Origin of the sequence: Amycolatopsis sp. NPDC001319, assembly GCF_042896185.1 — a bacterium.
GTDB lineage: Bacteria > Actinomycetota > Actinomycetes > Mycobacteriales > Pseudonocardiaceae > Amycolatopsis.
Window position 1 is genome coordinate 1 of the sequence record NZ_JBIAWY010000011.1, and the last position, 55095, is coordinate 55095.

55 protein-coding genes, 1 tRNA gene and 1 riboswitch (1 of these 57 only partly in view) are annotated in these 55095 nt (G+C 70.4%); of the genes, 33 read left to right on the forward strand and 23 right to left on the reverse strand.

Annotated features, from left to right (window positions below; translation table 11 throughout):
• Positions 1 to 156: 156 nt before the first annotated feature.
• The 3 genes from ACFY1H_RS35395 to rsmA all read left to right on the forward strand — a co-directional run bounded on the left by ACFY1H_RS35395 (position 157) and on the right by rsmA (position 3668).
• Entirely contained in the window at positions 157 to 993 is an 837-nt protein-coding gene (locus ACFY1H_RS35395) for a TatD family hydrolase (RefSeq protein WP_366585525.1), read from the forward strand.
• Between the two features lie 414 nt (positions 994 to 1407).
• The gene (locus ACFY1H_RS35400; protein ID WP_366585729.1) at positions 1408 to 2793 is read left to right on the forward strand and encodes a transglycosylase family protein; all 1386 of its coding nucleotides are present in this window, start codon (positions 1408 to 1410) and stop codon (positions 2791 to 2793) included.
• Between the two features lie 35 nt (positions 2794 to 2828).
• Positions 2829 to 3668, forward strand: coding sequence for a 16S rRNA (adenine(1518)-N(6)/adenine(1519)-N(6))-dimethyltransferase RsmA (gene rsmA / locus ACFY1H_RS35405; RefSeq protein ID WP_386953796.1), 840 nt, complete (start codon positions 2829 to 2831; stop codon positions 3666 to 3668).
• On the opposite strand, the gene ACFY1H_RS35410 is transcribed toward rsmA, so the two are convergent.
• Entirely contained in the window at positions 3659 to 4243 is a 585-nt protein-coding gene (locus ACFY1H_RS35410) for a TetR/AcrR family transcriptional regulator (protein WP_386953799.1), read from the reverse strand. The genes rsmA and ACFY1H_RS35410 overlap by 10 nt on opposite strands.
• Positions 4244 to 4628: 385 nt before the next feature.
• Positions 4629 to 4719: riboswitch (SAM riboswitch) on the forward strand.
• A gap of 213 nt (positions 4720 to 4932) precedes the next feature.
• Between ACFY1H_RS35410 and ACFY1H_RS35415 the strand changes: the two genes are divergently transcribed.
• From ACFY1H_RS35415 to ACFY1H_RS35430, 4 genes are all read left to right on the forward strand, one after another.
• Positions 4933 to 5943, forward strand: a complete 1011-nt coding sequence (locus ACFY1H_RS35415; protein ID WP_366585531.1) for an ATP-binding cassette domain-containing protein — start codon at positions 4933 to 4935, stop codon at positions 5941 to 5943.
• Between the two features lie 228 nt (positions 5944 to 6171).
• Entirely contained in the window at positions 6172 to 7140 is a 969-nt protein-coding gene (locus ACFY1H_RS35420; RefSeq protein WP_386953801.1) for a 4-(cytidine 5'-diphospho)-2-C-methyl-D-erythritol kinase, read from the forward strand.
• A 37-nt stretch (positions 7141 to 7177) separates the two neighbouring features.
• Entirely contained in the window at positions 7178 to 8950 is a 1773-nt protein-coding gene (locus ACFY1H_RS35425) for an ATP-binding cassette domain-containing protein (RefSeq protein ID WP_386953804.1), read from the forward strand.
• Positions 8951 to 9029: 79 nt separating this feature from the next.
• Positions 9030 to 10718 carry a fatty acyl-AMP ligase gene (locus ACFY1H_RS35430; RefSeq protein WP_366585537.1) on the forward strand — a complete coding sequence of 563 codons (1689 nt, stop codon included), beginning with the start codon at positions 9030 to 9032 and terminating at the stop codon, positions 10716 to 10718.
• A gap of 175 nt (positions 10719 to 10893) precedes the next feature.
• Here the strand turns inward: ACFY1H_RS35430 and ACFY1H_RS35435 are convergent, their stop codons facing one another.
• The 3 genes from ACFY1H_RS35435 to ACFY1H_RS35445 form a co-directional block, all read right to left on the reverse strand.
• Positions 10894 to 11259 (reverse strand): DivIVA domain-containing protein, encoded by a 366-nt coding sequence (locus tag ACFY1H_RS35435; RefSeq protein WP_366585539.1) that lies wholly within the window; start codon positions 11257 to 11259, stop codon positions 10894 to 10896.
• A 181-nt stretch (positions 11260 to 11440) separates the two neighbouring features.
• Positions 11441 to 12034 carry an aminoacyl-tRNA hydrolase gene (pth, locus tag ACFY1H_RS35440; RefSeq protein WP_366585541.1) on the reverse strand — a complete coding sequence of 198 codons (594 nt, stop codon included), beginning with the start codon at positions 12032 to 12034 and terminating at the stop codon, positions 11441 to 11443.
• A gap of 10 nt (positions 12035 to 12044) precedes the next feature.
• Positions 12045 to 12653 carry a 50S ribosomal protein L25/general stress protein Ctc gene (locus ACFY1H_RS35445; RefSeq protein WP_360593924.1) on the reverse strand — a complete coding sequence of 203 codons (609 nt, stop codon included), beginning with the start codon at positions 12651 to 12653 and terminating at the stop codon, positions 12045 to 12047.
• A 351-nt stretch (positions 12654 to 13004) separates the two neighbouring features.
• Here ACFY1H_RS35445 and ACFY1H_RS35450 point away from each other — a divergent pair, with 351 nt between their 5' ends.
• Both ACFY1H_RS35450 and ACFY1H_RS35455 read left to right on the forward strand, forming a co-directional pair.
• Positions 13005 to 14132, forward strand: a complete 1128-nt coding sequence (locus ACFY1H_RS35450; protein WP_386953809.1) for a hypothetical protein — start codon at positions 13005 to 13007, stop codon at positions 14130 to 14132.
• Between the two features lie 101 nt (positions 14133 to 14233).
• Positions 14234 to 14878 carry an NAD(P)H-binding protein gene (locus ACFY1H_RS35455; RefSeq protein WP_366585547.1) on the forward strand — a complete coding sequence of 215 codons (645 nt, stop codon included), beginning with the start codon at positions 14234 to 14236 and terminating at the stop codon, positions 14876 to 14878.
• Positions 14879 to 14922: 44 nt separating this feature from the next.
• On the opposite strand, the gene ACFY1H_RS35460 is transcribed toward ACFY1H_RS35455, so the two are convergent.
• Together ACFY1H_RS35460 and ACFY1H_RS35465 are read right to left on the reverse strand one after the other, a co-directional pair.
• On the reverse strand, positions 14923 to 15783 hold the full coding sequence (locus tag ACFY1H_RS35460; RefSeq protein WP_386953811.1) for an esterase/lipase family protein: 861 nt from the start codon (positions 15781 to 15783) through the stop codon (positions 14923 to 14925).
• Between the two features lie 45 nt (positions 15784 to 15828).
• On the reverse strand, positions 15829 to 16122 hold the full coding sequence (locus ACFY1H_RS35465) for a hypothetical protein (protein WP_386953814.1): 294 nt from the start codon (positions 16120 to 16122) through the stop codon (positions 15829 to 15831).
• A gap of 245 nt (positions 16123 to 16367) precedes the next feature.
• Between ACFY1H_RS35465 and ACFY1H_RS35470 the strand changes: the two genes are divergently transcribed.
• Together ACFY1H_RS35470 and ACFY1H_RS35475 are read left to right on the forward strand one after the other, a co-directional pair.
• Positions 16368 to 17009: a TetR family transcriptional regulator gene (locus tag ACFY1H_RS35470; protein ID WP_386953817.1), complete on the forward strand. Its 642-nt coding sequence runs from the start codon at positions 16368 to 16370 to the stop codon at positions 17007 to 17009.
• A 113-nt stretch (positions 17010 to 17122) separates the two neighbouring features.
• Positions 17123 to 17923, forward strand: coding sequence for a ClpP family protease (locus ACFY1H_RS35475; protein ID WP_386953820.1), 801 nt, complete (start codon positions 17123 to 17125; stop codon positions 17921 to 17923).
• A gap of 29 nt (positions 17924 to 17952) precedes the next feature.
• Here the strand turns inward: ACFY1H_RS35475 and ACFY1H_RS35480 are convergent, their stop codons facing one another.
• From ACFY1H_RS35480 to ACFY1H_RS35500, 5 genes are all read right to left on the reverse strand, one after another.
• Complete coding sequence (locus ACFY1H_RS35480; RefSeq protein ID WP_386953822.1) at positions 17953 to 18807, reverse strand: TIGR03621 family F420-dependent LLM class oxidoreductase; 855 nt, start codon at positions 18805 to 18807, stop codon at positions 17953 to 17955.
• Positions 18808 to 18905: 98 nt separating this feature from the next.
• On the reverse strand, positions 18906 to 19886 hold the full coding sequence (locus ACFY1H_RS35485) for a ribose-phosphate diphosphokinase (protein WP_360593936.1): 981 nt from the start codon (positions 19884 to 19886) through the stop codon (positions 18906 to 18908).
• The gene (gene glmU, locus ACFY1H_RS35490) at positions 19883 to 21376 is read right to left on the reverse strand and encodes a bifunctional UDP-N-acetylglucosamine diphosphorylase/glucosamine-1-phosphate N-acetyltransferase GlmU (protein ID WP_366585562.1); all 1494 of its coding nucleotides are present in this window, start codon (positions 21374 to 21376) and stop codon (positions 19883 to 19885) included. Before glmU ends, ACFY1H_RS35485 begins: the two co-directional genes overlap by 4 nt.
• Before the next feature lie 48 nt (positions 21377 to 21424).
• A complete protein-coding gene (locus ACFY1H_RS35495; RefSeq protein WP_366585564.1) occupies positions 21425 to 23119 on the reverse strand; it encodes a GGDEF domain-containing protein in 1695 nt (564 codons plus the stop codon).
• 100 nt (positions 23120 to 23219) lie between these two features.
• Positions 23220 to 23291 (reverse strand) — tRNA-Gln (locus tag ACFY1H_RS35500).
• A gap of 206 nt (positions 23292 to 23497) precedes the next feature.
• Here ACFY1H_RS35500 and ACFY1H_RS35505 point away from each other — a divergent pair.
• Positions 23498 to 24460: an acyl-CoA desaturase gene (locus ACFY1H_RS35505; protein ID WP_366585566.1), complete on the forward strand. Its 963-nt coding sequence runs from the start codon at positions 23498 to 23500 to the stop codon at positions 24458 to 24460.
• A gap of 63 nt (positions 24461 to 24523) precedes the next feature.
• Here the strand turns inward: ACFY1H_RS35505 and ACFY1H_RS35510 are convergent, their stop codons facing one another.
• Entirely contained in the window at positions 24524 to 25423 is a 900-nt protein-coding gene (locus tag ACFY1H_RS35510; protein WP_366585568.1) for a LysR family transcriptional regulator, read from the reverse strand.
• 80 nt (positions 25424 to 25503) lie between these two features.
• Between ACFY1H_RS35510 and ACFY1H_RS35515 the strand changes: the two genes are divergently transcribed.
• From ACFY1H_RS35515 to ACFY1H_RS35525, 3 genes are all read left to right on the forward strand, one after another.
• Complete coding sequence (locus ACFY1H_RS35515) at positions 25504 to 26328, forward strand: oxidoreductase (protein ID WP_386953827.1); 825 nt, start codon at positions 25504 to 25506, stop codon at positions 26326 to 26328.
• 108 nt (positions 26329 to 26436) lie between these two features.
• Positions 26437 to 27027, forward strand: a complete 591-nt coding sequence (locus ACFY1H_RS35520) for a TetR/AcrR family transcriptional regulator (RefSeq protein ID WP_285974454.1) — start codon at positions 26437 to 26439, stop codon at positions 27025 to 27027.
• A gap of 45 nt (positions 27028 to 27072) precedes the next feature.
• Positions 27073 to 27432 (forward strand): nuclear transport factor 2 family protein, encoded by a 360-nt coding sequence (locus tag ACFY1H_RS35525; RefSeq protein ID WP_386953829.1) that lies wholly within the window; start codon positions 27073 to 27075, stop codon positions 27430 to 27432.
• On the opposite strand, the gene ACFY1H_RS35530 is transcribed toward ACFY1H_RS35525, so the two are convergent.
• Both ACFY1H_RS35530 and ACFY1H_RS35535 read right to left on the reverse strand, forming a co-directional pair.
• On the reverse strand, positions 27429 to 27818 hold the full coding sequence (locus ACFY1H_RS35530; protein WP_366585575.1) for an NUDIX domain-containing protein: 390 nt from the start codon (positions 27816 to 27818) through the stop codon (positions 27429 to 27431). The genes ACFY1H_RS35525 and ACFY1H_RS35530 overlap by 4 nt on opposite strands.
• Positions 27815 to 28333: an isochorismatase family protein gene (locus ACFY1H_RS35535; protein ID WP_354863988.1), complete on the reverse strand. Its 519-nt coding sequence runs from the start codon at positions 28331 to 28333 to the stop codon at positions 27815 to 27817. Before ACFY1H_RS35535 ends, ACFY1H_RS35530 begins: the two co-directional genes overlap by 4 nt.
• 64 nt (positions 28334 to 28397) lie before the next feature.
• Here ACFY1H_RS35535 and ACFY1H_RS35540 point away from each other — a divergent pair, with 64 nt between their 5' ends.
• Positions 28398 to 29117 (forward strand): SDR family oxidoreductase, encoded by a 720-nt coding sequence (locus ACFY1H_RS35540; protein ID WP_366585577.1) that lies wholly within the window; start codon positions 28398 to 28400, stop codon positions 29115 to 29117.
• Here ACFY1H_RS35540 and ACFY1H_RS35545 read toward each other — a convergent pair.
• The 3 genes from ACFY1H_RS35545 to ACFY1H_RS35555 are packed head-to-tail and all read right to left on the reverse strand — an operon-like array spanning position 29114 to position 32104.
• Positions 29114 to 30295: a PQQ-dependent sugar dehydrogenase gene (locus tag ACFY1H_RS35545; RefSeq protein WP_386953834.1), complete on the reverse strand. Its 1182-nt coding sequence runs from the start codon at positions 30293 to 30295 to the stop codon at positions 29114 to 29116. The genes ACFY1H_RS35540 and ACFY1H_RS35545 overlap by 4 nt on opposite strands.
• Before the next feature lie 37 nt (positions 30296 to 30332).
• On the reverse strand, positions 30333 to 30980 hold the full coding sequence (locus tag ACFY1H_RS35550; RefSeq protein WP_366585581.1) for a response regulator transcription factor: 648 nt from the start codon (positions 30978 to 30980) through the stop codon (positions 30333 to 30335).
• Positions 30977 to 32104, reverse strand: coding sequence for a sensor histidine kinase (locus tag ACFY1H_RS35555; RefSeq protein WP_386954273.1), 1128 nt, complete (start codon positions 32102 to 32104; stop codon positions 30977 to 30979). The genes ACFY1H_RS35550 and ACFY1H_RS35555 overlap by 4 nt, the downstream gene beginning before the upstream one ends.
• 147 nt (positions 32105 to 32251) lie before the next feature.
• Here ACFY1H_RS35555 and ACFY1H_RS35560 point away from each other — a divergent pair, with 147 nt between their 5' ends.
• Positions 32252 to 32854: a class I SAM-dependent methyltransferase gene (locus tag ACFY1H_RS35560; RefSeq protein ID WP_386953837.1), complete on the forward strand. Its 603-nt coding sequence runs from the start codon at positions 32252 to 32254 to the stop codon at positions 32852 to 32854.
• The gene (locus ACFY1H_RS35565) at positions 32826 to 33332 is read left to right on the forward strand and encodes a DedA family protein (protein WP_386953840.1); all 507 of its coding nucleotides are present in this window, start codon (positions 32826 to 32828) and stop codon (positions 33330 to 33332) included. Before ACFY1H_RS35560 ends, ACFY1H_RS35565 begins: the two co-directional genes overlap by 29 nt.
• On the opposite strand, the gene ACFY1H_RS35570 is transcribed toward ACFY1H_RS35565, so the two are convergent.
• Entirely contained in the window at positions 33274 to 34077 is an 804-nt protein-coding gene (locus ACFY1H_RS35570; protein WP_386953842.1) for a helix-turn-helix domain-containing protein, read from the reverse strand. The genes ACFY1H_RS35565 and ACFY1H_RS35570 overlap by 59 nt on opposite strands.
• Before the next feature lie 85 nt (positions 34078 to 34162).
• Here ACFY1H_RS35570 and ACFY1H_RS35575 point away from each other — a divergent pair, with 85 nt between their 5' ends.
• The 4 genes from ACFY1H_RS35575 to ACFY1H_RS35590 all read left to right on the forward strand — a co-directional run bounded on the left by ACFY1H_RS35575 (position 34163) and on the right by ACFY1H_RS35590 (position 41082).
• Entirely contained in the window at positions 34163 to 35080 is a 918-nt protein-coding gene (locus ACFY1H_RS35575) for an LLM class flavin-dependent oxidoreductase (protein WP_386953844.1), read from the forward strand.
• Between the two features lie 717 nt (positions 35081 to 35797).
• A complete protein-coding gene (locus ACFY1H_RS35580; RefSeq protein WP_366585591.1) occupies positions 35798 to 36349 on the forward strand; it encodes a DUF3558 family protein in 552 nt (183 codons plus the stop codon).
• A 206-nt stretch (positions 36350 to 36555) separates the two neighbouring features.
• Complete coding sequence (gene mfd / locus ACFY1H_RS35585) at positions 36556 to 40119, forward strand: transcription-repair coupling factor (RefSeq protein WP_366585733.1); 3564 nt, start codon at positions 36556 to 36558, stop codon at positions 40117 to 40119.
• A 90-nt stretch (positions 40120 to 40209) separates the two neighbouring features.
• A complete protein-coding gene (locus ACFY1H_RS35590; protein WP_366585593.1) occupies positions 40210 to 41082 on the forward strand; it encodes a helix-turn-helix transcriptional regulator in 873 nt (290 codons plus the stop codon).
• A 72-nt stretch (positions 41083 to 41154) separates the two neighbouring features.
• Here the strand turns inward: ACFY1H_RS35590 and ACFY1H_RS35595 are convergent, their stop codons facing one another.
• Positions 41155 to 41568: a hypothetical protein gene (locus ACFY1H_RS35595; protein ID WP_366585595.1), complete on the reverse strand. Its 414-nt coding sequence runs from the start codon at positions 41566 to 41568 to the stop codon at positions 41155 to 41157.
• A 76-nt stretch (positions 41569 to 41644) separates the two neighbouring features.
• Here ACFY1H_RS35595 and ACFY1H_RS35600 point away from each other — a divergent pair, with 76 nt between their 5' ends.
• The 3 genes from ACFY1H_RS35600 to trpC all read left to right on the forward strand — a co-directional run bounded on the left by ACFY1H_RS35600 (position 41645) and on the right by trpC (position 44512).
• Positions 41645 to 42673 (forward strand): hypothetical protein, encoded by a 1029-nt coding sequence (locus ACFY1H_RS35600; protein ID WP_366585597.1) that lies wholly within the window; start codon positions 41645 to 41647, stop codon positions 42671 to 42673.
• On the forward strand, positions 42670 to 43584 hold the full coding sequence (locus tag ACFY1H_RS35605; protein WP_366585599.1) for a MazG family protein: 915 nt from the start codon (positions 42670 to 42672) through the stop codon (positions 43582 to 43584). The genes ACFY1H_RS35600 and ACFY1H_RS35605 overlap by 4 nt, the downstream gene beginning before the upstream one ends.
• A gap of 151 nt (positions 43585 to 43735) precedes the next feature.
• A complete protein-coding gene (gene trpC, locus ACFY1H_RS35610) occupies positions 43736 to 44512 on the forward strand; it encodes an indole-3-glycerol phosphate synthase TrpC (RefSeq protein ID WP_366585601.1) in 777 nt (258 codons plus the stop codon).
• Here trpC and ACFY1H_RS35615 read toward each other — a convergent pair.
• Positions 44509 to 45441, reverse strand: a complete 933-nt coding sequence (locus ACFY1H_RS35615; RefSeq protein ID WP_386954277.1) for a zinc-binding dehydrogenase — start codon at positions 45439 to 45441, stop codon at positions 44509 to 44511. The two genes, trpC and ACFY1H_RS35615, sit on opposite strands and share 4 nt — an antisense overlap.
• A 260-nt stretch (positions 45442 to 45701) precedes the next feature.
• Between ACFY1H_RS35615 and ACFY1H_RS35620 the strand changes: the two genes are divergently transcribed.
• From ACFY1H_RS35620 to ACFY1H_RS35655, 8 genes are all read left to right on the forward strand, one after another.
• The gene (locus ACFY1H_RS35620) at positions 45702 to 46331 is read left to right on the forward strand and encodes a TetR/AcrR family transcriptional regulator (protein ID WP_386954280.1); all 630 of its coding nucleotides are present in this window, start codon (positions 45702 to 45704) and stop codon (positions 46329 to 46331) included.
• A 466-nt stretch (positions 46332 to 46797) separates the two neighbouring features.
• Positions 46798 to 47379 (forward strand): RNA polymerase sigma factor, encoded by a 582-nt coding sequence (locus ACFY1H_RS35625; protein WP_366585605.1) that lies wholly within the window; start codon positions 46798 to 46800, stop codon positions 47377 to 47379.
• Positions 47376 to 48152, forward strand: a complete 777-nt coding sequence (locus ACFY1H_RS35630; protein ID WP_386953851.1) for a zf-HC2 domain-containing protein — start codon at positions 47376 to 47378, stop codon at positions 48150 to 48152. Before ACFY1H_RS35625 ends, ACFY1H_RS35630 begins: the two co-directional genes overlap by 4 nt.
• A 21-nt stretch (positions 48153 to 48173) precedes the next feature.
• Complete coding sequence (locus ACFY1H_RS35635; RefSeq protein ID WP_386954283.1) at positions 48174 to 48977, forward strand: ABC transporter ATP-binding protein; 804 nt, start codon at positions 48174 to 48176, stop codon at positions 48975 to 48977.
• Positions 48974 to 50299, forward strand: coding sequence for a hypothetical protein (locus ACFY1H_RS35640; RefSeq protein WP_386953853.1), 1326 nt, complete (start codon positions 48974 to 48976; stop codon positions 50297 to 50299). Before ACFY1H_RS35635 ends, ACFY1H_RS35640 begins: the two co-directional genes overlap by 4 nt.
• On the forward strand, positions 50296 to 50850 hold the full coding sequence (locus ACFY1H_RS35645) for a hypothetical protein (RefSeq protein WP_386953856.1): 555 nt from the start codon (positions 50296 to 50298) through the stop codon (positions 50848 to 50850). The genes ACFY1H_RS35640 and ACFY1H_RS35645 overlap by 4 nt, the downstream gene beginning before the upstream one ends.
• A 102-nt stretch (positions 50851 to 50952) precedes the next feature.
• Positions 50953 to 51567, forward strand: a complete 615-nt coding sequence (locus ACFY1H_RS35650) for a TetR family transcriptional regulator (RefSeq protein WP_366585613.1) — start codon at positions 50953 to 50955, stop codon at positions 51565 to 51567.
• Positions 51567 to 53150 carry a carboxylesterase/lipase family protein gene (locus ACFY1H_RS35655; protein ID WP_386953859.1) on the forward strand — a complete coding sequence of 528 codons (1584 nt, stop codon included), beginning with the start codon at positions 51567 to 51569 and terminating at the stop codon, positions 53148 to 53150. Before ACFY1H_RS35650 ends, ACFY1H_RS35655 begins: the two co-directional genes overlap by 1 nt.
• A gap of 5 nt (positions 53151 to 53155) precedes the next feature.
• On the opposite strand, the gene ACFY1H_RS35660 is transcribed toward ACFY1H_RS35655, so the two are convergent.
• The 3 genes in view from ACFY1H_RS35660 to efeO are tightly spaced (at most 34 nt apart) and all read right to left on the reverse strand, a layout consistent with a single transcriptional unit that may run on beyond the window.
• Entirely contained in the window at positions 53156 to 53566 is a 411-nt protein-coding gene (locus ACFY1H_RS35660; RefSeq protein WP_386953862.1) for a PPOX class F420-dependent oxidoreductase, read from the reverse strand.
• Between the two features lie 34 nt (positions 53567 to 53600).
• On the reverse strand, positions 53601 to 54857 hold the full coding sequence (gene efeB / locus ACFY1H_RS35665; RefSeq protein ID WP_366585619.1) for an iron uptake transporter deferrochelatase/peroxidase subunit: 1257 nt from the start codon (positions 54855 to 54857) through the stop codon (positions 53601 to 53603).
• A protein-coding gene (gene efeO / locus ACFY1H_RS35670) for an iron uptake system protein EfeO (protein WP_386953865.1) crosses the window boundary here: on the reverse strand, positions 54854 to 55095 show its 3' portion. The gene runs 904 nt beyond the window's last position; the window shows 242 of its 1146 coding nt (coding positions 905-1146); its start codon lies off the right edge, out of view; it ends in the stop codon at positions 54854 to 54856. Before efeO ends, efeB begins: the two co-directional genes overlap by 4 nt.

Sequence of the window (55095 nt, forward strand, 5' to 3'; positions counted from 1 at the left end):
CACCCTCTGCCCCAAACGCATCGGCACCATCGTCCAAGCAGCACTCGTCCTCACCCACCACGAACACCACGGCCGCTACTGAGAAAACCTCATTGAGGTGCTTCGCGCGCCACCACCCTCGAAGCGGCGGTGAGCCCGCGCAGTAGCGTCTTGGGCATGGGTGAAGACAAGCGCGAACTGCCGCCGATTCCCGACCGCCTGCCCACCGCGGTCGTGGACGCCCACACCCACCTCGACGCGTGTGGCGCCAAGACCGCCGCCGACGTGACGGCCATGGTCGATCGCGCCGAACGCGCCGGGGTGGCCCGCGTCGTCACGGTCGCCGACGACCTCGCCTCGGCGCGCTGGGCCGTCGACGCGTCCACGTGGGACGAGCGCGTGTTCGCCGCCGTCGCCGTGCATCCCACGCGCACCAAGGACTTCGGCGACGCCGACAAGTCCGAAGTGGAGCGTCTGGCGTCGGCCGAGCGCGTGGTCGCCGTCGGCGAGACCGGCCTCGACTACTACTGGGACTACTCGCCGCACGACGCCCAGCAGGACGCGTTCCGCTGGCACATCGACCTCGCCAAGCGCCTCGGCAAGACGCTGATGATCCACGACCGCGAGGCCCACGAGGACGTGCTGCGCATCCTGGACGAAGAGGGCGCACCGGACACCGTCGTCTTCCACTGCTTCTCCGGCGACGAGCACATCGCGCGCCGCTGCCTCGACAAGGGCTACGTGCTCTCGTTCGCCGGCACCGTCACCTTCAAGAACGCCCGCGGGCTCCACGAGGCCGCGCGGCTCGCGCCGGCGGGGCAGTACCTCGCCGAGACCGACGCGCCGTTCCTGACCCCCCACCCGTTCCGTGGGCGCCCGAACGAGCCCTACTGCACCGCCTACACCGTCCGGCACCTCGCGGCGCTGAGGGGCGAAGCGGTTCACGAGGTGGCCCAGGCGGTCCGGACCACCGCCGAACGCGTCTACCAATTGCCCAGTGTCACAACGGGTTGAACGGATTGCGACGTTCGGGGAGCGCAGTAGCCCACACTGACGAGTGACACAGGTCACGACACTCCGAGGGGTGTTTGCGCAACCCGGCGACCTCCGTTACTGTCCCGTGATCGTGCCGGTCGGAACCGCGGACGCGGATCCGGCTGATACGCCCACAGTCACGTCAGTGCACGTCGGGGAAGCGGCACCGAGGTTGGTACGACTCGGGACCGTGACGATGGCGCTGGCTGGGGGTGTCGGACTTGAGAGGCGCACCGAATGGTGCGTCGCGACGAAGGAACAGGTCGTGGTGACACGTCCTGTCCTGGGAAAGGGAACGACCCAGTGACTGGTAGTAGGCAGGGTGGCTCGCGCCATAGCACCGAGAATCGTGGTGCTGCGCAGACCCTTTTCACTTCCGCTGGTTCGGTGGCCGTGCTCGACCGCGAGCTCGAAGACACCGCATACGGGGACCTCGGGTTCTCCGACGAGCTGTACGTGACCGAGCAGGACGTGCTGGCCGCTCTCGGCCCTGACGCCGACGCGATGATGGCCGAGATCGACGTCGACGTCGACGAGCTGATCCGGCTGATCAACGCCGAGACCACCATGCTCCCGCCGCTCGCCATCCCGGACGAGCTCGCCGAGGACCGCACCGCCACTCCGGAGGCCAAGAAGGTCGCCGTCGAGGAAGGCCTGCGCGAGGCGACCCGCACCTGGAAGCGCCGCTTCCTCAAGGGTGCTGTGCTCTCCGTCCTGATCGCCGTCGGCGGCGGCGGTGCCGCGGCGCTGGCGATGAACAAGAGCGTGACCGTCGACGTCGACGGCCACGAGGTCACCGTCCACAGCTACGGCGACACCGTCGGCGAGGTCCTGGAAGACGCCGGCCTCTCCGTCGGCGCCCACGACTCGCTCTCGCCCTCGCCGCAGGCCGAGGTCGGCGACGGCGGCGTCATCAAGCTCGAGCGCGGTCGCCAGCTGAACCTCGTGGTCGACGGTGTGTCCCGCCCGTCCTGGGTGCGCGCGACCACGCTCGGCGAGGCCATGACCCAGCTCGGCATGGCCGACATGATGGGCAAGGGCGCCTGGACGTCGATGCCCGGCACCGGCGAGCTGCCGCTCGAGGGCTCGACCGTGCAGGTCAAGACCCTCAAGCACATCACGCTCTTCGACGGCACCAACGCGCCGCGCCAGGTCACCACGAACGCGGTGACCACCAAGGAGTTCCTCTCCGACTTCAAGATGAACCTCGGCCCGGACGACGCGGTCGAGGGTGGTCTGAACGTCTCTCTCAAGGACGGCGCCGAAGTCCACGTCAGCCGCATGGGCATCTCGATGGTCAACCAGCAGGAGACCATCGACCCCGATGTGCAGAAGGTCGACGACCCGACGCTCGAGCAGGGCAAGACCACCGTTCAGGACCCGGGCACCCCGGGCCAGAAGATGGTGACCTACAAGGTCACCAAGAAGAACGGCGAAGAGGTCTCCCGCGAGCAGGTCTCGGTGAAGGTCCTCCTCGAGGCCAAGCCGAAGATCCTCAAGGTGGGCACGAAGAAGCCCGCCGACCCGGCGATCGGCGACGGTTCCGCGTGGGACCGGATCGCAGCGTGCGAGGCCGGCGGCAACTGGGCGATCAACACCGGCAACGGCTACTACGGCGGCCTCCAGTTCGACAAGCGCACCTGGGATGCCTACGGCGGCGACCAGTACGCGGCGTACCCGAACCAGGCTTCGCGCGCGCAGCAGATCTCGATTGCCGAGAAGGTCCGCGACGCTCGCGGTGGCTACAGCGCCTGGCCGGTCTGCGGCAAGCGGGCCTGAGTTCCGCAGTTCCCGAGGCTCGGTAGGCTTCCCCGGTGGTTGAACTGCTGGGGCCTGCCGAGATCCGCGGGCTGGCGGACGAGCTCGACGTCCGGCCGACGAAGAAGCTCGGCCAGAACTTCGTGCACGACCCCAACACGGTTCGCCGCATCGTCGAGCTGGCCGGAGTCCAGCCGGGCGACGTCGTTCTCGAGGTCGGCCCCGGGCTGGGGTCGCTGACGCTGGGCCTGCTCGACGCCGGTGCCCGCGTGGTGGCCGTCGAGATCGATCCGAAGCTGGCGGCGCGGCTTCCGCAAACGGCCGCCGAACGCGCCGCTTCCGTCGCGGATCAGCTGACCGTGGTCGGCGCCGACGCGTTGCGGATCAGCGCGGCGGACCTGCCGGCCGAGCCCGTGTCGCTGGTGGCGAACCTGCCGTACAACGTCGCGGTCCCCGTCGTGCTGCACCTGCTGGCCGAGCTGCCTTCGCTGCAGCGCGGGATGGTGATGGTCCAGACCGAGGTCGCCGACCGCATGGCCGCCGGTCCCGGCAGCCGCATCTACGGCGTGCCCAGCGTGAAGCTCGCTTGGTACGGCCCGGCGCGCAAGGTCGGCGCCGTGCCGCGGTCGGTGTTCTGGCCGGTGCCGAACGTCGACTCGTCGCTCGTGTCCTTCGAACGCGGCACTCCGGTGGAGGGCGTCGAGCGGCAACGCCTGTTTGAAGTCGTCGACGCCGCGTTTTCCCAGCGCCGCAAGACACTGCGCGCGGCTCTGGCCGGCTGGGCCGGCTCGGCCGACCGCGCGGGTGAACTCCTCGTGGCGGCCGACATCGACCCGAAGACGCGCGGCGAGCAGCTCGACGTGCACGACTTCGTGCGGCTCGCGGCTCAAGCCTGAAACAGCCGTGCCAGGTGGTAGTCCAGCGTCGCCAGGACCTCGCCCGGCGTGAAGCGGCCGTGGAGGACGTCGAGGCCGAGTCCGGTGAAGCCCGCGACCAGGAGGTTCGCTTCCTGCCGCGGCTGGACGCCGGGCGGGAGAACCGTGCGGCGCAGCAGGCTGGTGAGCAGGTCCTCGATCGGCGTCTCGGCCTGCAGGAAGACCTTCGCCAGCGCCGGGTCGCTGTGGGTACGGCTGAAGTAGGCGCGGTGGACGCGTAGCGACAGCTCACGCTCGGCGTCCAGCGGCAGCAGTTCCGTGAGCAGCGTCCGGACCACGCCGCGCACGCTCTGGTCGACCTGCGCCGCGATGCGGGCCTGCGTGCGCTGCTCGCCGCGTTCGTGCAGATAACGCAGGGAGAGCACGAGCAGATTGTGCTTCGTCTCGAAGTAGTACTGCACCAGCCGCAGCGACACGCCCGCCTCGGCGGCCACCTCGCGCATGCTCACGGAGTCGAGCCCGCGTTCGGCCGCGATCCGCCACACCGCCGTGGCGATCTCGCGCCGGCGCTGCTCGTGGTCGACCCGGTGCGCCACGGTTCTCCTCCGCGTTGGTGATACGACTGTATAGGATACGCGTGTATCACCGATGGGGTGAGTCGGCCGGAATCGGCTCGCGGACGGGAGCGGGTGTCCGGCCGGGAAGACGCGGTGTCTCGCCGTGGCGAACTACCTGGCCGAACCGTCATTTACCCACGCGCGGGCCGTCGCGGAATTGTCGGGCCGGAATCGCGCCTCCACCAGGGATCGGCGGCGTCCACAGTGGAATAAGGGCTGGATTCGCCGCGCGGAAGAAATTCGGTGCCGGAGCTTTTGGGGTCCACGATGTGGCTGCGGGTGTCCCGGTATCCGGGCACCACCACTCGTGTGATCTGCACCAACGCGCTTGCGTTCACCCAATGGGATCGGCTTTACTCAGAAACGTCCATCCCGAGCGACTGAGAGACCTGGCTCGCCGAAGTCGCAGCAACCACCCCCCATGGGGCAGGTGCTACAGCCAGGACCGATGGAGGCTGTTTCCGATGCAGAGGGTAGCCCGCCCGCTCCTGTTGACCCGGCGGCGCGTCGTCGATGAAGGTCGCCGCACGGTATGTGCGTGTCGACGCTCCACAGTCATCGCCTGATCTTTCTTCCGCAATTCTGCGCACCGTCCGAAAAGGACGGTAATTCGGTGACGCCCGGCGCGCCCGGAAACGGTGCTGCGCCTCATGCCTGGAGCTCTCTTCGTGATCACTGTCGAAAACGTGTCCAAGTCCTTTCCCCTCAACGGAAATCCGGTCGCCGCGCTGCGTGATGTGAGCGTCGACGTGCAGGCCGGCTCCCTCTTCGGCGTGGTGGGTCCCGCCGGCTCCGGCAAGTCCACGCTCGCCCGCTGCATCGCCCTGCAGGAGCGCCCGGACCGCGGTGTCGTGCGGCTCGACGGCCTCAACACCGGTGCGCTCGACGGCCGACGGCTGCGTGAGGTCCGCCGTCAGCTGGGTGTCGTCGGCACCAAGCCGGAGCTGCTCGCCGAGCGCACCGTGGCCGGCAACATCGCCACGCCGCTGGAGCAGCTCGGCGTCGACGGCCCGCAGCGCAAGAGCCGCGTCGGCAACCTGCTCGACCTCGTGGGCCTCACCGCCCGGGCCGCGCAGAAGCCGGCCGACCTCACGCCCGGCCAGCTGCGCCGCGTCGCCGTGGCCAAGGCCCTCGCCGCCGGCCCCGCCGTGCTGCTCGCCGACGACCCCACCGCCGGCATCGCCCCCGAGGAGGCCGGCGCCGTGCTCGCCGTGCTCGACCGGGCGCGCGCCGAGCTGGGCACCACCGTGCTCCTGACCACGCCCGACGCCGGTGTCGTCCGCCGCGTCTGCGACGACGTCGCGGTGCTCGAAGACGGCGCGGTCGTCGAACGCGGTCACGTGCTGGACCTCATCGCCTCGCCGGGCAGCTGGACCGCGCAGGCGGTGCTGCCGGCCATCGAGACCGCCCGCGCGCAGGCCGCGAAGTACGACCGGTCCGCCGACGTCGTGCTGATCGGCTTCGCGTCCGTCGGCGCCCTGCTGCCCGAGGCGGCCGGCCGCTTCGACGTGGAGGTCGCCACCATCGGCGGCGGTCTCACGCGCATCGGCGACACCCCGATCGCCCGCTTCCGCATCGGCGTCCGCGGCGAGCGCGCCGACGCGGCGCTGGCGTGGATCGCCGACCGTGGCGCCCACGTGACGCCGGCCGTGCGGGCCGCGCAGAGCGTCGCCGCCTGACCGCTCGCCACACCTCCGGCTCACCGCGCCCCACTGTGGCGTTCGGTGCGTTCAACGCAACGAACGCCGCATTGGGTGCGTTGAGCGCAACCAACGCCACGGTGGGGTGCGGTGGGACTGGGGGACGGGAGAGTCGGGAGCGTGTCCGAGAGGTTGGGACAGCCGTCCTGAAAACGGCTGTTTTCTCCTGGTGGGGAGGCCAGGCGCCCGGCCACGTAGGCTTGACGGGTGCTCGCCGTAGTTCCACCACCAGTCACCGTCCGGGTCCCGGCCAAGGTCAACCTGCACCTGGCCATCGGTGACCTGCGCGAGGACGGCTACCACGACTTGGTCACCGTCTTCCAGGCGTTGTCGCTCACGGACGAGGTGACCGTCGCGGTCACCGACGACCCGGGGCTCGAGGTCTTCGGCGAGGGGGAGGGGTCGGTGCCCACCGACGCCACAAACCTCGCCTGGCGCGCGGCCCAGGAGCTCGCCACCTACGCCGGTCGCGCCGAAGGCGACGACCCGAAGGTGCGGATCGTGCTGCGCAAAGGCATCCCCGTCGCGGGCGGCATGGCGGGCGGGAGCGCCGACGCGGCGGCGACGCTCGTCGGCCTGGCCTCGCTGTGGAAGCTCGACGTGACGCGCGACGAGCTGGCCGCCATCGCGGGCAAGCTCGGCAGCGACGTGCCCTTCGCGCTCTACGGCGGCACCGCGCTCGGCACCGGCCGCGGTGAGCAGCTCGTGCCCGTGCTGTCGCGCCACACGTTCCACTGGGTGCTCGCGTTCGACACCGAAGGCCTGTCGACGCCGAAGGTGTTCGGCGAGCTCGACCGCCTTCGCACCGACGGCAACCCGCCGCGCATCGGCTCGCACACCCCCGTGGTCGAGGCTCTCGCCTCGGGTGACCCGCGTCAGCTCGCGCTGCTGCTGGGCAACGACCTGCAGGCGGCCGCCGTGTCGCTGCGCCCCGGCCTGCGCCGCACGCTGCGTGCGGGCGTGAACGCGGGCGCGCTGGCCGGCTGCGTGTCCGGCTCGGGGCCCACGTGCGCGTTCCTCTGCGCCGACGCGCAGGCCGCCGTCGAGGTGGCGGCCGAGCTGTCCGGCGCCGGCGTGTGCCGGACGGTGCGCGTCGCCCACGGCCCGGTGCCCGGCGCCCGGCTGGTCGGCGGAGACGACGCACCCCGTGGCGCGCCACCGCGCGTGCACGCCTGAACTTCTAGTCCACTGTGGAAAGGATCGGCTGAATCGGATGGCCAACCTGGTCAACCTGGAGTCGGTGAGCAAGTCGTACGGCGTGAAACCGCTGCTGGACGGCGTTTCGCTCGGCGTCGCCGCAGGACAGCGCATCGGTGTGGTCGGTCTCAACGGAGGCGGCAAGACGACGTTGCTGGAGGTGCTCGCGGGTCTGAGCGAGCCGGATTCCGGCCGCGTGAGCCATGTTCGTGATCTGCGCATGGCCGTCGTCACCCAGCGCACCGAGCTGCCTTCGGGTAGCACGGTCGGCGACGTCGTGCTCGAACGCTATGGCGCGGAACACGAATGGGCCGCCGACGCGCGCGTACGGTCCATTGTGGACGGACTCGGCATCACCGCGATCGGCCTCGACACCCCGACCGCGAACCTGTCCGGTGGCGAACGCCGTCGCGTCGCGCTGGCCGCGGCGCTGACCGGCGAGCTCGACCTCGTGGTGCTCGACGAGCCCACCAACCACCTGGACGTCGAAGGTGTCCGCTGGCTGGCCGACCACCTGCTGGCCCGCCGCATCGCCGTGGTGGTCGTGACCCACGACCGGTGGTTCCTCGACACCGTCGCGAGCCTCACGTGGGAGGTCGCGAACGGTCGGGTCGAGCAGTACGAGGGTGGTTACGCCGACTGGATCTTCGCGCGCGCCGAGCGGGCGCGCCTGGCCGCGACGGCCGAGGAGAAGCGGCAGAACCTGGCGCGCAAGGAGCTGGCGTGGCTGCGCCGCGGCCCGCAGGCGCGCTCGTCGAAGCCGCGCTACCGCGTGGAAGCCGCCGAGGCGCTGATCGCCGACGTGCCGCCGCTGCGCGATTCCGTGGAGCTGATGGCGTTCGCGAAGCGCCGGCTCGGCAAGACGGTGCTGGAGCTGGAAGACGTGTCGTTGAGCGTCGGCGACCGGACGTTGCTCGACCACGTGACGTGGCGGATCGGGCCGGGTGACCGCGTGGGTCTCGTCGGCGTGAACGGTTCGGGCAAGACCTCGCTGCTCAAGCTGCTCGGCGGCGACGTCGAACCGGAGACCGGGCGGCGGATCGAGGGCAAGACCGTGGCGCTCGCGCACCTGCGCCAGGAGCTCGACGACCTGCCGGGTGACCTGCGCGTGCTGCAGGCGATCGAGCAGGTGGCCGGGCGCGTGGTGTTCGGCAAGCAGGAGATGACGGCCTCGCAGCTGGGCGAGAAGCTCGGCTTCCCGCCCGAACGGCAGTGGACGCCCGTCGGTGACCTGTCGGGTGGCGAGCGGCGCCGGCTGCAGCTGTGCCGGCTGCTGATGGCCGAGCCCAACGTGCTGCTGCTCGACGAGCCCACCAACGACCTGGACATCGACACCCTGCAGCAGCTCGAAGACCTCCTCGACGGCTGGCCCGGCACGATGGTCGTGGTCTCGCACGACCGCTACCTCGTGGAGCGCGTCTGCGACATCACCGTGGCCCTGTTCGGCGACGGCCACGTGACGAACTTGCCCGGCGGCATCGAGGAGTACCTCAACCGCCGCACGAAGCTGCGGGAGGCGACGCCGCGGCGCGAGTCATCGGCGGCTCCGGGGAAGGTCGAGGCCAAGCGCAGCAACGCGGAGATCCGGGCCGCGCAGAAGGAGCTCGGGCGGCTGGAGCGCAAGCTCGACCAGCTGGCCGCGCGCGAGGAGAAGCTGCACGCGGCGCTGCTCGAAGCGGCCACGGACCCGGACAAGCTCATCGCGTTGAACACCGAGCTGAAGGGCGTGCACGCGGAGAAGGAAGACGTCGAGGCGAAGTGGCTGGAGACGTCCGAAGCCCTCGAATGACGGCTTGATCCGCGGCCTGATCGACGCTGTTCACGCCACCGCAGGCGGGCGTTGACAACCAGACAGTAATCTGTCGCGCATGAGTCGGTTCGTGGACACGCTCGTCGAGACGGCGACGGGGCGGGGTCAGCAGCGCGGCATGGTCACGGGCGAGCCCAAGGAGCCGGTGCGCCGGACGTGGGCCGAGGTCCACGACCAGGCCAAGAAGATCGCCGGAGGCTTGGTTTCAGGCGGGTTGAAGCCCGGGAGCGCGGTGGCCGTGCTGGCCGCGGCGCCGGTGCTCATCGCGCCCACCGTGCAGGCCGTGTGGCTGGCCGGCGGCAGCGTGACGATGCTGCACCAGCCGACGGCGCGCACGGACCTCGCCGAGTGGGCCGAGGACACGGTCAAGGTGCTGGGCATGATCGGTGCCGGCCTGGTGGTGCTGGGCGAGCCGTTCGACCAGCTCGCGCCCGTGCTGGCCGAGAAGGGCATCGAGCACCGCCTGATCACGGAGCTGGCAGAGGCCGAGCCGCTGGCCGAGGTCGTGCCCACCGACGAGGGCGACACCGCGTTGCTCCAGCTCACCAGCGGTTCGACGGCCGACCCGAAGGCCGTGCGGATCACCTACGGCAACCTCTACACCAACGTCAAGGCCATGGTCGACCGCGCGGAGTTCGACTTCGACGTCGACGTGATGGTGTCGTGGCTCCCGACGTTCCACGACATGGGCATGGTCGGCTTCCTGACCGTGCCGATGACCTTCGGCGTGGAGCTGGTGAAGATCACGCCCGTCGAGTTCCTGTCCGGCCCGTTGATCTGGCCCGAGCTGATCTCCAAGTACAACGGCACCACCACGGCCGCGCCGAACTTCGCGTACGCCATCGTGGGCCGCCGCATGGCCCGCGTCGAGGACGACAACGCCTACGACCTGTCCAAGCTCCGCATCGCCCTCAACGGCGCCGAGCCGATCGACGAGACGGCCGTGCAGACGTTCGTCGACGCGGGCGCCCGCTTCAAGATGCCGGCCGAGTGCGTGTTCCCGGCCTACGGCATGGCCGAGGCGACGCTGGCGGTGTCGTTCGCGCCGCTGTTCACCGGGCTGACGCTGGACGTCGTCGAGGCGGACGCCCTGGAGGCCGACGACCGCGCCGTCCCGGTCCCCGAGGGCGACCCCCGGCGGGGCACGGACGCGGTGCGCTCGTTCGCCGTGCTGGGCCGCCCGCTGGACGGGCTGGAGGCGAGCATCGTCAACTCCGAGGGCGAGCTGCTGGGTGAGCGCGAAGTCGGCGAAATCCGCCTGCGCGGCCCCGCCGTCACCCCGGGCTACCTGACCGTCGACGGCCCCCTCGACACCCAGGACGCCGACGGCTGGATGAAGACCGGCGACCTCGGCTACCTCATCGACGGCCAGATCGTCATCTGCGGCCGCCGCAAGGACGTCATCATCATGGGCGGCCGCAACCTGTACCCCACCGACATCGAACGCGCGGCCACCTCGGTCGAGGGCGTCCGCGCCGGCAACGCGGTCGCCGTCCGCCTCGACGCGGGCAGCCGCCGCGAACGCTTCGCCGTCGTCGTGGAGTCCAAGCTGGCGGGCGACGCCGAGGCCGAACGCGCGTTGTCGAAGCAGGTCGCCGCCCGCGTCCGCGACGCGGTGGACATGCGCCCGTTCGCCGTGGTCGTCCTCCCGGCCGGCAGCCTGCCCAAGACTCCGTCGGGCAAGGTCAAGCGCGCGGCGACCGCGGTGCAGTACGCGGACAAGATCGCGCACAACGCGGAACACTGACGCCCGAACGCAACGCAGGCAAAAACGGAACCGGCCCGCTCACCACGGTGAGCGGGCCGGTTCCGTGTTCGCGGGGCTTCGGGAGTCCGGAGGGCGGGGTTGGTTCAGGAAGAAGGACACAAACGCAGGCCGGGAAAGCGCCGCGGGGGAACGACGCCGTCAAGGCCGGAAAGACCTACCGGTCCTGGAAGGACTCGGCGTTCTCCGTCACCTCCGGGCGCGGTGCGCGGGAGGCGGTCGCCTCGTGTTCGTCGCGGGTGCCGGGCACGATGGGGGCACGCCGGCCGGACAGGTCGGCCAGCTGTTCCTCCACGGCGTCCAGGAACTGGTCGACCTCGCGTTCGTCGTAGCCGCGCTTGCCGATCAGCGGCTTGTTGAACATGACGTGGTGGACTTCGGCCGCGGTCAGGTCGTCCTCTTCGGCGATCGTTTTCGCGATGCGCCGCACGAACTCGTCGACCTCCTGTTTGGCATAACCACGGCGGCCGATCGGGGCGTTACCGAAGGTGACCTCGGTGAGGTCCTCGGCGGTGAACGACATGAAACATTCTCCGATTCAGGGTCGGTGTGCGGACTCCCGCATTCCGTCCTAACCGGTCACCCGGGCACCGGGAACCCCGCACGCGCCGGGACGACTCGATCAGGGCCCCATAAGCCGCCCATCGAGTGAGGAAAAACTACGCAGTGCTACTCATGATCACTAACAGAGAGCAACCGGCTGATCAGCCTGCGTGAAACTCGTTCTGGGCCGCGGTGAGCCCCTTCGACACGAGTGCCTCGGCCGCGTCCGCGGCGACCGAGACCTCGAACGGGAGCTCCTTGCGCTCGACCGTCGAGAAGTCCTTCAGCACGAAATCGGCGGGGTCCTGGCGCCCCGGGGGACGCCCGATGCCGAAGCGCACGCGGTAGTACTCACGCGTGCCGAGCGACTTGGTGATGGAACGCAGGCCGTTGTGCCCGTTGTCGCCGCCGCCGAGCTTGAGCTTCAGCGCGCCGAACGGCACGTCGAGCTCGTCGTGCACCACGACGACGCCCGAGGGCTCGACCTTGAAGAACCGGGCGGCGCCGACCACGGGCCCGCCGGAGAGGTTCATGAACGAACGCGGCTTCACCAGCACCACGCGACGGCCCGAAAGCCGCCCCTCCAGCACTTCGGCGCCGCTCTTGTGCGCCTTGAACTTGCCCCCGATGCGGGTGGCCAGTTCGTCGAGCACCATGAAGCCGACGTTGTGGCGGTTGCCGGCGTACTGGGGCCCGGGATTACCGAGGCCGGCGAGCAGGATCAGCTCGCCGGCCCCAGGCAGGTCTTCACTCACGGAAGTGAGTTTATTCGGCGTCCCCGGCGGGAGCCTCGGCGCCTTCGGCGGCGGCCTCTTCGTCGCCGGTCTCTTCACGCTGCGGCTCGTTCACGGCCACGACCAGCGCCTCGGCGTCGGTCACCAGGACCGCGCCCTGCGGCAGGGTGACCTGCGCGGCGGTGATCTGGGTGCCGATCTCGAGACCCTCGACGGAGACCTCGATCTGCTCCGGGATGTGCAGCGCCTCGACCTCGATCTGGAGGGTGTCGAGGTCCTGGTTCACCAGGCCGCCCGGGCCGGCGGTGCCGGTCACGACCACCGGGATGTCCACGGTGACCTTCTCGCCGCGGCGAACCACGAGCAGGTCGACGTGCTCGATGTAGTTCTTCAGCGGGTGGACCACGATGGTCTTGGTCAGCGCCAGCTCGCTGGAGCCCTCGAGGTCGAGGGTGAGCACGGCGTTGCTGCCGTTCTCGCGGACCACGCGGGCGAACTCGAGGGCCGGCAGCGCGAAGTGCCGCGGGTCCGAGCCGTGCCCGTAGAGGACCGCGGGGATCTTGCCGGCGCGACGGGTGCGCCGCGCGGCTCCCTTGCCGAACTCGGTGCGCGGCTCGACGGTAAGACGTACCTCGGACACGGTGTAGCACTCCTTCAAATCACAAATCGGTGCAGCAGGTGGCGGCGGGGATCGTCGATCTCTGCTCGGGGCGTTGTACTTCGAAAATCAGCTGCGTACGGCGGCGAGTTTCCAGGCGTGCACATTCCACGGGGCTTCTCGAGCCGCCGCGTCGATCACGCTGGGCACCACAGGGTGCACCCGCCTCGCCGAGACAACTCGAGAAGTGTAAACCCTCGTTCGACAAGGAGGTTGCGGCGGGTGGCCCCGCACGACTAAACCTTGGTCCGGCCGGTGGGTGACGACGCTTTTCCGGTGGTGCAGGCGCGTGCCGCGGGCATGGGATGATTCCCGCGGAAAAGAGGGGCGAGAATGCGGGCTCGATGGATCGCCGCGGCGGTCGTGCTGCTGGGTGGCGTCCTCGCGGGGTGCCAGGTCTCGGTGGCGGGTTCGGCGGGGGTTTCGGCCGCTGACCAGCAGATTGCCGACCGGCTGGCGGAGCAGCGAGATGCGGTGGACACCGCGTTGGACGCGCTGGGCAAGGCGCCGGCGCTGGAGCTCGACACCACGGTGAAGGATGCGTCGGGAAAGCCGATCGGTCTCGGTTTCCGCATCACGCGCGACGGCGACGGGTACGGCGCGCTGCCGTTCGAAGGTCACGTGGTGCAGGTCACCGAGCTCGGGAGCGATCTCTACCTCTCCGCCGACGCCGACTACTGGAAGTCGCACGGTCTCGAGGAAAACAGCACGCAGTTCGGCGCCGGCTGGGTGCACACCGTCGGCACGGAGCTGCCGATGGACCCCGGGATGCATTTCTCACCGGACCGGCTCGTGGCCGGGCTGGCCAAATCGTTGTCGACTCTCAACCAGACGGCCGACCCGGTGAAGCGCAAGCTCGAGGACGGCACGGAGGTCTACCAGCTCGGCGGCAGCCTCGGTGAGCTGCAGGTGACCACCGCGCAGCCCCATCGCGTGGTCTCGTTCGCGCCGGCGCTGCTCGACCCGCTGGGCGGCCCGAAGCTCGGCACGGGCTTCCAGGTGAAGCCGCTGACCGGCGACGCACTCAAGAAGTTCCACACCGACTTCGACACCGCCGTCGGTGGGCTCGGGCAGCCGTTCGACGGGCTGTCGCAGGCGAGCGTCGTGGTCACCAACGACCGCCTCGACTGTCGGGACTTCGTCGGCTCGTGCACCGCCACCGTCGACGTGACCAACAGCGTCGTCGGCAACGGCCCCGGCGCCAAGCCAGTGGTCCACGTGACGCTCACGATCGACGTCAGCGCCGACTCGCTCGGCTCCAAGACCTGCTCCACGCAGGGCGACGCGGCGGCCGACGCGACCATCACCATGTCGTGCACGGTCAAGTTCTCGCTGCCCAACCGCACCGCCAGCTACCAGGTGCTGGCGAAGCCGACCGCCGTCGGCGAGGTCCACGTGCCCTTCGACGCGAACGCGGTGAAGGCGAAGCTCGACAAGTCGTTCGGCACGCTCGGCGGCTGACCTGCACACCTACCGCGGGGTGCGTTGGTTTCGTTGAAGTAGTGGATCTTCCGTCTCTACCCTCGCCCTCGTCGGGAGTTCGACCAGGAGGAGCGGGGAACATGAGCAAGCTGGTGGTGTTCGGCGCGACGGGGTACGTCGGTGGCCGGATCACGGAGGAGGCGCTGCGGCGCGGGCACACGGTCGTCGGGGTGGCGCGCAAGCCCGAGGGCCTGCCCGCCGACGTCGAGGCCCGCACGGGCTCGCTGCACGACGACGGTTTCATCGCCGACGTGACCAAGGGCGCCGACGTGATCGTGGTGGCGACCCCGGGCCGGGCCGACGAGCAGGGGCGGCGGCTGCTCGACGTGGTGCCGGCGCTCGCCGACGCGGCCCGCGCGGCCGGTGCGCGGCTGTCGTTCGTGGGCGGCGCGGCTTCGCTGCTCGTGACTCCCGGTGGTCCGCGGCTGCTGGACACGCCGGACTTCCCTGACACGTACAAGACCGAGGCGACCGCGCAGACCGAGGTGCTCGACGCACTGCGCGAGCTGCCGTCCGATGTCGAGTGGTTCTACCTGAGCCCGCCGGCGAAGTTCGGTGCGTGGACCGTGGGCGAGCGCACGGGCTCTTACCGCGTCGGCGGCGACGTGCTGCTGTCGGACGCCGAGGGCAATTCGCACATCGGCGGTGACGACTTCGCGATCGCGTTCGTGGACGAGATCGAGGAGCCGCGCCACAGCCGCGCGCGGTTCACCGTCGCGTACTGACGCGCGGCGCGGGGCCCCTCGAAGCCGAGGGGCCCCGGCTCGGGTCAGCCCGGGGAACCGACGGTGCAGAAGAACTTCGTGGCGTGGGCGGGGTCGAGCGCGTTGGTAACGAGGTTCCACACGTTGAGGTCGTAGGCCTCGCCGATGTGGCCCACCGGGTCGAACGGACACGTGTCCTGCACGTACTCGTTGACCACGCCGGGTTCGCGCACGAACGACGTGTCGGTGGGGGTCACGAGCTCGTCGTAGCGCGAGGTGATCACGGTGTACTTCACGCCGGGCTGCGCGATGGGACCGGTGGTCAGCTTCTTCACGGCGGCGCCGTCGGTGATCAGGTCGTCGCAAGCGGGGCAGCCGAGTGTGGACAGGGCTTTGCCGACGGCGTCGCGCTCGCCCTGCCCGAGCAGGTACGCGAGCTTGGTGAGGCCGGCGAACGTGGTGCCGTGCGTGGGCGGCGCGATGGACACGACCGAGCCGATCTTGTCCGAGATGCCCTGGGTCTTCGTGACGTAGAGGGACTGGAAGCCGCCCTCGGAGTGGCCCACGATGTCCACTTGCGACGCCCCGGTCTCGGTGAGCACCTGGCCGATGAACTGCTTGATCTCGGCCGCCGAGTCGGCGATCGGGCGCAGGCCGCCGACGACCGGGAAGCCCGGGTAGGCGCCGTAGGTCTGGCTGAAGGTGCAGTAGCCCTTGGCCGCGACGGCCGACTGCAGGAAGTTGAGGTCCTCGTAGTAGGTGGCGCCCAGGCCGTGGAGGAAGACCACGGGCCGGGGGTGCGCAGAGCTCGGCCGGCATGACGGGTCGTTGTTGCCGCCCGCCGCCTGCGCGGGCGCGGCGGTGAACGCGGCCGCCACGAGCGCCACGGCGGCCAGCACGGCCGCTTTGGTCCGCAGTTTCCTCATGGAGAAGGGTCCTTCCTCACGGTCACCGGCGGCGTTGCCGGTGGTTCAGGGGGCGGGGTAGAGCACGGCGTGGCGCCGGGCGACGACGTTCCTGCGGATCTTGAGGGTCGGGGTCGGCTCACCGGATTCGGCGGAGAACGGCTCGGGTACGAGCGCGAGGTCCCGGATTCGCTCGGGCGGAGAATAGCGTGCGTTCACCGACTCCACGTCACGGGAGATGACCGAGCGCAGTCGTTCGTCGGTGGGCAGGCCGGGTTCGTCCGGGTTGATCCCGGTTTCCGCGGCGGGGGAGAGGTTCTTGCCGGCCGAGGTCGCCGGTGTGCAGCCAACCGTCCACAATGGTCTCTTGGGGATCGTTGTAGTAGCGCTTGAAGACGCCTTCCGGGCCGGCGGCGAAGAAGAACTCGACCTCGGCCGGCTCGGTGAGGACGTTCCCGCTCGAATACGCGATGGCGGCTCGCACCAGGTGCCGTTGTCGAGGTACCGCTGTGCGCTTGACATCGAATACCTCCCGGTATTGGATACCTGAAGGTATTGAATTGGCTTCGTGAAAGTCAACCCCTTGATCAGGAGGATTCACCCCGATGCCCGCACCGGGCCGCACGCGGCCGACGCGTGCCGAAACGCGCCGCCGCATCCTCGACGCCGCGTTCCAGGTCTTCGGAGAGAAGGGCATCGCGGCCTCCAAACTGACCGAGGTCGCAGCCTCCGCCGGCCTCACGAAGGGCGCGGTCTACTCCAGCTTCGCGTCGAAGGACGAGCTGGTGCTGGCACTGATGGAGGAGCACGCGGCGCATCGGCTCTCGGCCAGCCTCGAGAGCTTCGCCTCCGCCGACACCGGCGCGGCCGGCCTCGCGGACGTCGCGGCGGTGCTGATGCACGAAATGCGCACGGACGCGGTGTGGCACCGGCTGCTGGCGGAGTTCTTCGCCCTGGCTCACCAGGATGCCGACCGCCGGCTTGCCCTGCGGGACCGTCGCCGCGCGGTGCGTCGCACGATCGCGGCCGCGTTGGAGCGCCTGGCTTCGGGGTTCGGCTTCTCGTTGCCGCTGCCGGCCGAAGAGTTCGCGGTGATCCTGCTGGCGCTGAGCAACGGCCTGGCGGTGGAGGGCGACATCGACGAGGAAGCCGTACCGGAGGGTCTGCTGGGCCGGGTGCTGACGTTGATCGCCGGCGATGCGGTGGCTGCCGTGCGCTCGGCGGCGGAAAGTGTGGCCGGGGACTGAAACCCGCGTTGCCCGGGACCTCTCCCGGCGCCCGCGGTTACCGTCGCGCGCATGACTGAGCTGCTCGCAAGCCATCTCAAACCGCGGTGCTCCAGACCGCGCGAGGTCCGGCTGTGACGCGCCGCGATGACCTGGCTCGGCGGCTGCGCGGGATTCTCCGCGGCACCGCCGGAGCCGAGCGCGCGCAGCGAGACCTGGGTGCGCAGCTGGCTTCCGAATCCGCGGCCGCAGCCGAACGGGCAAGGGAAATCGCCGAAGAACCAGGTCCCCTCGACGGGGCCGAGGGAGGCATTGCCTCCTCCTACGTTCCCGGCCCCGCCGAGGTTCGAGACCGCGATTCCGATCGGCACCCGGCGTCGGCCGGCGGTTTCCGGAGCCAGGACTTCAGCGCGCACGCCGAACAGCTGCTGCGAAAGCGCGTCGTCCTCCTGAACGGCGAGATCGACGACGCGATCGCCAACACGATCTCCGCGCAGCTGCTGCTCCTCGAGGATGAAGACGCGAGGGCCGACATCATCTTCCTCGTCAACTCGCCCGGCGGCTCCGTCACGGCCGGCTTCGCCATCCTCGACACGATGGACCTCGTCAAGCCGGACGTCGCCACCTGCGCCCTGGGGCTGGTCGCCGGCATGGCTCAGCTGCTCGTGTCGAGCGGCACCACCGGCAAACGGGCCGCCCTCCCGCAGGCCGTGATGGCGTTGAGCCTGCCCCGGCTCCCGCCGGATCCGTCGCCCGTGCAGCTCGCTCTGCTCGACAAGTGGACCAGCGAAGTCGTCAGGATGATCGCGGACGGCAGCGGCCGGCCGATCGAGCGGGTTCGCGCTGACGCCGAACGGCGGCGCCAGTTCACCGCGGCCGAGGCGGTCGAGTACGGCCTGGTCGACTGGGTGACGGAGAAGCCCGTGCCGGGATGACCGGGTGTCCTTTGTGGATCAGTGCGTGGTCAGCGGCCGCGCAACCGGGCGACCACCGGCGCCAGCGTCTCCATCATCGAATCGAACACGGTGATGTAGGAAAACCCGTACCGTTCCCGGCGCTCGACGAGCTGCGTGACGATTTCGTCGACCGTCCCGAGCAACAGCTGCGGCGCTTCGAGAAGCTCGTCGACGCCCGGTTCCGGGTCCGTCAGCGCCTGCCACTCCGTGGCCGCGGCGCGGCGGTCGCCGGTCACGACCACCCGCTGGACCAGCATGTTGTACTCGACTTCCCGATCTCCGGCCAGGGACCGGAAGTACGTCACGCGCTCGTCCATCGCCGAAGCCGGATCGAGTACGAACGTCCCCGGCGGCTTGCCGGGGGCCTGGCGCAGACCCGCGAACCCCACGATGTCCGCGTCGGACGCGGCCAGCGACAGCACCCCGTCGCTGTTGCCCGCGATCAGCAACGGCGGAAGATCCGCACCGAGCCGGGAACGCAGCTCGGCCAGACCATCACGCAGGTAAGCGATCCGATCAGCCGCCTTCAGCCACGGCAGCCCGGCCTCGTCGAACTCCGACTTCATGTGACCCGAGCCGAGCCCCAGCTCCAACCGTCCGCCGGTCAGGACCCAGGTGTTGGCGACATCTCGCGCGAACAGAGCCACGTTGTAGAACGGCAGGTTCGACACCAGCGTCCCCACCCGCGGCCTCGTCGTGGCGGCCGCCGCGGCCACCAGCGCGGGAAACGGCGCCGGGCGCCCTTCACCCAGGTGGTCGGGCACGCTGATGGCGTCGTAGCCGAGTTCCTCGGCGCGGCGGCACAACCCGACGAACGACGAGTCGACAGTCCGCAGACTGACGCCGAATTTGAAGTTCCCCATGTGGCGAAGCTAGCCGCACCGAACCACGCAGCACAGACAGTTTCGCCGCCGGCGGACCGAAATCCACCGACGGCGAAACACGAAGAACCGCTGGAACCTCAGGCGGCCCCGTCGAACAACGAGGTCACCGAACCGTCCTCGAACACCTGCTGGATCGCCTCGGCCAGCATCGGCGCGATCGACAGCACCGTCAGCCCCGGGAACCGCTTCTCCTCCGGGATCGGCAGGGAGTTCGTCACGATGACCTCGCGCGCCTTGCACTGCGAAAGGCGCTCGGTGGCCGGGTCGGACAGGATCCCGTGCGTCGTGGCGATGACGACGTCGGCCGCGCCCTCCTCGATCAGCGCTTCGGTGGCCTTGACGATCGTGCCGCCGGTGTCGATCATGTCGTCGATCAGCACGCAGAGCTTGCCCTGCACTTTGCCGACCACGCGGTTGGCCACGGCCTGGTTGGGCTTGTCCGGGTCGCGCGTCTTGTGGATGAACGCGATCGGCCGGTCACCCAGCTGCTGCGCCCACTTCTCGGCGAGGCGCACGCGGCCCGAGTCGGGCGAAACGACCGTGATGTCCGCGTCGCCGTAGGTGGCCTTGATGTGGTCGGCGAGCACGGACTGCGCCATCAGGTGGTCGACCGGGCCGTCGAAGAAGCCCTGGATCTGGGCGGTGTGCAGGTCGACGGTCATGATCCGGTCGGCGCCCGCGGTCTTGAACAGGTCGGCGATGAGCCGGGCCGAGATCGGCTCGCGGCCCTTGTGCTTCTTGTCCTGCCGCGCGTACGGGTAGAACGGCATGACCACGGTGATCCGCTTGGCGGAAGCGCGCTTGAGCGCGTCCACCATGATCAGCTGCTCCATCACGTACTCGTTGATGGGCGTGGTGTGCGCCTGGATCACGAACGCGTCGGTACCGCGCACCGACTCCTCGAACCGCACGAACAGCTCACCGTTGGCGAACGTGTGCGCGGTCTGCGGGGTGATCGTCACGTTGAGGTGCTTGGCGACCTCTTCCGCGAGCTCCTGGTGCGCACGGCCGGAGAAGAGCATCAGATTCTTCTTCGGCGTACCTGACTTCGGACTCATGCTGGCGACTCCCCGTCGTTTCCTGCTTCCGACACGGACACGGCGGTGTCCTCACTCGCGGCGAGCGCGGCCTCCGCCGCCTCCGCCGCCGGCGTGCCCGGCCTGCGCCGGACCGCCCAGCCCTCGACGTTGCGCTGCGGCCCCGCCGACACCGCTAGTGCACCAGGCGGGACGTCGTCCCGGATGACCGCACCCGCTCCACTGTAAGCGCCGTCACCGATCCGCACCGGCGCGACCAGCGTGTTGTCGGCGCCGAGCCGGACGTACGAGCCCACGACGGTGTGGTGCTTGTTCACGCCGTCGTAGTTCACGAAGACGCTGGAACAGCCGATGTTGCTGTAGTCGCCGACGGTCGCGTCGCCCACGTAGGTGAGGTGCGGCACCTTCGTGCCGGTGCCGATCTGCGCGTTCTTCGTCTCGACGAACGCGCCCAGCTTGCCCTTCGCGCCCAGCTTGGTGCCCGGCCGCAGGTAGGTGTACGGGCCGACGTTCACGCCGTCGCCCAGTTCGGAGTCGTCGGCGTGCACCCGCACCACCGACGCGCCGGCTCCGACCGCCACGTTCACGAGCGTGGTGTCCGGCCCGACGACCGAGCCCTCGCCGATCGACGTGGTGCCCTTGAGCTGGGTGTTCGGCTCCACCAGCACGTCACGCGAGAGCGTCACGTCCGCTTCGATCCACGTGGTGTTCGGGTCGGTCACGGTCACGCCCTCGCGCTGCCAGCGGCGCACGATCCGGCGGTTGTACTCCGCGCCCAGCGTCGCCAGCTGCACGCGGTCGTTCACGCCCTCGGTCACCCACGGGTCGTCGACCACGAGCGCGCCGACGCCCTTGCCGTCGTGGTGGGCGATGCCCAGCACGTCGGTGAGGTACAGCTCGCCCTGCGCGTTGTCCGTCGACAGCCGCGAGAGGCCGTCGGCGAGCACGGCGGCGTCGAACGCGTAGACGCCCGAGTTGATCTCGGTGATCTCGTGCTGCGCCGGCGTCGCGTCCTTGTGCTCGACGATCGACTGGACCACGCCGGCGTCGTCGCGCACGATCCGGCCGTAGCCGGCGGGGTTGGCGACCACGGCGGTCAGCACGGTGACCGCGTTGCCCGAGCCGGTGTGCTCGGCCAGCAGCGCGGCCAGGGTGTCGGTGTCGAGCAGCGGCACGTCGCCGTAGCTCACGAGCACGGTGCCGGTGAGGCCGGCGGGCAGCTCGTGCAGCGCGCACGACACGGCGTGACCGGTGCCCTTCTGCTCCGCCTGCACGGCGGTCGTCACCTCGCGGCCCAGCACCTCGCCGACGCGCGCGAGCTCGGCACCGACGGCTTCGCGGCCGTGGCCGATCACCACCACCAGGTGTTCGGGATTCAGTCCGGCCGCGGCGCGGACGGCGTGTTCCACCAGGGGGCGCCCGGCGATCGGGTGCAGCACCTTCGGGGTGGACGAACGCATGCGGGTGCCCTCACCCGCGGCGAGGATCAGCGTGCTCAGCGGGCCGCTCAACGAGACTCCCAACAACGATTTACCGGCTCGTTCCGACGGGCAACGATCCTACGTGGGCTCCTCGGCGCCCCACGAGGGGTCGGCCGGGATGCTCTCCGCGGGCCAGCTCGCGCCGGCGTCGCCCGCCATCGAATTGGCGGAGGCGACCTGGTTGCCCCCACCGCGTTTTGCTTCGTACATCGCCGCGTCCGCGCGCGCGAGCACCTGCTCGGCCCGCTCCTGCGGCCGCAGCGACACCAGCCCGATGGACAGGGTGACGCCGTGCGAAAGGTGGTGCGGCAGCTCCGCCACCGACTTCACCGCGCGCCCCAGCGCCATCTTCGCGGCCGACGCGGGCGCGCCCGGCAGCAGGACGATGAACTCGTCGCCACCGTAGCGGGCGACAACGTCGTCACCACGCAGGGCGTCACGCAACGTGCTGGCGACAACGCGGAGCACGTTGTCCCCCTCGGCGTGCGACTGCTTGTCGTTGACGCCCTTGAACCCGTCGAGGTCCACGAGCGCGACGGCCAGCGGCTGCGCGTCGGCCGACGACGCGAGCGCGCGCAGGCGTTCGTCGAGCGCGCGGCGGTTGGGCAGGCCGGTGAGCGGGTCCTGCAGCGCCTGCTGCGTGATCGCACCGTGTTCGGCCGACAGCCGTTCGTGTTCGCGGCGCGCGTTGAGCGTGGCGATCTGCGACTCGCGCAGCGTCCACATCTCGGATTCGAGCGTGGTCGCGTAGTCGATCAGCGACTTGCTCGCGCCCGACGCGTAGTCCGGCGTCGTGTCGAGCCGCGCGAGCTCGCGGGCGATGTTGAGCCGCATCGACGGCTGGGAGATGTCCTCGGACATCGCCTTGCGCGTCTCGCGCAGCACGTCGAGCGCTTCCTCGCGGCGGCCGGCGCGGTCGAGGCACCGCGCGAGCGCGATGGCGACGATCTCCTGCTCGTGCGGGAAGTGGTGGCCGTGGCGCATCTGGGTGAGCCGGTCCACGTGCTCGGCGGCCGGGTTGTGCAGCGCCAGCGCGGAAGCGAGCACGCCCACCTGGTCGACCGCCGAAACCCCGGCCTTGCGCGGGAACAGCGACTCGGCGAACGGGCCCTCGGCCGCCACCGCCATCGACGCGGCCGTGCGGAACTTCTCGGCCGCCTCGTCGTACTGCTCGATGCGCTCGAGCCGCAGGCCCCAGCCCAGCAGCATCTTCACGCGGTTCATCAGCTGCAGCGTGATCTCGTGCGGGCTCGCGCTCTCGCGGATCGCCTGGTGGGCGCGGCTGATGACCTCTTCGGCGGCCTCGTACACGCCGAGCTGGTTGAGCACGATCCAGCAGTCGATGAGCGCCATCGACTGCATGCGGTTCCAGTTGCGCACGCCGACCTGGCGGTCGGGGATCGTGGAGTCGTCGAGGATCGCGAGCGCGCGGGCGATCTCGGTGAGCGCGGCGTCCTCCTGCGCGGCCAGCACCAGCCGGCGTCCGCGCAACGCGTGCGCGTCGGCGCGCAGCAGCGACAGGCCGTGGCGGCGGGTGTGGGCGAGCATCTCGTCGAGCCGCGGCTCCGCTTCGGCGGCCAGCCCGCGCGTGACCAGGCGGGCGAACGCCGAGGCCCGCAGCAGCTGCGCCACCAGCGTGGGCTCGCCGCGGCGCAGGGTCTCCTCGAGCAGCTCGTCCATGATGGCGACGATCTCGAGCTGCTTGTCGAACTCCTGCCGCTGGACGGCGGCGATCAGCTCACGCGCACGCCCGACCAGCCAAGCGTCGGACATCTCGACGAGAGTCGGACGCCGGGCGGTTCCGGGGTCGATCGCTTCATCGCTCAGCCGCCCCACACCCCCATCGCTTCGGCTCGGGTTGGTCACACGTCTGCTCCGCCGCCAGGATTCGAACCTGAACTGTCAGAACCAAAATCTGAAGTGCTGCCGATTACACTACGGCGGATCGATCCTGGTCAGGATAGCGATGATCGGCGACAGTGGTGGCGGGAGGGTGAAGCGCCCGCGGCCGGGGTACTTCACAGGTTGAACCGTGCCGGAGCGCAACGGACATTTCGGGCCTCCCCAGGGCTCGAAACCTCCTGTACCGTAACTTACGGCATCGTAGGTTAGGTCACCCTTCGCAGGGGCTCGTAGGAAGAAGTGAACTGTATGACGGCCACCCTCGACCGTTCCCAGCCAGCTGGAGAGCCGCCGGCCCCGAAGGGCCCCAAGCCGATCACCGAAGGTCAGCGCGGCATCGGCGTGCAGCTTTCCGTGTACTTCGGCGTGCTCGCGCCGCTGGTGGCCCTGCTGGTCGCCGTCCCGTTCGCGTGGGGCTGGGGACTGACGTGGGTCGACGTCGCGCTGTTCGTGGTGTTCTACGGCGTCAGCGGCCTGGGCATCACCGTCGCCTACCACCGGTACTTCACGCACGGGTCGTTCAAGGCGAAGAAGTGGCTGCGCGTGGTGATGGCCATCGCCGGCAGCATCGCCCTGCAGGGCCCCGTGATCACCTGGGTGGCCGACCACCGTCGTCACCACGCGTTCTCCGACCGCGACGGCGACCCCCACTCGCCGTGGATGTTCGGCACCTCGCCGGCCGCCATCGCCCGCGGGTTCTGGCACGCGCACATGGGCTGGCTGTTCGAGCGCGACAAGAGCAACCAGGCCCGCTTCGCGCCCGACCTGGTGAAGGACACGGCGATCCAGAAGGTCGACGACCTGTTCTGGCTGTGGGCGCTGCTCTCGCTGGCCCTGCCGGCCGTGCTGGGCGGCCTCATCTCGTGGTCGTTCTGGGGCGCGCTCACCGCGTTCTTCTGGGCCGGCCTCGTGCGCATCTGCGTGCTGCACCACGTGACCTGGTCCGTGAACTCCATCTGCCACATGATCGGCGAACGCCCCTTCGCGGCGCGTGACCGCTCGGCCAACTTCTGGCCGCTGGCGATCTTCTCCTTCGGCGAGTCCTGGCACAACCTGCACCACGCCGACCCGACCTCGGCCCGCCACGGCGTGAAGCGCGGCCAGATCGACATGTCGGCCCGCCTGATCTGGATGTTCGAGAAGTTCGGCTGGGTGCACGACGTCCGCTGGCCGACTCCGCAGCGGCTGGCGCGGATCGCGTCCGAGGGCTGAGTTCTTTCCGTTTTCTTTGCGGACCACCGATTTTCGGTGGTCCGCTTTGTTTTCGGGGTTGTTTCAGGCCTGGCTTCGCGTGGCCAGCCGGGCGGCGCGGGCGTAGGCGTGGACGAGTGGCCGGTTGTCGTCCTTGCGCCACGCCAGCGCGAGGCGGCTGGGGGACACGCCGTGCACGGGGAGGGCGACGACGTCGCCGCGGGTGAGCAGGGGCGCGTTGCCCGCGGCGATGAGGCAGACGCCGCGGCCGTCGACGAGGGCCTCGTAGGTTTCGTCCGCGCTGCTGATCTCCGCGCCGATCACGGGGGCGCGGCCGCCGCGGGCTTCGGGGGCGAGCCAGTGGTCGCGTAGCGGGCCGGCGTCGGCGGGCAGGGCGAGGAACGGTTCGTCGAGCAGGTCGGCGAAGTCCACTGTGGACTGGCCGGCTCGGGGGTGCGTGGCGGACATCGCGACCAGCCGGGGTTCTTCGGCGACCACGACCCAGTCGTAGCGTTCGGCGCCCGGCACCGGGAGCCACACGAAAGCGACGTCGGTGGAGCCGTCGGCGAGGCCCGCGGTGGAGTCGTGCCAGCCGACCTGGCGCAGCGTGAGCCGGGCGTGCGGGTGCACGTCGGTGAACCTCGACCGGATCGCGGGCAGCATGCCGCCGCGGCCGGGGCTCGTGCTCATGCCGACGACGAGCGTCCCCCGTTGCTCGGCCTTCGCCTGGGCGACGGCGTCGTGCGCCGCGTCCCACTCCGCGAGCACCCGGCGCGCGTGTGGCAGCAAGGCCTCGCCCACCGGCGTCAACCGGACCTCACGGCGGTCGCGGTCGAACAACGGGGCGCCGAGCTGCCGTTCGAGCATGCGGATCTGCTTGCTCAGCGCGGGCTGGGAGACGTAGAGCCGTTCGGCCGCGCGCGTGAAGTGGAGCTCTTCGGCGGCCGTGACGAAGTACCGCAGATCGCGGCCGTGCACGTCCATAGCCAATGGTTATCACAGCAGGTCTTGGACGCGCGAGCGCTTTTCGCCCAGAGTCGGTGTCAGCGAAAGGGGCTCAGGACATGAACAAGGTTTGGCTGATCACCGGCGCGAACAGCGGCTTCGGCCGCGCGCTCACCGAGGCCGCGGTGGCGGCCGGCGACGTGGTGGTCGCGGCGGCGCGGCGCACCGAAACGCTGGCCGACGTCGTCGCCGCGCACCCGGACCAGGTGGAGGCGGTGCCGCTCGACGTCACGGACCTCGCGGCGGTCGACGCCACCGTCTCCTCGGTCATCGCGCGGCACGGCCGGCTCGACGTGCTGGTGAACAACGCCGGCCGCAGCCACGTCGGCGCGTTCGAGGAGACCACCGACGAGGAGCTGCGGTCGCTGTTCGACGTGCACGTCTTCGGCCCGGCGGCCCTGGTGCGCGCGGTGCTGCCGCACATGCGCGAGCGGCGGTCCGGCGCGATCGTGCAGATGAGCAGCATGGGCGGGCAGCTGTCGTTCGCGGGGTTCTCGGCCTACAGCGGCACGAAGTTCGCGTTGGAGGGGCTGTCCGAAGGGCTCGCCGACGAGGTGGGCCGCCTGGGGATCAAGGTGCTGATCGTGGAACCGGGCGCGTTCCGCACCGGTTTGTGGGGCAGCACGAGCCGCAGCGGCGAGATCGACGACTACGCCGAGTCGGTCGGCCCCACGCGCCGCCTCGTCGTCGACGCCGATGGCACGCAGGCCGGCGACCCCGCGAAGGCCGCCGCCGCCATCCTCACCGCGCTCGACGCCCCGGAAACCCCGCTGCGCCTGGCCCTCGGCGGCGACGCCGTCGACGCGATCGGCGGCCACCTCGACCAGGTGCGGGCCGACCTGACGGCGTGGGAGGACCACGCGCGCAACACCGCGTTCGCCTGAGCGCGCCGCCACCCGGCTACCCTGCTGCGCATGGCGGGGAGACGAAGGGCGAAGCGCGAAGCAGCGGTCACCGGTGCACGACCGGCGGCGCCGGTGACGCGCGTCCGCATGACGGGCAGCGAACGCCGGCAACAGCTGCTCCTCGTCGCGCGCGCGTTGTTCGCCGAGAAGGGCTTCGACGGCACCTCGGTGGAAGAGATCGCCGCCCGCGCGAACGTCTCGAAACCCGTCGTCTACGAACACTTCGGCGGCAAGGAAGGCATCTACGCGGTCGTCGTGGACCGCGAGACGCAGCTCCTGCTCGACCGCATGGTCAACACCCTCCACGGCGGCCACCCGCGCGTCATGCTCGAACAAGCGGCCATCGCCCTGCTCAGCTACGTCGAGGACTCCCACGACGGCTTCCGCATCCTCGTCCGCGACTCCCCGGTGGCCAGCTCCACCGGCACCTTCTCCACCGTCCTCAACGACATCGCGGGCCAGGTCGAACACATCCTCGCCCAGCAGTTCGCGGCGCGCGGCTACGAGGAGAAGCTGTCGGCCCTGTACGCGCAGGCGCTGGTCGGGATGGTCGCCCTGACGGGCCAGTGGTGGCTCGACGCACGCAAACCGAAGCGCGACGAGGTGGCGGCGCATCTGGTGAACTTGGCCTGGAACGGGTTGTCGCATCTGGAACACAAGCCGAGGTTGCTGGGCTGAGCCCGGGGACTTGTCCGAACCGGCTCAGTGCTTGACGATCATCCGATGACGACTTTCCGGGAAGCCATCGAAGGCCGGGACATCGAGGCCGCCGTCGCGTTGTTCGCCGAGGACGCCGTGTTCCGCAGTCCCGCTGTACACCGGCCCTACCAGGGGCGCGAGCAGGTCGGGGTGATCCTGCGGGCGGCGTTCGCGGTGTTCGAGGGCTTCGCGTATCAGCGGGAGCTGAAAGACGACGACGGCCACGCCCTCGTGTTCACCGCGCGCGTCGGCGACCGCGAGGTGGAAGGCTGCGACTTCTTGCGCACCAACGACTCCGGCGAGATCACCGAGCTCGTGGTGATGGTGCGCCCGCTGTCGGGGCTCAACGCGCTCGCCGCGGCCATGCAGAAGCAGCTCGGCTAGAGCAGGCCGCGCGCGTGCAGGTCGTCGAAGATGAGCTGCACAACTGCCGACACGCGCGGCCGGTCCTCGAAGCCCAGCCAAGCGAAGTCGGCGATCTCGCTCGAAGCCGCCAAGGTGCCGGAAAACGAGGCCGTGTAACAGGTCATCCGCACGACCGTGCCCGCCGCGCGCCCGTCCGCCTGTGCCTCCCACACGCCGGCGGGCTCCAACGACGACGGGTCCAGCGCGACCGACAGCTCCTCGGCGATCTCCCGCACCAGCGCCTCGGCGTCCGACTCGCCCGGCTCGCGCTTGCCGCCCGGCAGGTACCACGTGTCCTTGCCCGCGGACACGGCCGCGAGCACGCGGCCGTCGACCACGTGCAGCCACGCGAGTTTGTCGATCATCCCAGCGCCGCAAGGGTTTCGGCCGTGGTGAGCACCGTGCCGAGCCGCGGGAAGATCTTCGTGGTCGACGATTCGTGCGACACGTCGGACAGGCCCGTCATCGCGTCGGACACGGCGATCACGGCGTACCCGTGGTCCGCCGCGGCGCGCAGCGTCGACTCCACGCCGAATTCCGTCGCGATGCCGCCGAACACCACGGTGCGCACGCCCGCGTCGCGCAGGTGCGCGTGCAGGTCGGTGTTGTAGAAGCCGCCGATGGTGGCCTTGACCACCAGCTTTTCGCCGTTGCGCGGCTTCAGCTCCGGGATCACGTCGCTGCCCGGCGCACCTTCGGAGCCCGGGCGCATCGCCTGGATGATCACGATCTGCGCGCCGGCTTCGGAAAACGCGTCGCGCAGGCGCACGGCGTTGGCGGCGGCCTCGGGCCCGGCGAACGGCGTCGTCGGCATCGCGACGATCCGCTCCTGGAAGTCGACGAGCACGAGCGCCGTCGAGGCGGGGTCGATCTCTGTCATACGGCAGATCCTAGGCCGGTCCCGGTACGGTCTGTGTTCGTCGGCTGGGGAAAGGATGTTCGGGATGAACCGGGAAGTAGTGGTCACCGGCGGGGGCACGGGAATCGGCTACGCCATCGCGGCCGCGTTCGCGCGCGCCGGCGACCGCGTGACGATCACCGGCCGCCGCGAAAGCGTGCTCACCGAAGCCGCGGCGCTGCTCGGCGCGCGGGCGGTCGCGTTCGACGCCGCCGATCACGAGGCCGTCGAGGCGGCCTTGCCGGAACTGCCGGAAAGTGTCGACGTATTGGTGAACAACGCCGGCGGCAACACCGATTTCCTCCGCGACGACAACACCGACCTGGCGACCCTGGCCACCGCCTGGACGGCCAATTTCCGGGCCAACGTCTTCACCGCCGCCTTGGTCACGGCGGGTTTGCGCGACCGGCTCGCCGACCACGGCCGGATCATCACCATCGGCTCCATCGCCGCCCACATCGGCGCCGGGTCCTACGGCTGGGCGAAGGCCGCCGTCGAGGCGTGGAACTCGGACGTCGCCCGGGTCATGGGGCCGCGGGGAATCACCGCGAACGTGGTCGCGCCCGGCTTGATCGTGGACACGGAGTTCTTCCACGGCAAGCTCACCGACGAACGCCGCGGCCGGCTGGTCGCCACCACGATGAACAACCGAGAGGGCCGTCCGGAAGACGTCGCGGAAGTCGTGGCGTTCCTCGCCGGCCCCGGCGCGGGCCACGTGACGGGCCAGGTCGTCCACGTGAACGGCGGCGCCTACCAAGGCTCTTAAGCGCCCGGGGTGACGCGAAGGACCTTGTCGTCCGATCCGTTCGAGGTGGTCACGTAGAGCGCGCCGTCCGGCGCTGATCGGACGGCGCGCAACCGCCCGAACCGGTCGTCGAATTCGGGTGGCAGCGTCACCGAAGTGACCTTGGCCGCGGAATCCAGGTGCAGCAGCAACAGTTTCTGCCCCTTCAGCGCCACCACGGCCAAAGCGCCTTCGTTGGCACCCCACTGCGGACCGGTCAGGAACGCGTCGCCCGAAGTCGCCTCGGTGATCTCGCCGGAAGTCCAGAGTGGACGGACTGCGTCGGGGAACCGGTCGAGATCCGTCATCGGCACGCTTTCGTCATACGAGGAATCCGTCCCGCCTTTCGAGGGATCCCACCCGTAGTTGGCGCCGGGCCGGATCAAGTTCACCTCGTCGTCGAACGTCGGCCCGTGCTCGGAAGTCAGCACCTGCCCGGTCCCCGGCCGGATCGCGACGCCCTGGATGTTGCGGTGCCCGTAGGTGTAGATCCGCCGCTCGCGAGGATCGGCCGAAGCGAAGAACGGGTTGTCCGGCAACGCTTCCCCGGTTTTCGCGTTGATCCGAAGCACCTTCCCGCCGAGGCTGTGGCGGTCCTGCGCGATCGTCGGCCGCGCCGTGTCCCCGGTCCCGACGAGCAACGCGCCGTCGGGAGCCAGGGTGGGCCGGCAGCCGGAGTGCCGGCCACTGGGGTTCACCGGCAGCCCCGTCAGCAGATCCCGCACCTTCGACGCACTGGCCCCGTCCGGCGCGAGCCGCCACGTGACCAGGCGGACGTCGACCGCCCGGCCACCCTCCTGGTGCGTCTGGCACGTCGTGAACTCCCGCGACGAAGCGAAATCCGCCGCGAGCACCATCCCCATCAGCCCGCCTTCGCCCTGCACGAGTACGTCGGAGAAGTCGGCGCGCACCTCGGTGGTCCGCCCATCCCGGATCAACGCCAGCTTGCCCGGGCGCTGTGGCACGAGCAGCGACCCGTCCGGCAGGAATCCGATGTCCCACCCGTGCTCCAGTCCGCCGGCCACCTCCTCGACGCGAAACGCGGTGGCGGAAGCCGGCGAAGGGGCGCTCGTCAACGGCGGCGGCGCACTCGCCGCTCCCGAACAAGCGGTGGCGAGCACCGCGACGACCGCGAGCAGCACGACTCCGGGCAGGCGCATACGACCCAGCATGCCCGACAAAAGCGACGTTCGCGTCTCAATCGCCGGGCCGGACCAGCCCCGACTCGTACGCGAACACCACCGCGTGCACGCGGTCCCGCAGGCCCAGCTTCGCGAGGACACGCCCGACGTGGGTCTTCACCGTCGTCTCGCCGATGAACAGCTTGCCCGCGATCTCGGTGTTCGACAGCCCGCGAGCGATCAGCCCGAGCACGTCCTTCTCCCGCTCGGTGAGCGAACCCAGCTTCGCCGACTCGACGGGCCGCCCGGTCAGGTAGCGGTCGAGCAGCCGCCGCGTGACCGAAGGCGACACCATCGCGTCGCCGCGCAGCACTCCGCGAATCGCCACCAGCATCTCGTCCGACGGCGCGTCCTTCACCAGGAACCCGCTCGCGCCGGCGCGCAGGGCCGAGTAGGCGTATTCGTCGAGGTCGAACGTCGTGATCACCAGCACCCGCACGTCCGGCAGGGCGGCGCAGATGCGCTCGGTCGCGGCGACGCCGTCGAGCACCGGCATGCGCACGTCCATCAGCACCAGGTCGGGCCTTCGTTCGCGGGCGATCCGCACGGCTTCCGCGCCGTCGCCCGCCTCCGCGACGACGTCGAGATCCGGCTGGCTGTCCACGATCATCCGCAGCCCGACGCGCACCAGCTCCTGGTCGTCGCAGATCAGCACCGACGTCATCGCGCCGCGCCCGTCCGCAGGGTCGCGAGCACGCGGAACCCGCCGTCGGGCAGCGGGCCCGTCTCGAGCTTGCCGCGGTAGAGCTCCACGCGCTGCGCCATCCCGGCCAGCCCGCGCCCCGACGACGGCAGCCCCGCCGCCACGGGCTCGCGGCCCCCGGTGTTCGTCACCTCGACGAGCACCTCGGTCGGCGTGAACTCCACGCGCACCCGGGCGGACGCGTCGGCGGGAGCGTGTTTGAGCATGTTGGTCAGCGCCTCCTGGACGATCCGGTACGCCTGCAGCGCGGCGCCCGTGGGCAGGTCGGTGGCATCACCGGTCACCTCGAGCCCGACGTCGCGCCCGGACTGCTCGACGAGCGTGCGCAGCTCGTCCAGCGTCGGCTGCGGCGTGCGCGCGGGCTCACCGGCGTGCATCACTTCGAGCAGCCGCCGCAGCTCCGCGAGCGCCCCGCGCCCGGTGCGGCTGATGGTGTCGAGCGTGCGGTCCACGGCTTCGGGGTCCTGGTGCCGCGCGAGCTTCGCGCCTTCAGCGTTGAGCACGATCACGCTCATGCTGTGCGCGAGCACGTCGTGCAGCTCGCGCGCGATCCGCGTGCGCTCCTCCGCGACGGCCGCGCGCGCCTGCGCCTGCCGCTCCGACACCGCGAGGTCCGCGCGCAGCCGTTCCTCGTCGGTCAGCTGCTCCTTCGCGCGGAAGAACTCGCCCAGCGCCCACGCCGCGATGTGCAGCGGCAGCACCCCGACGATCGTCAACGTCGGATTCTGCGTCGCGGCGCCCCACGTGAACCCCCACATCCAGTCGAGCGCCAGCACGGCCGCCGCGATCACCGCGGCGAACCGCCGGTCACCCTTCTTGACCAGCGTGAACAGCACCACCGCCATCGCCAGCTCGCTGCGCCCGCGGTCGAACGCCCACACGTCGTTCGTGTAGACGGCCACCACCCCGGCGATGATCAGCACCGCCGTCGTCCGCGGCCACCGCCGTCGCACGAGCAGCGGCAGCAGGAACGCCATCGGCACCAGCCGCAGGGACCAGTCGCCGGTCGCGATGTTCGGCCCGAGCAGCACGAAGACGGCGTACAGCGGCAGGTCCAGCGTCCAGCGCTGCCTGCGCACCCACATCACCAGTGCTCGCACGTCTGTGAACGTAACGCCCGCCGGCCGCTCGCCGCGTCCTTCCGCGGTATGCCTCGCCTCCTCCGATGGGACGATGCACGCGGCCCGATCGGCCGATCCGCGGCCACGGGATGCGTCCTTAGTTTCGGGTTCATGTCGATCACCACGGAGTTCTTCCGGCACCCCATGCTGACGGGTGCCGTCGCGGCGAGTTCTGGGTTCCTGGCCACGGCCATGACCCGCGGCCTGGGTCTCGAGCGCGCGGGTTCCGTTGTCGAGCTGGGGCCGGGGACGGGGGTGTTCACGTCGGCGGTGCTGGCTCTGGTGCCGGCGACCGCGGCTGTCACGGCGGTCGAGATCAACCCCCGGCTGGCGGCTTCGCTGCGTTCGCGCTTCCCCTCGGTCTCGGTGGTGTGCGGCTCGGCTTCCTCGGTGGGTTCCCTGGGACTGGACCCGGCGGACGTCGTGATCTCCGGCCTGCCCTGGACGGCCATGCCTGCCTCGCGTCAGCAGGAGATCCTGGACTCGGCCTGCTCGGTCCTGTCCCCGCGCGGCTGCTTCACGACGTTCGCCTACGCCCACGCCGCCTGGACACCGCCGGCCCGCCGGTTCGCCCGCCTGTTGCGCAGCCGGTTCTTCGTGGTGGAGCGGACTCCGGTGGTGTGGCGGAACCTGCCGCCGGCGTACGTGTACCGGGCCGCGTTGCCGGTTTCCGCCGGGGTTTCCCGTGAACGCTCTGCTGCACCCGCTTCTTGACGCACCCGCGGTGGTCGTCTACGTCGTGTGTGCCCTGGTGATCACGGCGGAAACGGCTCTGCTGCCGGGAATCGTGCTGCCGACACTGTCCACTTTGCTGCTGATGGGGTTCCTCGTGCAGCGGGGGACGTTGTCCTGGTGGGTGGCCTTGGTGGTGTGCGTTTCCGCCGCCGTTCTCGGCGACCAGATCGCGTACTGGGAAGGGCGGGTGCTGGGGCCGCGGCTGCGCTCTTCGCGCCTGGGCCGCCGGGTCGGGCCGGCGCGCTGGGACCGGGCCGAGTCGGCGATCGTTCGGTTCGGCGTGCCGGCGGTGGTCCTGGGCCGGTGCCTGGCGGGGGTGCGGACGCTGGTGCCCCGCGTCGCCGGATCGGCCGGCCTGCCGTACCGGCGGTTTGTGGTGGGGAGCGTTTGTGCCGCCGTCATGTGGGCGGGTGTGGAGCTGCTGGCGGGGCAGTTGACGGGATGGGTTGTGCCGTAAGCAAAGCGGCCGTTTCCGCGTCGGCGGGAAGGAACGTTTCCAGGCTCAGCTCCGCGATCGTCACGTCGACGGCCGTCGTGAGGCGGGTGATGGCGGTGATCAGGCGGAGGTCGCCCAGGGAGGTGGACAGCTGCAGGGGCACGGCGAAGCCGAGGTGGTCCGGCGAAGGCGGTGAAGGCGCGGGCAGGTACGAAGTGAGCTCGTCCAGCAACTCGGCCTGACGCGGGTCCGGCAGGCCCTGGCGGGGGCGTTCGAGCACGTGCTGCGCCCAGTCGGCGAAGTTGTGGATGCGCGGGGCCATGCCGTCGGGGTGCAGGGCCAGGCGCAGGACGTTCACGGGTGGCGCCAGCAGTTCGGCGGCCACGCCTTCCGTGAGAAGCGTGAAGGCGTCGTTCGCGGACACGAGCGTGCCGTAGCGGTCGACGATCAGCGCCGGGTACGGGCGGTGGCCGTCGAGCAGAGCCGTCAACGAATCGAGGACGGGGGCCAGCCGGGGGTCGTCGAGGGGTGTCTCGGCGTAGCGCGGGGCGAAGCCGGCGGCCAGGAGCAGGGCGTTGCGTTCGCGCAGGGGCAGGCCGAGGGCCTCGGCCACGCGCACGACCATGCCCCGGCCGGGAGCCGAACGGCCCCGTTCCAGAAAGCTCACGTGCCGCTGCGTGGTGCCGGCGGCCAGGGCCAGGTCGAGCTGGCTGAGCCGGCGGCGGGTGCGGGCGTCGCGCAACGCGGTGGCGAAGGCCGGGTCCATGGGGCCAGGCAAGCAGAACCCGCGCGGGCGCGCCATTCCTTCCGGGGAATTGCCGCGAGACCCCGGCGCGCCGAATGCTCGGGGCATGAAATTCGGACTTCTCCTGCCCGCCGGGCAGGCCCAGCTCGCCGCCCCCGCCGTCGTCGAGCTCGCCCGCGAGGCCGAGCGCCTCGGCTTCGACTCCGTCTGGGCGGGCGACTCGCTCGTCCGCGCCCGGGCTGAGCCGCTCACCCTGCTCACCGCCGTCGCGCAGGCCACCGAGCGCGTGACGGTGGGCACCGCCGCGCTGCTGCCCGCGCTCCGCCAGCCCGTGCAGGCGGCGCTGACGCTCTCGACCCTCGACCAGCTCTCCGGCGGCCGCCTCGTCCTCGGCCTCGGCGCGGGGTTCCCCGGCTTCAGCGAGCCGGAGTTCGACCTGGTCGGCGTGTCGTTCAAGACACGCTTCTCCCACCTCGACGACGTCGCCCGCCTCTGGCGCGACCTCTGGACCGGCACGCCCCGGTCCTTCCACGGCAAGGTCCTCCACCACGACTGGCTTCCCGACGTCCCCGCGCCCTCCCGCCCCGGCGGCCCACCCCTGTGGCTCGCCGGCGCCACCCCGTCCGCCCTCCGCCGCACGGCCGACCTCTACGACGGCTGGCTGCCCTACCCACCCGACCCGGCCAACTACGCCCGCGGCCTCACCACCATCCGCTCGCTGTCGGACCGCCCCATCACCCCGGCCCTGTTCGCCACGGCTTACGTCGACGATGACCCCGCGCTCGGCCGCCAGGCACTGGACACCTACTGCCAAGCCACGTACAGCCGCCCGCTGTCCGCGATCGGCACCATCCAGACAATGCTCACCGGCCCGGTTTCGACCGTCGCGGCCGGCCTGCGCGAGTACGCACTAGCTGGTGCAGACCACATTCTGCTCCGCATCGCCGCCCTGGACGCCGACGTGGTCGCCGACCAGCTACGCCTCCTGTCGGGACTCTTGCCGACCAATTCTCCGCAACACTGAACCCTGCGGGGCTTTCCATCCGTGTCGTGAATGGATCCCCACCCGGGGGATCCGTTGACACGAAAGGAAAGCCATGAAGATCACGGGAGACCCCGACTGGAACCGCACCATCACCCGTAACACCGACCGCCGGGCCGTCACCGCCGGCTGAGCCGCACCCTCTCCCCGGGGTTCGCCGCGCGGCGGCCGGCCACCCCAGCCGGCCTCGACTTTCCGCCCCTCCGCGACGAACCCCCTGCGGCGCAACGCTTTTTCGCACGGTCCTGTGGCGCCCTGCCGAACCGTTGCGCCGCGGCTGTCCCCTCGTTGCGCGGCAGTTGCCCGTCGTTGCCGCCCGCCAGTTGTCCGTGGTTGTCCACAACTCTGCTCGGCTGTGGACAACGTCCCGCCGGCCGCAGGGTTTGTCGGTGTGCGCCGGTAGAATGGATCCAGGGTGGCCCCTGGCAGGGTGGGCCCTGCGTCGCGGGGGTTGTGAGGGTTGTGGAGGCCGTAAGGGTCGTGGGGTTTGTGGCCAGGTCCCCAGCGGCACACGAAAGACGCCCGACGAGTGCGGGCAGGTGCACGCCACCCACCTGAAGGTACGAACCTGGGAACCAGCCTGGCGCCATGCAGGCAAACGCCCACCGGCATCGCAACGTCGCGACGTTCATCAAGCAGTAAGTCGCGCGGCGCCCTTTGCCGGGACCGGTCCCGAGTGCCGGACTTACGGTGCGACGCATGCAGCGGCTCACGGTGGTTCTCGTGCTGATGTCGATAGGCGTCGTCGCCTGCGGCGCGCCCGATCGGCAGCCGGGTCCAACGGCGTCTTCGGCGATAAAGCCGACCACACCGCCAACCACACTCTCGACCGCTCCGGCAAAACCGAAGATCACCGACCTTGCCGATCATCCTTGCAAGGCCCTGGATCACGACGACATCGTCCGGTTGAACGTGATCATCGAGGGCACCGAAGTCCCGGACCCGAGCGGCACGGCCTGTCAGTGGGGTGCACCAGGCGCACTGGTCACCTTCACCGCCTACCCGGCAACCGACAAGACCCGGGACCCGGACGTCCGGCAGCTCACCGTCAGCACGATCGAGGGTCACCGTGCGCTGCTGGGCCAGATCACGCACGGCCAGGACACCGGCTACATGATCTTCGTCATGACCGGCCCGGGTCAGTCGATCCGGCTCTCGGCGGTCGGCTTCGGTCCCGGCGCGCCCGGACCCGACCCGCTCACGGTCGGCGAGAACTTCGCCGCGGCGATCAGCCACCGGTTGAGCGAATGACGAGAGGCAGCGCGCGCCTGGCGATCGCCACCGCCACCGCCACCGCCCTCCCCGACCAGCCCCTCGCCGCCTTCATCCCCCCGACGGTTACGTCGCCTGGGTGACCCCCGGCGGAACCGACCTGCGCGCCGCCCTCACCACGTGGCCAGGTCGCCCCCGGACTGTCGGTGCCCCGACGTAGTCTGGAAGACGTGACCGACGCTCCACTGTCCGGACTCCTCCAAGCCATCCTGCCCGACCCCGCCCTGCGCGGGGTCGTCGAACGTGCCGGCGCCCCGCTGCTCGAGCTGCAGGGCGCCGTGACCGCGCGTCAGCTGGTCGCCGCGGTGCTCGCCGAAGACGAGGCGAGAGGTGGCGCGGGCCGCCACGTGCTGGCCGTGACCGCCACCGGCCGGGAGGCCGACGAGCTCACCGCCGCCCTCGAAGCGCTGCTCGGGCGCGAGAAGGTCGTCGACTTCCCCTCGTGGGAGACGCTGCCCCACGAGCGCCTCTCGCCGCGCGCCGACACCGTCGGGCGCCGCCTCGAAGTGCTGCACCGCCTGCACAAGGGTGACGACCAGCTCAAGGTCGTCGTGTCCACCGTCCGCAGCCTGATCCAGCCCATGGCGCCGGGCCTCGGCTCGCTCGACCCCGTCGACCTGGTCGTGGGCGAGGAGCAGAGCTTCGAAGGCCTCCTTGAACGCCTGGTCGAGCTCGCCTACACCCGCGTGGACATGGTCGAGAAGCGCGGCGAGTTCGCCGTCCGCGGTGGCATCCTCGACCTGTTCGGCCCCACGGCCCAGCACCCGGTGCGCGTCGAGTTCTGGGGCGACGAGGTCAGCGAGATCCGCGCGTTCGCGGTCTCCGACCAGCGCTCCCTGCCGGGTGAGATCCAGCACGTCACCGCGCCGCCGTGCCGTGAGCTGCTGCTGACGGCCGACGTCAAGGCCAAGGCCGCCGAGCTCGCCGTCACCTATGAAGCCGACGCGCAGCTGGCCGAAATGCTCACCAAGCTCGCCGACGGTATCCCCGTCGAAGGCATGGAAGCCCTCATCCCGGTCCTGTGCGCCGGCGAGCTCACCCTGCTCACCGACGCCCTGCCGCGCGGCAGTCACGTGCTGCTCGCCGACCCGGAGAAGATCCGCGCCCGCGCCCACGACCTCGTGCGCACCGGCCAGGAGTTCCTCGAAGCGTCGTGGACCACGGCCGCGGCCGGAGGACAGGCGCCCATCGACCTCGGCGCGTCGGCCTACCGCGACCTGGCCGAGATCGCCGAGCACGCGCAGGACACCAAGCGCGCCTGGTGGACGATCACCCAGCTGAGCAGCGAAGACCCCGACGTCTACCGCGTCAGCGTCGAAGCCGCGCCCGCCTACCGCGGCGAGTTCGACCGCGCGATGACCGACCTGCGCGCCCACGTCGCCGCCGGCGGCACCGGCGTGCTCGTGGTCGCGGGCCACGGCACCGCCACCCGCGCCGTCGAGCAGCTCACCACCGCCGAGGTCCCGGCCGCGCTGGCCGGCGAAGGCATCACCGAGGCCCCGCAGGCCGGCCTCGTCACGGTCACCTGCGGCGCCCTCGTCGACGGTTTCGTCTCACCCGAGCGCGCCCTCGTGGTGCTGTCGGAAGCCGACCTCACGGGCCGCGGCGCCAACGCCGGAACGTCCACAAAGGACCTCAACGCCAAGATGCCCTCGCGGCGGCGCAACGCCGTCGACCCGCTGGCGCTCAAGACCGGCGACTACGTGGTGCACAACCAGCACGGCATCGGCCGCTTCGTCGAGATGGTGCAGCGCACCGTCGCCGGCGCCACGCGCGAATACCTGCTGCTGGAGTACGCGAGTTCCAAGCGCGGCCACCCCGGCGACCGGCTGTTCGTGCCCACCGACCAGCTCGACGAGGTCTCCCGCTACGTCGGCGGCGAGCTGCCCACGCTCAACAAGCTCGGCGGCTCCGACTGGAAGAACACCAAAGCCAGGGCCAAGAAGGCCGTCAAGGAGATCGCGGCCGAGCTCGTGCAGCTCTACGCCGCCCGCCAAGCCGCGCCCGGCCACCCCTTCGGCCCGGACACGCCGTGGCAGCACGAGCTCGAAGACGCGTTCCCGTTCCAGGAGACCAACGACCAGCTCGCCGCCATCGACGAGGTCAAGGCCGACATGGAACGCGGCGTCCCCATGGACCGCGTGATCTGCGGCGACGTCGGCTACGGCAAGACCGAGATCGCCGTGCGCGCCGCGTTCAAGGCGGTGCAGGACGGCAAGCAGGTCGCCGTGCTCGTACCGACGACGCTGCTCGCGCAGCAGCACCTCAACACCTTCACCGAGCGCATGCAGTCGTTCCCGGTCACGATCAAAGGCCTTTCGCGGTTCACGAACAAGACCGAGTCCGACCTGGTCATCGAGCAGCTCGGTGAGGGTGAGGTCGACATCGTCATCGGCACCCACCGCCTGCTGCAGACCGGCATCCGCTACAAGGACCTGGGCCTCGTGATCGTCGACGAGGAGCAGCGTTTCGGCGTGGAGCACAAGGAACACATCAAGGCGCTGCGCACGCACGTCGACGTGCTCACGATGTCCGCCACGCCCATCCCGCGCACGCTGGAGATGTCGCTCGCCGGCATCCGCGAGATGTCCACCATCCTCACCCCGCCCGAAGACCGGCACCCGATCCTGACCTACGTCGGCAGCTACGACGACAAGCAGGTCGGCGCCGCCGTCCGCCGCGAGCTCCTGCGTGACGGCCAGGTCTTCTACGTCCACAACCGCGTCTCCTCCATCGAGAAGGCCGCCAAGCGCATCCGCGAGCTGGTACCCGAAGCGCGTGTCGTGACCGCCCACGGCCAGATGAACGAGGACAAGCTCGAAAAGATCATCCAGGGCTTCTGGGAAAACGAGTACGACGTGCTCGTCTGCACCACGATCGTCGAAACCGGCCTGGACATCTCCAACGCCAACACCCTCATCGTCGAACGTGGTGATCTCCTCGGGCTCGCCCAGCTCCACCAGCTGCGCGGCCGCGTCGGGCGTGGTCGCGAACGCGGCTACGCCTACTTCCTGTATCCGCCGGAAGCCCCGTTGACGGAGACCGCACACGACCGGCTCGCGACCATCGCGCAGAACACCGAGCTGGGCGCGGGCATGGCCGTGGCCATGAAGGACCTGGAAATCCGTGGCGCCGGCAACATCCTCGGCGCGGAACAGTCCGGCCACATCGCGGGCGTCGGCTTCGACCTGTACGTGCGCCTGGTCGGCGAAGCCGTCGAAGCGTTCCGCCGCCACGCGGGCGCCGAGCCTTCCGAGGAGGAGGAACTCGCCGAAGTCCGCGTCGACCTCCCCATCGACGCGCACATCCCCCACGACTACGTCGAAGGCGAACGGTTGCGCCTCGAGGCCTACCGCAAGATCGCGGCCGCGCCCGACACCGCGGGCCTCGACGCCGTGCGCGAAGAACTCATCGACCGCTACGGCCAGCCACCCGCCCCCGTCAACCGCCTCCTCGCCGTCGCGGCGTTCCGCCACACCTGCCGCGCGGCGGGCGTCACGGAGGTTGCGGTGCAGGGCAACACCATCCGCTTCGCGCCCCTGCCCCTCGCCGATTCGCAGCTGGTGCGCCTGAAACGCCTGTACCCCAAGGCGGCGTACAAGGCCATCACCAACACCGTCTCCGTCCCCAAGCCGACGGAGGGCCCGGCCGGCGGCCGCATGGGCGCCCCGACACTACGGGACCAGGAGCTGCTCGACTGGTGCACGAAGCTGCTGACCCAGCTGACGAAGACGCCAGCCACCGTGTGACGTGTACACAGTCGGAAACACCCCGACTTTTGGGGGAACCACCAGCGCAAACGTTGGAGCGTAAGCGGTTTCGGCCGTACCGTCTTTCGCATGCATGATCGCTATTCGACTGTGCGAGGGCGCCAACTCGGTGTCCGTCTGCGAGAGCTGATGGCCGAACGCCATTGGGGTGTGCGGGAAATGTCGCGCCGGCTGGACTGGCCGCCGACCCGCATCTCCAACATGTTCTACGCGAGGCGTGGCACCAAGTACATAGACGTGGTCAAGATGCTCACCCTCATGGGCGTGGTCGGCGAGGAGGCCGACGAAATCTATGCGCTCTGCGAAGACATAGACAAGTTCGGCCTCGTGGAGTCTCCGTTGGACCGGCGAAGGCGGCGGTTGCGGACTTTGGAGAACTTCGAAGCCGAGGCTTCATCTTTGTTCGCTCTGCAGGCGAACATCGTTCCCGGCCTCATACAGACCGAGCGATACTGCCGAGCGCAGATGGAATCCTCGGTCAACCTGCAGGGCGATCTCGAGGGGTATGTCAACCGGCGGATGAAGCGCCGCGATGTTCTCGACCAGTCGCAGACCCAGTTCGAATTCGTCCTTCACGAGTTCGTGCTGCGGCTCGACTTCGGTGGAGCGGACCTCATGGCCGAGCAGCTTTACCATCTGCTGCGCTTGGTGGTACGGCCGAACATCTCGATTCGAATCGTGCCGGCTTCAGCCGGTCCCCATGTAGGGGCAAGTGGAGGCTTCTCGCTACTGGAGTTCGAAGAAGCGGATTCGGTGGTGTACATCGACACCGAGGCGGTCAATCTCTTCCTCGAAGATCCCGAAGAGATCGCCATGTACGGCAACCTCCGTCGGCGCCTGCGCGAGCAAGCGCTGACCGAGACCGACTCGAGGCGGTTCATCACAGACCTCGTCGCCGAGCTCTATCCAGCTTCCGACGAAGGTCTGCAGCTCCAGTTCTGACCAGCCCCACGGCCGTATCGATGAGAAGAGCCGGCCACATCACCGTCCCCGCGGCCGCGTGGCAGGAGCTCCTCAGCCGTCTGCACTGAGCTGGAACATCGGCGGCTCACCTGTCGCCAGCTGTAAACGGACTTCCTCTTTCGGCGTGGGCACCGCGCCCGCGTCGGCCCTCGGCTTGGGCCGGGGGTGGCGCGGCACCCGGGATCCCGACCCGCCACCGCGGCCGTTGTAGATCACCAGGCCCCGGTCGGGGTCCGGTACCGCGTCCAGTGCGGCCGTCACGGCGGCCAGGCCGCGGAACCGCTCCCGATCCAGCAGGTCGGGGAACTCGATCTCCAACGTGACACCCCACTGGTGCACGTGCCACGTCCACTGCAAAGCCCCGTGAGTCACTGCGGCTTCGGTCAGGTTGTCGCCGTGCGCGCGTTGCCAGGCGCGGGCCGGGAACTCCCCGTCGAGAACCTCGATCGACAACCATGAGTCCATTTGTCGACAATAACGCTTCGCGCACCCCGATGGTGTTGCGTTTCGGGGGCGGCGGTGTGAGAGGGTATGGCCTGTGATGCGGATCATGGGGCGCCTCGGCTCGAAGAAACGGTCTAGCGCGCTGGCGGGTGTCGTCGCCAGTGGCCTTCTGCTCGCCGGGTGCGGCGCCGGGCCCAGCCAGGTGGGCGCCGCGGCCGTCATCGACGGCCAGGTCACCACCATCGACCAGGTGCAGACCCTGCTGGACAAGGCCGTCCAGGAGCAGCCGTACGCGCAGCAGCTCGCCGCGCAGCACAAGCTCGACCTGGTGGGCCGGGAGATCGTCCGCCAGCAGCTGCTGCACGCCGTGGTGCAGAAGGCGGCGCAGAAGGAAGGCCTCGTCGCCGACGAGGCCACCATCTCCGCCGCCCTGGCGCAGGGCGACCCGCTCGCCGGACCCATGCCGGAGAACCTCGCGCAGGACCAGCCCGCGGCCGTGACGCAGCTCGTGCAGCGGACCCGCGACCACCGCGAAGCGCTCACCGACGCGTACTTGGAGCAGCAGCTCGCGGTGAAGTACCTGCCGAAGCTGTCGGTCACTCTCGACTACGTCGTGATCGCCGGGCCGACCGCCGATGGTCAGGCGCCGTCGGTCGACCCGGCCGATTCGCGTGCCGAAGCGCTGGCGAAGGCGCAGACGTACGCGGCCGACCCGGCCGCCGTGCAGGCGGATCTGGCGAAGGGCGCGCAGGGCAACGTCGGCGAACCGCTTGCGGCGCTGTCGTCGCCCGCCGATGCCGGGTCGGTGCTGTTCGGCACGGAGCCGAACAACGTCATGGCGTTCCAGCCCAACCCGAGCCAGCTGCCGAGCGAGTGGATCGTGGCCGTGGTGAAGCAGCGCTCCACCGACAAGCCCGTCTCGACCGACCAGGCGCAGCAGCCGACGCCGGACCAGATCGGGGCGATCGGGGTGCGGATGCTGCAGCCGTATGTCGGCGACGTCGACTACAAGATCAACCCGCGTTACGGCGTGTGGGACACCGTGGGCATGGACCTCGCGGCCAACGCGAACAGCCTTCAGGGCCTCCTCCTGCCCGTCCGGGGTAGTGCTCCGGCTCAGCAGTGAGCGGGTCGGTTGTCGTCGTCGCGCACGGGGCGACGGTGCCGGCCGAAGCGGTCGGGTTGTTGCGTGGCGCCGCGGTGTATGCGGCTTCGGACGTTGACGCCGCCCAGTTCGGGGTGCCGCCGGTTCCGGCGGGGGTCGCAGGCGACCGCGTCCTGATCACGGCGTCGACCTCGTCGCCGGAAGCGGCCGCCCTGGTGGCCGCGGGTGCGCGCGTGATCGAGGCCCCGGTCGCGCCGCTGGTGGAGGCCGCCGAGGTCATGGACCGGCTGCGCTCGCCCGGCGGCTGCCCGTGGGACGCGGTGCAGACGCACGAAACGCTCCGGCAGTACCTCGTCGAGGAGACCTACGAGCTGCTCGACGCCATCGAGGAGAACGACCGCGAGGCCCTGCGCGAAGAGCTCGGCGACGTCCTCCTGCAGGTGCTCTTCCACGCCCGTGTGGCCGCCGAAGACGCCGAGGACCCGTTCACGATCGACGACGTCGCGCGGGCGTTGACGGCGAAGCTCGTCGGGCGGCACCCGCACGTGTTCGCCGACGCGGCGAAGGTGGCCACGGTCGACCAGCAGAACCTGAAGTGGGAAGAGCTCAAGCAGGCGGAGAAGCAGCGTCGTTCCATTGTGGACGGTGTCGCGCTCGGTCAGCCGGCCGTCGCGTTGGCCGCGAAGCTCGGGCAACGCAGCGGGCGGGCGGGGATTCCGCTGGACCTGTTCCCGGCCGGCTCGGACCCGGCGGCGCAGCTGTTCCGCACGGCGGCCACGGCGCGCCGGGCGGGCACCGATCCCGAAGGTGAGCTGCGGGCCGTCGCGAAGCAGTTCGCGCGGGACATCCGGGCGGCCGAGGATGCGGCGCGCGAGGCGGGCGTGGAACCGTCGACGCTGGAAGCGGACGGCTGGCGCAAGTTCTGGCCGTAACGGGCGTTTCGGGGCTTTTTCGCGCGTCCGTTCGGCCACGCTCGGTGCCCTGGGCGGTACGTCACGCAGTGATCGCGCGCACTCCCGCGTGCCTTCTGTCCCGGGTGGACCGACGATGGTGGCTGGGCGGTCGTCGGTGGAGGAGTTGGGTATGAGCGTGCTGGACGGGATTCTCGAGGGTGTCCGGGAGGATCTGGAGGAGCGCAAGCGGTCGACGTCGCTGGCCGACCTGCAGGCGCGCGTCCGCGACCTGCCGCCGACGCGGGATCCGCTGCCCGCGTTCCGCGCTTCCGGCGTGTCGATCATCGCCGAGGTGAAGCGCAAGAGCCCGAGCAAGGGCGCGCTCGCCGAGATCGCCGACCCGGCCGCGCTCGCGGGCCAGTACGAGCAGGGCGGGGCGGCGGCCATCAGTGTGCTGACGGAGCGTCGCCGCTTCGGCGGGTCGCTGGCGGACCTCGAAGCCGTGCGGGCGCGGGTGGACATTCCGGTGCTGCGCAAGGACTTCATTGTGGAGCCGTACCAGCTGTGGGAGGCGCGGGCGTTCGGGGCGGACCTGGCGTTGCTGATGGTCGTCTCGCTGGAGGGTTCGCTGCTCGACGACCTGTACGGCCTCGCGGTGGAGCTGGGCCTGACGCCGCTGGTGGAATCGCACACGGCCGGCGAACTGGAGCGCGCGGTCGCGTCCGGCGCGCAGGTGCTGGGCATCAACGCGCGTGACCTCACGACGCTCGAGGTCGACCGGACCGTGTTCAAGGAGCTCGGCCCGCAGATCCCGGCCGACCGCGTGCGCGTGGCGGAGTCGGGCGTCGCCGGCCCGGGCGACGTCGCGGAGTACCGCGGCTGGGGCGCGGACGTCGTCCTGGTCGGCGAGGCGCTGGTGCGCTCGGGCGACCCGGTGACGTCCGTCCGCGACTTCATCCAGGGTTAGGGCTTCAGGACGATCCGGCCGAAGACCTCGCCGTCGTCCATCTTCTGGTGGGCCTTGGCGGCCTCGTCGAGCGGCAGGATTTCGTGGACGACGCCGTGGAATGCCGCGTCCTCGAATTGCTCCAGGCGCACCCGTTGTAGTTCCGCGCGGGGCACGGTGTCGGCGCTGAAGGTCATGAACGAGAGGGACTTCTGGAAGTTCTGCAGCAGCTTCGCGGCGAAGTCGGCTGGCGGCATGCCGCCGACCACGCCCACGACCACGAGGCGGCCGTTGGGGTTGAGCTTGTCGAAGAAGTCCGGCAGGTTCGAGCCGGCGATCAGGTCGATGATGACGTCGTACTTGCCTTCGCCGCTCGCCGCCCGGTCGAGGACCTCCGTGGCGCCGAGCTTCTTGAGGCGCTCGCCTCGTGCTGTGCTCGACGTCGTGACGGCCACGGTCTTGGCGCTCCTTGCCGCCAGCTGAACCGCCGACACCCCGATGCTCCCGGCCGCCCCGCGCACCAGCACGGCCTCGCCTTTCCGGAAGTGCGCATGCGCCAGGGCGAAGTGCGCGACGGCTCCCGACGTGCCGATGGCCACGGCGTCTTCGCTGCTCAGACTCTCGGGGATCGGCAGGAAGTCGCTGGCCACCGCCTTCTCGGCGTACCCGCCGCCGGTTCCGGTGAACGCCCACACCCGCCGGCCCTTCAGGCTCCCGTCGAGCCCTTCGCCGACCCCGATGACCGTCCCGGCGACCTCGCTGCCGGGGATGTGGCCGGTCTTGAAGCCGTAACTGCCGAGCGTGCCGCGCCGGATCACCGCGTCGACCCCGCCCACGCCGATCGCCTCGGTCTCGATGAGCACCTGCCCCGCCCCCGGTGCGGGCTCCGGCACCTCGACGACCCGCAACCCGTCGGCCGGCCCGAACTCCTGAATCGCCACTGCTTTCACCTGCGTGTTCTCCTCTCGTACGGCCACCGACGCTAACGGACGGGGGCGTCCGCTTCGGCTAAAGTGAGAGCGTGACGGCTCGTTTGCCTCAGACCTCGCGCCCCGCTGTTTCACGCGCGGACGCTCCCTCGGTTGATGCCGCTTCGCCTGCGGACGCTTCGCGGGCCTCGGGCTCGGAGGCCATTGCCTCGGGTGATGCTGCGTCGCCTGCAGCTGGCGTGGGCCCGGTTGCTTCGCGGCCCGCCACGCCGCGCGCTGAGATCGGCGACTCAGCCGCTTCGCGCCCCCTCCGCTCCGACGCCCGCGACAACCGCGACCGCATCCTCACCGCGGCCCGCGAGGTCTTCGCTGCCGAAGGCCTCGACGTTCCGATGCGCGAGATCGCCCGCCGCGCCGGCGTCGGGCCGGCCACGCTCTACCGCCACTTCCCGACCAAGGAAGACCTGGCGGGCGCGGCCTTCGCCGATCAGCTCCAGATCTGCCGCCAGATCGTCGACGAGGGCCTCGCCACCCCCGACCCGTGGCTCGGCTTCTGCCTGGTGATCGAAAAACTCTTCGCCGTCCACGCTCGCGACCGCGGCTTCACCGCCGCGTTCCTCTCTCGCTTCCCGCGCGCCTTCGACTTCACCACCACCCGCGACTCCGCCCTCGCCTCGATCGCCGAGCTCGCCCGCCGCGCCAAAACCACGGGTCACCTCCGCCCCGACTTCGTCGTCGACGACCTCGTCCTGGTCCTCATGGCCAACAACGGCATCCACGCCACCTCACCCGCCGCCCGCATCGCCGCTTCCCGCCGCTTCGCCGCACTGGCGATCCAGGCCTTCCGCGCCACCCCGCAACTGTCGCCACTCCCACCGGCGGCCCGCATGCCCCTGCACCCAGTGGTGTAACCACGGCGGCACTGGCCAACGGCCGTCGCTGCTTCTCGCCGCGCGGCCGCACTGGTGGTTGAGGCCTTCTGCGCTACGGCGCTGCCGCGTGCGGCTCGGATGCCCTGTACCCGGGCGGTGTGACCGCGGAGGCGCGGGCCGGCGGGCGTCGCCACTTCTCGGCGCTTCGCCGCGCTGGCGATCGCAGGCCTTCCGCGCCATCCCGTAGCGGCCGTCTGCGGCCCGCATGCCCCTGCACCCATCGGTGTAACCACCACGGGTGCGCCCCTGTCGGCCGTGTGCCCCGCACCCCGAGGCCGGATTCCCGCAGCGTCGCGGGCAGGCCGGAGCATCCGAGCGACCTTGCCCGTCGCCTCAGCGGTCCAGGCCATTCGCGCATCCCACGGTCACAACCACTTCCACCCGCGGCCGCATGCCCCTGCACCCAGTGGTGTGACCCAAACCACACATCGATGAGAACCGTGGGATGATTCGCGGCGTCTTGCCTGATGTGAAGCACCAGAAGCCCGCGACAGAGGTGGACGAGGAGAAGCTCGTCCGCCGGGTTGCGCGGGGTGATCGGGCGGCGTTCGAGGAGTTCTACCGGCGGACGGCGCCCTGGTTGGCGGTGCGGTTGCGGCGCCGGTGTGCGGATGAGCAGGTCGTCGCGGAGGTCATGCAGGAGACGTACCTCGCGGTGTGGCGCGCGGCCGGGTCGTTCGCCGGAGCTGCGGCCGGCGGGTCGGCGGTCGGGTGGGTGTGGACGATCGCCGCGAGAAGGCTGGTCGACGCGTTTCGGCGGAGGGCGCAGCACGCGCAGGTGCCGACCGTGACGCAGGTCGACGTGATCGCGCCGGCGGCGGAGGAGGAAGCGCTCCGGGGCACCGTCGGCGACGAGGTGGGCGACGCGCTGCGCACGCTCGCCCCCGAGCTGCGGCAGGTCCTGCAGGCGATGGTGCTCGACGGGCTGTCCGTCCGCGAGACCGCTGTGCTGCTCGGGCTGCCGGAAGGAACTGTGAAGACGCGGGCGCGCCGCGCGCGGATCGCCATGCGAGAGGCACTGACATGAACCACGTCTCGGATCGACTCCTGACCGGCTACCTCGAAGGCGGCACCCTGCCGGGCGACGAGGAGTGGGCCGCCGAGGCCCACCTGGAGACGTGTTCCGTCTGCCGCGCGCGGCTGGCGCAACTGTCCACATCGGACCCCATGATCGAGACGGTCTGGAATGGACTCCAGCCCCAGCTCACCACCAAGCCCCAACGCGTACCCGGCCGCTTCACGGCCCGCAGCTGGGCGACCCCGGTGATGCTGCCGTGGCTGGTGATGACGGTGCTGGTGGCGGTCGTGGCCGTACTGCTCGACCGCGGGTTCCAGGGAAACCTGTCGTTCGTCCAGATTTTCGCACCGGTTCTGCCGGTGCTGGGCGTCGCGGCGTCGTGGTCACGCGGCCTCGATCCGGCGTACGAGCTGGTCGCCGCGAGTCCGCGGGCCGGTCTGGACCTCGTGCTGCGCCGCACGACGGCCGTGCTGGTGACCGTCGTTCCGGTGTTGCTGGTCGCGGGCTGGCTCACCGGCACGAATCTGGGGCTGGCACTGCTGCCGAGCCTCGCGTTCACCACGGGAACCCTGGCGCTGGGCGGGCTCATCGGCGTGAGCCGGGCGGCGTTGGTGCTGGTCGCGGCGTGGATCGCGGTGCTGGTGCTGCCGACGGTGGCCAAGGGTTCTTCGTTCGCACTGCAACCGGGATCGCTCCCGGTCTGGGGCGGGATCTTCGCGTTGACGGCTGTGGTGGTGGTGCTCCGCCGGAGCGCTTTCACGCGGCTCAGCGCGCATCACTGAGGGAGGAAGGGGACAATGGACATGCGGGCAGTCGAAGCCGCTGAGGTCGCTCCGTCGACCTATGCCTGGGAAATCCAGGCGGAAGCGCTGAAAGTACGAGTGGGGCGGCGGAAAATGGCCGTCGACGGCCTGGATCTGTCCCTGGGCAAGGGAGTCCACGGCCTGCTCGGGCCCAACGGGGCCGGCAAGACCACGCTGATCAGAGCACTGGCGACAGTGCTCCGGCCGGCGGAAGGCGGGCTGGCGCTGCTCGGTGAGTCAGTCGGGGGACACATCGACCAGCGCCGCCTGCGCCGGCGGATCGGGTACCTGCCGCAGACGTTCGGGTACTACAAGCGGTTCACGGTGCGTGAGTTCGTCGAGTACCTGGCGTGGCTGAAGGAGATGTCCAAACACGACATCCCCGCCGCCGTGCAGCGCGCGATCGAGCGCGTGGGGCTGGCCGACCGCGCCGACGACAAGCTGAAAACGCTGTCGGGCGGCATGGTCCGCCGCGTCGGCATCGCGCAGGCCATCGTGAACGACCCGCAGATCCTGCTGCTGGACGAGCCCACCGCGGGCCTCGACCCGGCGCAACGCGTGCGCTTCCGCGAGCTCATGGCGCAGCTCGGACAGGACTCGTGTGTCGTCGTGTCGACGCACCTGGTGGAAGACGTCGCCACGGCGTGCACCGACGTCGTGCTGTTCGCCGAGGGCAAGCTCGTCTTCCAGGGCACGCCCGACCAGCTGGCCGCCGCCGGCACGCCCGAAGACATCGGCGACAGCCCCATCGAGCGTGGCTACTCGGCGCTGCTCAACCACGACCGGGGGAGGGGTTCCTGGTGAGCGTGCTGCGCACGGAGGCGCGCCGGACGATCGCGCCCTGGCTCCTGTTCGCGCTCTTGGCCGTGGGGCTGGGTTTCTTCTTCCTGTTCAGCGGGCCGTGGTGGAAGGACGACGAGGCGTGGAACCTCCAGTGGACACCGTCGATCCTCTGGTCTCGTTACCTGCTTTCCCTGCTGTGGCCGATCATCGTGTGCGCGGCCGCGATCCAGGGGATGCGTGACCGACGGTCCGGAATGGACGAACTGCTGGCCACGACCCCGCTGCCCGTCGCGCGGCGCACGGCGAAGGTCGGGCTCGTGATCGGACTGTCCGCCGTGGCCGGTTACCTCCTGATCGTCGCGATCGGACTCGGCCAGGTGATCGCGAACGACGGGGTGTTCACCTTCACGTGGGTGCTGCCGTTGCTGGTCGGCGTCGCTTCGGTGGTGGCGGGTGCCGCCGTCGGGCTCGCCGTCGGGCGGCTGCTGCCGCACTCGCTGACGGCGCCGGCCGCCGGGGTCGTGGCGCTGGTGGTGGGCGTGTTCCTGCAGGTCGCGGGGGTGCGCGGGAGCGCCGTGCAGCAGACGGTGCCGAACCGGATCGCGCTGCTCTCGCCCGCGGGTGGGCAGCCGTACAGCGCGTTCGTGGACCCGGTCGTTTCGGTGTCGATCGGTCAGCTGTGCTGGCTGCTCGGACTTGCCGCCACGGGGTTCCTGGTGCTCGCGGCCCGGCGCTGGTTCGCCGTGCTGCCGGCTCTCGTCGGGCTGGCGATCGCGATCCCGATCTTCCCGGCCACGGCGACCGACAACTTCGTCGACAACCCGAGCGCGGCCGCGCCCGTGTGCGACGGTCCGGTGTGCGTCACGGCCCTGCACGGCGAATGGCTGTCCACTGTGGCCGGACCGGGCAAGGATGCGTTGGCACTGCTGGCAAAGCTGCCGTCCGCGCCGACGCATGTCGTCGAGACGACGACCTCGGAGAACAGGGCCCACGGCCCCGGCGACCCGTCCGCGCTCGTCGTCCGCCGCGACGACGCCGAACTGCGTGACGTCTCCGGCCGCGACCTCGAGTACGAGCTCCTCGCGACCGCCCCCTTCTGCTCCGGCCCGCCGACCGCCACGAAGGCGCGCTACATCATCGCCTCCTGGCTCCTCGGCGACCCGGGCGATCCACCGCACGCCGACGACTACGGTTCCTGGCTGACCACGCCGATGCACGACGTGGGGGCGCAGTTGCGCGCCCTGCCCGCTGCCGAGCAGCTCGCGCGCGTCTCGGCTGCGTACCAGGCTCAGCAGACCTGCTCCGGCGACCCGTACGCCTTGCTGACCGGGGCGTCGCAATGAGGTGGCTGACGCTCTACGCCCGCTCTCGCCGCCTGCCCGCGTCCCTTGCGGCCCTGGTCCTGTGCCCGCTCGTGATCCGGATCCTGGCCGGCGCCGACTGGTCGGTGCTGTTCGCCTCGCTGGCCCTCGGCGCGGCTGTCGCCGTTGCGGCCACCGGGCTCTCGGGCCAGGACGTGGACCTCGACCGCACCGCCGCCTTCGGCTGGTTCCCGCGGCGGCTCGTGCACCTGGTGCTGGTGGGCGTCGTGGCGGTCGGCGTGCTGCTCCTCGTGCGCGCCTCGGCCGTCCCAGCCCCTGTGATCCTGCGCGACGGCCTCGGCCTCGTCGGCCTGGCAGGCTTGGCCGCGTTCGCCTTCGGCGGCCAGTTCGGGTGGACGCTGCCTTTGCTGTGGCTGGTGCTGGCGCTCTTCGCACCTGGGGAACCGGTGGGGCTGTTCCACGTGCTGGCGTGGCCCTTGCAGCCCTCGGACGTCGCGGTGTCGTGGTGGGTCGCGGGCGGACTGTTCGTGGTAGGCGCGGGGCTGTACTCGGCGGTGGGGGCGCGCCGCTGACCTGGGGGACCGGCCGGTTGTCGTACTCGCACGAGGGGCGGGTACGACAACCGGCTTTTTCGATGAGTGGCACCGATTGAACAGGGCTGCTAGCTTTTGAACATGTCTGTTCAACCAGCTCAGGAAGGCGACACCGCGTCCTTCATCCACGCGGCCCGTCGCGAGCAGCTGGTGCGGTGTGCGATCGAGCTGATCGCCGAGGTGGGGCCGGCGAAGGCGTCGACGGTGCGCATCGCCGAGCGGGCCGGGGTCAGCCGCGGTGTGCTGACGTACCACTTTCGCGACCGGGCCGAGCTGATCGAGCAGGTGGTGCGGTCGGTGTACGACCTCGGGCTGGAGTTCCTGGGGCCGCGGATGGCGGCGGCGGCCTCGCCGCGCGAGGCGTTGCTGACGTTCATCGGCGGCAGCGTCGAGCTGTACGCCGCGCACCCGACGGAGATGGCGGCGCTCAGCAACATCTATTCGGACAAAGACGGCGTGCCGCGCGCCGGGCACCACCGGCACACGCGGGAGATGGCGGAGCTGGCAGCCGGCTTGCGCGCGGGTCAGGAGCAGGGCCAGTTCCGCGCGTTCGACGTGGATGTCATGTGCGCGACCGTCCGCGGTGCGCTCGACGCGGCGCTGGCCCACATCGCGGGCGGCGGTTCCGTCGAGCCGTACGCCTCGGAACTGCAGACCCTGTTCGACATCGCAACCACAGCACCAAGGGGAGACTGATGAGGCTTCACAGGATCGCCGCCGCCGCAGCCGTGGTGGTGCTCGCGTTGTCCACCGCGACCGGCGCCGCGGCCGCCGCGGCCGAGGACGCGCCGCTGAGGGTCCGGGTCGACACCGGCCTGCTGCACGGCGACGCGAACGCGACCACCCGCCACTTCCTCGGCGTGCCCTATGCGAAACCGCCGGTGGGCGCGCTGCGCTGGGTTGCGCCGCAACCCGCGACGCCGTGGTCCGGCGTCCGCGAGGCCACGAAGGCCGGCAGCCACTGCCCGCAGACCGCGGCCGGGCCGGGGCAGCCCGCGTCGGCCGATGAGGACTGCCTGTTCGTCAACGTCACCACCCCGCGCCGCATGGCGCCGGGCGCCAAGCTGCCCGTGATGGTGTGGTGGCACGGCGGCGGCTACACCAGCGGCGCCGGCGACAGCTACACCGCCGACCGGCTGGCCGACCAGGGCAACGTCATCGTCGTGACGCTCAATTACCGCCTCGGCGTCTTCGGCTACTACGGCCTCCCCGGCCTGCGCGGATCCGGCACCTTCGGGCTGCAGGACCAGATCGCCGGCCTGAAGTGGGCCAAGCGCAACGCGACCGCGTTCGGCGGGAATCCGGACAACCTGACCATCTTCGGCGAGTCGGCCGGCGGCATGTCGGTGTGCGCGATGCTGACGTCGCCGCAGGCCCGCGGCCTGGTCGACAAAGCGATCATGTCCTCCGGGTCGTGCCGGCTGAACTGGCCGGCCGGCGCGCTGTTCCCGGGCGCGCCCGCGGACCGGCCCTACACCTCGCTGCAGCAGGATCAGGCCGACGGCCTCGACGCCGCGCAAGGCAACGGCTGCCAGAGCGACGAACTGACGTGCATGCGCGGCAAACCGGCCGCCGACCTGGTGGCGCTGAACCAGAGCTTCTCCGACCACCTCGCCTACGGCACGCCGGTGCTGCCGCTGGACCCGGCGAAGGCGTTGCAGTACGGGCAGTTCGCGCACGTGCCGGTGATCTCCGGCGGAAACCGGGACGAGGAACGCGCGTTCGTCGGCGGCGCCGTGATGGCCGACCCCACGCTGATCACCGACCAGACCTACCCGGCTCTGCTGAAGGCCGCCTTCGGCGCGGACGCCGACCGCGTCGCGGCCCAGTACCCGTTGGCGCGCTACGGATCCGCGCCACTGGCCTGGGCCACCGTCACCACCGACGCGGGCTGGGCCTGCCCCACGGTGACCGCCGACCAGGAACTCGCGCGGCACACGACCGTGTACCCGTACGAGTTCGCGGACCCCAACGCCCCCAACGTCAACGGCATCAACGTCCCCGGCTTCTCCCCGGGCGCCGCGCACGCGTCCGACCTGCCGTACCTGTTCGACCTGGGCGGCCTCGACCTGCTGAAGACCCAGCCCCAGCAGGACCTGGCGGCGAGCATGATCGCCTACTGGACCACCTTTGCCCGCACCGGCAATCCGAACCACGCGGGCGCCCCGAAGTGGCCGGCCGGGACGGCGCACGGGCGGCTTCGGCTGGTGCCCGACCAGATCCAGCCGGTGGACGCGGCGGCGGAGCACCGGTGCGGGTTCTGGTCGACGATCCGGTAGCGGCCTCAGACGTTGCGGTTGTTCGGCTTCATCTCCAACGGCGGCACGTCACCGTCGTCGATGCCCATGCTGATGATGCGTTCGGGGTGGAGCCGGATGACCGCGCCGTCGAGGTGCCCGTCGGGCGCGAAGACGTCGGTCAGCACCTCGGCGTGGCCCCGGATTTCCAGGCAGCGCACGCGCATGGGGTTCAGCGACGGGCGGTCGTCCACCACGAAGGCGGCGCGGCCGTTGGCGGCGACGTTGCGGTACTTGCGGCTCTGGGTCAGGTGGTAGCCGGTGATGTCGATGGCCTGGGCCTCGGCGTTGTAGGTGAAGCCCACGGGGCTGACCTGCAGGGTCCCGTTCGGCTGCTGCGTGGCGAGCCGGCCGAGACCCTGCGTGGCGAGGTAGTCGATCTCTGCTGAGGTGAACATGCACTCCACCGTGCAAGTTCAACCCCACTTGAAGTCAAGCGAACAGGCCGTCGCCCCAGTTCGAGGTGGGGGTCAGGCCCGGCGGAACCGCGAAGTGCGCCGAACCGGTGTGCTGCACGTATTCCATCATCGCGTCCTTCGACGACAGCGCCTGCTGCATGGGCACGTACTGCTTGCGCGTATCGCGGTTGAAGGCCAGGAAGAAAAGGCCGGCTTCGAGGTGGCCGACGCCGTCGGAACCGTCGACGAAGTTGTAGCCGCGCCGCAGGATCCGGGTCCCGTTCAGCGTCTGGTGCGAAGCCAGGCGGATGTGCGCGTCGTCGGCGATCAGGGGCACGCCGCCGGCGCCGCGGACGCCGAGGTCGACCTCGTCGAACTCCGCCGTCTGGCCCAGCGGTGCGCCGGAACCCTTGGTGCGGCCGATGATCTGCTCCTGGCCTTCCAGCGGTTCGCGGTCCCACGTCTCGATGTGCATCTGGATCCGCCGGGCCACCAGGTACGAGCCGCCGGCCATCCAGGCCTGGCCGTCGCCGGCCGTGGCCCACACCTCGTCGCGCAGGAAATCGGTGTCCTCGGACTTGATGTTGTTGGTGCCGTCCTTGAAGCCGAACAGGTTGCGGGGCGTGGCCTGCTCGCGCGAGGTCGACGCGCTGCGGCCGAAGCCGAGCTGCGACCAGCGCACCTCGGTGACGCCGAAGCCGAGCCGCGCGAGGTTGCGCACGGCGTGCACCGCGACCTGCGGGTCGTTGGCGCACGCCTGGATGCACAGGTCACCGCCGGTGCGCGCGGGGTCGAGCTTGTCCTTCGGGAACAGCGGCAGGTCGATCAGCTGCGCCGGCCGCTTCGACGCCAGGCCGAACCGGTTGTCGAACAGCGACGGGCCGAAACCGATCGTCAACGTCAGCTCGGACGCGGGCAGGTCCAGCGCCTCACCGGTGTCGCCCGGCGGGGCTTCGGCCGCGCCGCCGACGGCGCCGTTCGGCACCACCTCCTGGCCCGCCGTCATCCGCCGCGCCGCCGACGTCCACGTGCGCAACAGCTGCCGCAGCTCGCCGACGTCGGTGGTCGTCACGTCGAACGCCGCGAAGTGCAGGTTCTGCTGGGTCGGCGTGACGATGCCGGCCTGGTGCTCGCCGTGGAAGTCCACAGTGGTCACCGCGGCCTGCGCCGTGGAACCGCCCATTCTGTCGATGCCGACCCCGGCCGCCGCCCCCGCGCCGGCCAGGGCGACCCCCGCCCCCGCCAGGCCGAACAGCTTGCGGCGGGAGACGCGGGTGCCCTCTTCGCTCACTTCGACACAACCTCCGCGACCTTGCTCAGCGGCTCGCTCAGCGCGTCGACCGCCGAGGCGAACGCCTTGATCTCGTCCTGCGACAGCTGGTTGTAGTACTTGAACCCGTCACCCACGCGCGTCTTGTCCAGCAGCGCCTGCACGTTGGCGAACTGCTTGTCCAGAGTGGACACCAGCGCCGGGTCGCGCTCCTGCAGGATCGGGCGCAGCGAGGCGATCGCACCCTTCGAACCATCCA

Coding starts and splice junctions, on each gene's coding strand:
- ACFY1H_RS35395 (WP_366585525.1), top strand. CDS start 157: ATGGGTGAAGACAAGCGCGAACTGCCGCCGATTCCCGACCGCCTGCCC.
- ACFY1H_RS35425 (WP_386953804.1), top strand. CDS start 7,178: ATGGCCAACCTGGTCAACCTGGAGTCGGTGAGCAAGTCGTACGGCGTG.
- ACFY1H_RS35430 (WP_366585537.1), top strand. CDS start 9,030: ATGAGTCGGTTCGTGGACACGCTCGTCGAGACGGCGACGGGGCGGGGT.
- ACFY1H_RS35435 (WP_366585539.1), bottom strand. CDS start 11,259: ATGTCGTTCACCGCCGAGGACCTCACCGAGGTCACCTTCGGTAACGCC.
- ACFY1H_RS35450 (WP_386953809.1), top strand. CDS start 13,005: ATGCGGGCTCGATGGATCGCCGCGGCGGTCGTGCTGCTGGGTGGCGTC.
- ACFY1H_RS35455 (WP_366585547.1), top strand. CDS start 14,234: ATGAGCAAGCTGGTGGTGTTCGGCGCGACGGGGTACGTCGGTGGCCGG.
- ACFY1H_RS35460 (WP_386953811.1), bottom strand. CDS start 15,783: ATGAGGAAACTGCGGACCAAAGCGGCCGTGCTGGCCGCCGTGGCGCTC.
- ACFY1H_RS35470 (WP_386953817.1), top strand. CDS start 16,368: ATGCCCGCACCGGGCCGCACGCGGCCGACGCGTGCCGAAACGCGCCGC.
- ACFY1H_RS35480 (WP_386953822.1), bottom strand. CDS start 18,807: ATGGGGAACTTCAAATTCGGCGTCAGTCTGCGGACTGTCGACTCGTCG.
- ACFY1H_RS35485 (WP_360593936.1), bottom strand. CDS start 19,886: ATGAGTCCGAAGTCAGGTACGCCGAAGAAGAATCTGATGCTCTTCTCC.
- ACFY1H_RS35495 (WP_366585564.1), bottom strand. CDS start 23,119: ATGTCCGACGCTTGGCTGGTCGGGCGTGCGCGTGAGCTGATCGCCGCC.
- ACFY1H_RS35505 (WP_366585566.1), top strand. CDS start 23,498: ATGACGGCCACCCTCGACCGTTCCCAGCCAGCTGGAGAGCCGCCGGCC.
- ACFY1H_RS35510 (WP_366585568.1), bottom strand. CDS start 25,423: ATGGACGTGCACGGCCGCGATCTGCGGTACTTCGTCACGGCCGCCGAA.
- ACFY1H_RS35515 (WP_386953827.1), top strand. CDS start 25,504: ATGAACAAGGTTTGGCTGATCACCGGCGCGAACAGCGGCTTCGGCCGC.
- ACFY1H_RS35520 (WP_285974454.1), top strand. CDS start 26,437: ATGACGGGCAGCGAACGCCGGCAACAGCTGCTCCTCGTCGCGCGCGCG.
- ACFY1H_RS35525 (WP_386953829.1), top strand. CDS start 27,073: ATGACGACTTTCCGGGAAGCCATCGAAGGCCGGGACATCGAGGCCGCC.
- ACFY1H_RS35530 (WP_366585575.1), bottom strand. CDS start 27,818: ATGATCGACAAACTCGCGTGGCTGCACGTGGTCGACGGCCGCGTGCTC.
- ACFY1H_RS35535 (WP_354863988.1), bottom strand. CDS start 28,333: ATGACAGAGATCGACCCCGCCTCGACGGCGCTCGTGCTCGTCGACTTC.
- ACFY1H_RS35540 (WP_366585577.1), top strand. CDS start 28,398: ATGAACCGGGAAGTAGTGGTCACCGGCGGGGGCACGGGAATCGGCTAC.
- ACFY1H_RS35545 (WP_386953834.1), bottom strand. CDS start 30,295: ATGCGCCTGCCCGGAGTCGTGCTGCTCGCGGTCGTCGCGGTGCTCGCC.
- ACFY1H_RS35550 (WP_366585581.1), bottom strand. CDS start 30,980: ATGACGTCGGTGCTGATCTGCGACGACCAGGAGCTGGTGCGCGTCGGG.
- ACFY1H_RS35555 (WP_386954273.1), bottom strand. CDS start 32,104: ATGTGGGTGCGCAGGCAGCGCTGGACGCTGGACCTGCCGCTGTACGCC.
- ACFY1H_RS35560 (WP_386953837.1), top strand. CDS start 32,252: ATGTCGATCACCACGGAGTTCTTCCGGCACCCCATGCTGACGGGTGCC.
- ACFY1H_RS35570 (WP_386953842.1), bottom strand. CDS start 34,077: ATGGACCCGGCCTTCGCCACCGCGTTGCGCGACGCCCGCACCCGCCGC.
- ACFY1H_RS35575 (WP_386953844.1), top strand. CDS start 34,163: ATGAAATTCGGACTTCTCCTGCCCGCCGGGCAGGCCCAGCTCGCCGCC.
- ACFY1H_RS35580 (WP_366585591.1), top strand. CDS start 35,798: ATGCAGCGGCTCACGGTGGTTCTCGTGCTGATGTCGATAGGCGTCGTC.
- ACFY1H_RS35590 (WP_366585593.1), top strand. CDS start 40,210: ATGCATGATCGCTATTCGACTGTGCGAGGGCGCCAACTCGGTGTCCGT.
- ACFY1H_RS35595 (WP_366585595.1), bottom strand. CDS start 41,568: ATGGACTCATGGTTGTCGATCGAGGTTCTCGACGGGGAGTTCCCGGCC.
- ACFY1H_RS35600 (WP_366585597.1), top strand. CDS start 41,645: ATGCGGATCATGGGGCGCCTCGGCTCGAAGAAACGGTCTAGCGCGCTG.
- trpC (WP_366585601.1), top strand. CDS start 43,736: ATGAGCGTGCTGGACGGGATTCTCGAGGGTGTCCGGGAGGATCTGGAG.
- ACFY1H_RS35625 (WP_366585605.1), top strand. CDS start 46,798: ATGATTCGCGGCGTCTTGCCTGATGTGAAGCACCAGAAGCCCGCGACA.
- ACFY1H_RS35630 (WP_386953851.1), top strand. CDS start 47,376: ATGAACCACGTCTCGGATCGACTCCTGACCGGCTACCTCGAAGGCGGC.
- ACFY1H_RS35635 (WP_386954283.1), top strand. CDS start 48,174: ATGCGGGCAGTCGAAGCCGCTGAGGTCGCTCCGTCGACCTATGCCTGG.
- ACFY1H_RS35645 (WP_386953856.1), top strand. CDS start 50,296: ATGAGGTGGCTGACGCTCTACGCCCGCTCTCGCCGCCTGCCCGCGTCC.
- ACFY1H_RS35650 (WP_366585613.1), top strand. CDS start 50,953: ATGTCTGTTCAACCAGCTCAGGAAGGCGACACCGCGTCCTTCATCCAC.
- ACFY1H_RS35655 (WP_386953859.1), top strand. CDS start 51,567: ATGAGGCTTCACAGGATCGCCGCCGCCGCAGCCGTGGTGGTGCTCGCG.
- ACFY1H_RS35660 (WP_386953862.1), bottom strand. CDS start 53,566: ATGTTCACCTCAGCAGAGATCGACTACCTCGCCACGCAGGGTCTCGGC.